The sequence below is a fragment of the Sphingomonas sp. 2SG genome, assembly GCF_005503285.1.
Lineage (GTDB): Bacteria > Pseudomonadota > Alphaproteobacteria > Sphingomonadales > Sphingomonadaceae > Sphingomonas > Sphingomonas taxi.
The window spans coordinates 112,446-153,986 of the sequence record NZ_SCMZ01000003.1 but is presented as its reverse complement, the minus strand read 5'-3'; the positions used below and the strand labels follow the sequence as shown (position 1 = coordinate 153,986).

Below are 41,541 nucleotides of genomic sequence, written 5' to 3'. Positions count from 1 at the left end.
GGGCGGAGAGGGCGGGGCGATCGTCCGCGAGTGCCGCCGACCCGGACTTAGAGCATGCCGATCAGCAACGTCAGGTTAAGCCCGATGATGATCGCGGCGATCGTCCAGGCGACGATGCGCAACCATAAAGGGCTGACGAACCGCCCCATCACCCGCGTCTGGCCGGTGAACAGCACCAGCGGCACCACCGCGAACGGCAGTTGCAGGCTGAGCACCACCTGGCTCAGCACCAGCAATCTGGTCGCACCGCCGTCGCCCGACAGGCCGACGACGAACACCGCCGGGATGATCGCGAGCAGTCGCGTCACCATCCGCCGCAGCCACACCGGCAGCCGCAGATTGAGGAACCCCTCCATCACGATCTGCCCGGCGAGCGTGCCGGTGACGGTCGAATTCTGCCCCGACGCGAGCAGAGCGACGCCGAACACGACGCTGGCGGCACCGACGCCCATCATCGGCGCGAGCAGGCGATAGGCTTCGTCGATCTCGGCGATCTCGGTGCGGCCGGCGGTGTGGAACACCGCGGCGGCGACGATCAGGATCGCGGCGTTGATGAAGAAGGCGAGGCCGAGCGCGATCGTGCTGTCGATCGTCGCCAGCTTGGCGGCCTCCGCCTTGCCCTCGTCGGTCGGCGCAAAGGCGCGGGTCTGGACGATTGACGAATGGAGGTAGAGATTGTGCGGCATCACCGTCGCGCCGAGGATGCCGATCGCGAGATAGAGTTTGGCGGGATCGGTGACGATCCCCGGCGTCGGCACCAGCCCGGCGAGCACCGCGCTTATGTCGGGCTTGGCGTAGAACAGCTCGAAGGCGAAGCAGCCGGCGATGATGACGAGCAGCGCGAGGATGAACGCCTCGATCTTGCGGAAGCCGTAGCGTTGCAGCGCGAGGATCAGGAACACGTCGAGCGCGGTGACGATCACCCCCCAGACCAGCGGAATCCCGAACAGCAATTGCAGCGCGATCGCGGTGCCGAGCACCTCGGCGAGATCGCAGGCGATGATCGCCACTTCGGCGAGCAGCCAGAGGACGAGCGAGACCGGCTTGGAATAATAGGCCCGGCACGCCTGCGCGAGGTCGAGCCCCGCGGCGACGCCGAGCCGCACCGACAGCGCCTGCAACACGATCGCCATCAGGTTGGACAGCAGGATGACCGACAGCAGGGTATAGCCGAACGCGGAACCGCCGGCGATGTCGGTCGCCCAATTGCCCGGGTCCATATAGCCGACCGCGACGAGGAAGCCCGGCCCCATGAACGCCGCCAGCCGCCGCCAGCCGGCGCCGCCGACGGGCAATGCGATGCTGCGATGACTGCCACTGAGGGAAACGGCTGGGGCAGAAGCGGGTGGCGTCATGGCGCCGGTGTGTGGCGGAAGCCGCGCGCGCGGGCAAGGTGCGAGAGCGCCCGCCGGATCAATCAGCCACAACGATCGGACGAGGGAGAGGCGACGGATCAGAGACTTGCGCCCACCCACACCCCGCCATGCGGGCTGCCGGATCGACGTTCACCCGCACGCGGCCTCGCCACCCCAGCCTCGTCACCCCGGACTTGATCCGGGGTCCCGCTACGTTCGTCGAGAACCGATCGCGAAGAAGCGGCACACCCGAGCCCAGACATCTGCGAGAGTCCAGTGCTCCTGCGAAAGCAGGAGCCCAGGAGTCGCGCACGCCATAAGACGGTGTTGCACTTGGCTCTGGGCTCCTGCGTCCGCAGGAGCACTGGGCTGATCTAACCGATGATGAAGACTTCCGCAGGGGTGTTGGTCGACCCGGGGTCACGAAAGGGCGACGGAAACAGCGAATATCGAAGATCGACCCCGCCTAGACCGGCGCCGCATCCACGTCGGGACCTGCACCATAATGGTGCCATGTGAAGATCGCCAACGCGCCGCGATGCGGCCGCCACGCCTCGGCCAGCGCGCGCGTCACTTTCTCCGACGGCCGCTCGTCATGGCCGAGCAGCCGCCCGACCTCGATCTGCACCGCGAGATCGCCCGCCGGCCAGACGTCCTCGCGCCCCTCGGCGAACAGCAGATAGATCTCCGCCGACCAGCGGCCGATCCCCTTCACCCGGACGAGCTGCGCGATCGCCTCCTCGTCGTCCGCCGGCAGATGGTCGAGATCGAGCCGCTTGCTGGTCACCTCCTCGGCGAGGCTGCGCGCATAGCTCGCCTTCTGCCGCGACAGGCCGGCGGCGCGCAGCGTCTCGTCGCTCGCCGCCAGGATGTTATGCGGATCGCCGGGATCGCCGACCAGCGTCTCGAGCTTGCGATAGACCGCCGCGGCGGAGGCGACGCTGACCTGCTGGCCGAGGATCGTGCGCAGCAAGGTCGCATAGCCGCGCTCGCGGATGCGCGGCGGCGGATAGCCGACGCGGGCGAGGCCGGCGGCGAAGGCGGGTTCGGTCAGCGCAAGTGCGTCCATCGCCGTGCGAATCTGTTCGGCGCTCAGGCCCATGCTTGATCCTTGACCCGTCGCGCGGCATGGCCGGCGACACCTTTATCGGAGACTGTCATGCCCAAGCTTATCGTCGTCACGCGCGAGGGGGAAGAACGCGAAATCAACGGCGAAGCCGGCCTGTCGGTGATGGAAGTGATCCGCGACGCGGGGATCGACGAATTGCTCGCGCTGTGCGGCGGCTGCTGCAGCTGCGCCACCTGCCACGTCCATGTCGATCCGGCCTTCGCGGACCGGTTGCCGGCGATGGGTCCGGACGAGGACGATCTGCTCGATTCGAGCGACGAGCGCAACGCGACCTCGCGCCTGTCGTGCCAGATCCAGATGACGCCGGCGCTCGACGGCCTGAAGGTGACGATCGCGGGGGAGGATTGATCTAAATTCCTCTATCGCCGGGGACCGCGACCGAAGGCCGTGGTGAAGGGGGCTATCGCACAAGAGCCTTCATTTAAGCCCGTTGCTTTCCAAGCCCACCCCGTCACCCCGGACTTGTTCCGGGGTCCACCCTGCGGCGAGGAGATAGGATCGGTTCGATATCGATCGCTCGTGGCCCGGTGGACCCCGGAACAAGTCCGGGGTGACGAATCTGGTGAAGAAGCCGATCGAACCTCATCACCGTAGCCATATCCGACCCTGCCCCCGCGGCGCAGCCATTCGCGCGTCTACCGCGCCGCCACCGCATACAGCGCGATCGCCGCGGCGTTCGAGACGTTCAAACTCTCCACCTTCTCGCTGATCGGCAGCTTGGCGAGTTCGTCGCAATGCGCTTCGGTGTTCTGGCGCATGCCCTCGCCCTCGGCGCCGAGTACGATGCAGATCCGCTGCGTCCCCATCGCCTGCGCCAGCGTCTGCTCGGCATGGCCGGTGAGGCCGATCCGCCAGAAGCCCGCCTCGGCGATCTCCTCCAGCGCGCGCGCGAGGTTGACGACGCGCACCCACGGCACCGTCTCGAGCGCGCCCGAGGCGGCGCGCGCCACCGTGCCGCTCTCCGGCGGCGCATGGCGGTCCTGCGTGACGATGCCGAGCGCGTCGAACGCCGCCGCCGAGCGCAGGATCGCGCCGACGTTGTGCGGATCGGTGACCTGATCGAGCACCACCAGCGGTCTTTGGTCGTCCTTGCCCTCGATCAGCAGATCGGCGAGCCAGCTGTCCTCGAGCGGCTCGACCTCGGCGACGAGGCCCTGATGCGGCGCATCGGACGGCACCAGCCGGCCGAGATCGGCGACATCGGCATAGACGACGGGCATCGACGCCGGAATGTCGAGCGAGGCGAGCGCCTCGCGCGTCCCCCACAATTTCCGAACGACGCGGTTCGGATTGGCGAGCGCCGCCGTCACCGGATGCCGGCCCCAGAATTTGGGCCGGTTGGCGGTGCCGGTCGACGGGCGGTGGCCACGGCGCGCCATCAGCGGGCGCTCGCGGGGATCGGGGTCATGGTGTCAGTCATCATTGGCATCGCTATAGGCAAAGGGGTCGGTGACCACCGGCTGCGTCGGCAGCGGCGGACGGGGCAGCGCCTTGTCGGCGTTGGCGGCGGAGAGCAGGACCGAGGCGAGGACGATCGATCCCTGCCGCAGATCCTCGGGCTTGAGATGGTCGAACGTGTCGACCGACGAATGATGGACGCGGCTGCCGTAATCGAGCGGGTCCTGGATGAACTGGAAGCCGGGGATGCCGACCTGCTGGAGCAGCACGTGATCGGTGCCGCCGGTCTGCCGCGCGACGACGTTGGCCGCGCCCATCGACGCGAGCGGCGCGAGCCATTCGCGGAAGATCGGCACCACCGCCGGATTGTTCTCGGCATACAGACCGCGCAGCTTGCCCGAGCCGTTGTCGATGTTGAAATAGGCGGCGAGCTCGCCATGGCCGGGCAGCGGCACGATCGGCCAGCGATCCGAGAAGCCGTAATCGGCGCCGGCCGGCTGTTCCGACGGCGCACCGCGGCGGGCGAGATGCGCCTTGGTATAAGCGAGGCTGCCGAGCAGCCCTTCCTCTTCCGCGCCCCATAGCACGAAGCGGATCGTCCGCTTCGGCCGCACGCCGCTCGCGGCGAGGATGCGCGCCGCCTCCATCACCTCGGCCGAGCCCGCGCCATTGTCCGCCGCGCCGTCGCCGGCCACCCAGCTGTCGAGATGCGCGCCCGCCATGACATAGCCGGCCTTGGGGTCGGTGCCAGGGATCTCGGCGATGACGTTATAGGCGTTGACGTCGCCATCGTCGAAACGGACGTCGCTAATGATCTCCAGCGTCGGCGCCGGGCCCATCTTGGCGAGGCGGGCGAGGCGCAGATAATCCTCCTGCGCGATCTGCACCGCGGGCAGCGTGGCGGTATCGCCGACACCGAATAGATAGCCTTCGCCATGGACGAGCTTGCCGTCGCGATACGACATCGTCGCCATCGCGACGGCGCCCTCGGCCTTCAGGAAGGCATCGAGCTTCTTGGTGTAATCGAGCCGCTTGGCGCGGCGGTTGATGCTGGCGGGGTCGTATTCGGGCTGCTGGAACTGGTCGAGCTTCGCGATATCGTCGCCGGTCAGCCGGCGGAAATCGGGATCGGTCGGGTCCTTGGCGGCGCGGGGCAGGCTGACCATCACGATCTTGCCGCGCAACTGGCCGCGATATTTGGCGAAATCGCGTTCGCGCGCGATCGGCGCGACGACGACGGGCGCGGTGATCGTGCCGTTGGTCCCCGGCGTCCAGGCGACCGGAATCGCGATGAGCTGGACGGCACGCGGCGTCACCATCCGCACGCTTGCGCGCTCGATCGCCCAGCCGCGGCCGAAGGCGAAGCCTTCCTTGCGGACGTTGCGCAGCCCCCATTCGCGGAACTTGCCCTGCGTCCATGACTCGGCGGCGCGCGCACCCGGCGAATTGGCGAGGCGCGGGCCGATCACGTCGGTGAGATATTGCGCGGTCTGCACGACCTGGCTGTGGTTGGTGCCCTGATCGATGATCGTCGCCAGCGCGGCGCGGTCCTGCGCCGCGGCGGGCAGGGCGAGGCAAAGGGCGGCGGTGGCGAGCAGGAAGTGGCGCATGAAGGTCCCCGGCGAACGTTGCGGCCGGTGCTAGGCGGCGGTCGCGGTTCGCGCAAGCCGGCGAGGGCGATGCGAAAAACCGCCGCGGGCGCGTTGACAGCCGCGTTTCGCTTCGCCAATAGGCCGCCTCGCTTCAGCGAAGCGGCCCATCTGGACAGGTGGCCGAGTGGTTAAAGGCAGCAGACTGTAAATCTGCCCGTGCAAGCGTACGCTGGTTCGAATCCAGCCCTGTCCACCACCTCCCCGCTTCGGCGGGGAGGGCCTGCACCCAGCGCCGCCGCCGATCGGAAACGTCCCGCGCCGCATGGTAAAATCAGCTTTATCTATTTGAATCCACACGCGTAACGATAGGAACGGGTGCGACTCCAGACGGGTTGGAGCGGTCTTGCGCAGGGAGACCAGCATGACCGACCGACGCGATGACGCGCCCCCCACGACCTACAAGCACGGCGACGCCGCCGACGCCACCACCGCCTCGCTGATCGAGGGGCAGGGCAGTGCGGTCGCCGGCCGATCGGTGACGATCAACCGCCCTGTGCGTGAACTTTATGACTTTTTCCGCGACTTCACGAACCTGCCGCACTTCATGGAGAATGTGGTCTCGATCGATGTCGTCGATGCGAAGCTGTCGCATTGGGTGGTCAAGGCCCCCGCCGGCGCGACCGTCGCATGGGACGCGCGGATCACGCAGGAGGAGCAGGACCGGCTGATCGCCTGGACCTCCGAACCCGGTGCCGACGTCGCCAACTCCGGTCGCATCGAATTTCGCGACGCCGGTCCACGCGGCACGGTGGTGACCGCGACGATCGCCTACGACCCGCCCGGCGGCGTGGTCGGCAAGCTGATCGCCAAGATGTTCCAGCGCGAGCCCGCCATCCAGGCCCGCCGCGACCTGCGCCGCTTCAAGCAGCTCATGGAGACCGGCGAGATCGCCACGCCCGCGATGAACCCCAAGCAGTTCGAGGAGATGGGCCTGTGAAAGCGCTCGCATGGCACGGTAAGCACGACGTCCGCATCGACACCGTCGACGATCCCGAGATCGTCAACGATCGTGACTGCATCATCAAGGTCACCTCGACCGCGATCTGCGGCTCCGACCTCCACCTCTACGACGGCTACATCCCGACGATGCAGGCGGGCGACATCCTCGGCCACGAATTCATGGGCGAGGTGGTCGAGGTCGGCGCCAAGTCGACGCTGAAGAAGGGCCAGCGCGTCGTGGTGCCGTTCACCATCGCCTGCGGCAGTTGCTACCATTGCGGCAAGCATCAATATTCGGCGTGCCCCAACGGCCTGTCCGCCGACAATCAGGATATCGCGCAGGAGCTGTACGGCCACGAGATGTCGGGCCTGTTCGGCTACAGCCACATGACCGGCGGCTATGCGGGCGGCCAGGCGGAGTACGTCCGCGTGCCGTTCAGCGACGTCGGCCCGATCGTCATCCCCGACGGCGTGTCCGACGACAAGGTGCTGTTCCTGTCGGACATCCTGCCGACCGGCTGGCAGGCGGCCGAATATGCCCAGATCGAGCCGGGCGATACGGTCGCGGTCTGGGGCTGCGGTCCGGTCGGGCTGTTCGCGGTGCAATCGGCGTTCCTGATGGGCGCCGAACGCGTCATCGCGATCGACCATTTCCCGCATCGCCTCGAACTCGCCAAGCGCTTCGGCGCCGAGACGATCAATTTCGAAGAAAGCGCCACCTATGAGGCGCTGATGGAAATGACCGGGGGCATCGGCCCCGATGCGGTGATCGACGCGGTCGGGCTGGAAGCGCACGGCATGTTCGTCGACAACATCATCGACCAGATCAAGGCGTCGACCTTCCTCGGCACCGATCGGCCGCATTCGATCCGTCAGGCGATCATCGCCTGCCGCAAGGGCGGCCGCGTCTCGATGCCGGCGGTCTATGGCGGCTTCGTCGACAAATTTCCGCTCGGCGCGTTCATGGAAAAGGGGCTGACGCTCAAGACCGGCCAAACCCACGTCCAGCATTACATGCCGGCGCTGCTCAACGCGATTCTGGAAGACAAGATCGATACCGAGTTCCTGATCTCGCACCGCATGCCGCTGACCGATGCGCCCAAGGGCTACGACCTGTTTAAGAACCACCAGAACGAAACGACCAAGATCGTGCTGAAGCCGGACATGGTCGGCTGACCTCAACGCCTTGCAAGGATAATCGAACATGGCTGACAAATTCGCGATCATCACCGGCGCATCGACCGGCATCGGCTTCGAACTTGCCTCGCTCGCGGCGCGCAACGGCTACGACATCCTCGTCGTCGCCGACGAACCGCTGATCGAATCGGCCGCGGCCGACTTCCGCCAATATGAGCATGACGTACAGGCGCTCGAGGCCGATCTGTCGACGCCCGAAGGCGTCGATCGGCTGCTTGACGCCGCGGGCGGGCGGCGCATCGACCTGCTTTGCGCCAATGCCGGCCGCGGTCTCGGCCACGCCTTCCTCGACCAGAAGGTCGAGGATTGGCGCGCGGTGGTCGACACCAACATCACCGGCACAGCCTATCTGTTGCAGACGGTGCTCCGCGACATGGTCGCGCGCAACGACGGCAAGGTGCTCGTGACGGGCTCGATCGCCGGCTATATCCCGGGCGCGTTCCAGGCGGTCTACAACGGCAGCAAGGCGTTCCTGGACAGCTTCGTCGCCGCCTTGCAGAACGAGATCAAGGATGCCGACGGCGTGACGCTTACCAATCTGATGCCGGGGCCGACCGACACCGAGTTCTTCGCGCGCGGCGACATGCTCGACACCGATGTCGGCAGCGATCCCAAGAAGGACGATCCCGCCAAGGTCGCCGCCGACGGCTGGGACGCGCTAATGGAGGGCAAGGCCGCGATCGTCTCCGGCTGGAAGAACAAGATCCAGTCGGCGGTGGCGAACGTCACCCCCAATGCGGTGCTCGCCGAACAGCATCGCAAGATGGCGGAACCCGGGACCGCCGACCATTGATCGTGCGGCGGCTGTGGCCGGTCGTCGGCCGCAGCCGTCCGCGCTCAGGAGGGTGGAGCGGGTAACGGGAATCGAACCCGTGTATTCAGCTTGGAAGGCTGCTGTACTACCATTGTACTATACCCGCACGACCTGACGACCCGTAGGCGTCGATCGAGCCGCGGCTTATCGTCGCCCGGCATGCGGGGTCAAGACCCAAGATCGTGCCATGTCGTGGTTCATGGCTTGCTTACCGTTGCCGCGCTAAACCGCCGTGATGGAGCATAACACCGAGCAGCCAGCCGCACCGGCCGAAGAACGACCCGCATCGGCGGTCGGCCATGGCGTCGGACTTGCCGGCATCGCCGGGCTGTTCGGCTGGCTGGTGGCGGCGCTCGCGATCGGCATGGACGGCCCCTATGCAGCGCTGGTCGCGCTCGTCGCCTGCGCGCTGCCGATGATCGGCTGGTCGCTGCTGGTCGACAAGGTGCATCGCCGCGCCAGCACCGGCATCGACTGGCATAACCCACGTCCGCTGGTCGAACGCCGCGACGTCAGCCTGACCAAGCTCGCCGGCCTGTATCTCACCTGGGGCGGTATCGCCTTTCTCTACGGTGTCGGCCGCTTCTATTGGGAGGGCAATTTTGCGTTCGCCATGTGGTGCCTCGGCTGGGTCATGCCGATCGTCGCGGTGCTCGCGGTGCCCTATGTGCTCTGGATCGACCGCTATCTGGTCGAGCCGCGCGACGGCGCCTGGCACCTCGGCGCGTGGCTGACCGGTCAGCCCGGCGTCATGCCCGAGGCGATCTACGGCCATCTGCGCGCCTGGGCGGTCAAGGCGTTCTTCCTCGCCTTCATGCTCGCGGTGCTGCCCGGCAATTGGGCGGGCTTCATCCACACCGATCGGGCGAGCCTCCGTGATCCCGTCGCGCTCGCACAATGGCTGATCGGGCTGATGTTCGTCATCGACGTCAGCTTCGCCACCGTCGGCTATATCCTGACGCTGCGCCCGCTCGACGCGCACATCCGCAGCGCCAACCCCTATGCCGCCGCCTGGACCGCCGCGCTGATGTGCTATCCGCCGTTCATCCTGATGGAGGCAGGCGGCCCGCTCGACTATCATCCGGGGACGCAGGACTGGACGTCATGGTTCGCCGGCCACCCGACCGTCCTGGCGTCATGGGGCGCGATCCTCGTGCTGCTGACCGCGGTCTACGCCTGGGCGACGGTCGCATTCGGGCTGCGCTTCTCCAACCTCACCCACCGCGGCATCCTGACGCACGGTCCCTACGCCTGGTCGCGTCACCCGGCCTATCTGTCGAAGAACCTGTTCTGGTGGCTGTCGACCGTGCCGATCCTGACGACGGGCAGCCTGGTCGACGCGGTGCGCGCGACCGCGCTGATGGGCGTGGTCAGCGGCATCTATTACTGGCGCGCGCGTACCGAGGAACGCCACCTCGGCCTCGACCCGGTGTATCGCGCCTATAGCGACTGGATGACGCGACACGGCGCGGTGCCGCGCTTCGGCCGCTGGCTGGTCGGTCGCTAGACCTTCGGCTGGTCCTTCGCCCACAGCGCGTCGACGCGCTTCTGGTTACCGCCGGTCTCGCGCAGCCGGAGGTCGAGCAGCTCGACCTTGCGGCCCTGGAAGCGCTGCGGCCGGGTATGCCAGACGATGTCGTAGATCGCCTGCCGCGTCGTCGGCTGGTCGTCGGTGAAATAGGTGTAGCGGATCAGCACCGGCAACCGCCCGGTCAGATCGTCCGCGCCGCCGTCGGTCGCCTGGCGCAAAGCCTTGTCGAACCAGTCCGCCGGGATCGTCTGCGTCACCGAATCCTGCGGCGACACGCCGAGCGCGGCGGGGAAACTGACGCGGATGTCGCCGAGCGGGTGCGCCTCCTCCCGCGCCAGCACGATCGTCCGCTTGTCCTTGTCGGGCGCGCCGCGCAGCACGAAGCGCGTCTTGTCGCGCGTCGCGCTCGCCTGTTCGATCGCCTTGTCGGCCGCCGCCTGCCGCCGGTCCTGCCAGTTGCTGTAGAGCGTCAGCGCGGCGATCACGACGCCGGCGACCGCGACCACCTCGGCGAGCGTGATCCAGCGCCGGCGGGTCTGCGCCTGATCGCGCGTCTCGCTCATCGCCCGCCCGCTTCGAGCAGGTCGCGCGGCGCGGCCAGCTCCCAGCTATGCGCGATCCGGTCCTCGACCAGCGTCCAGTCGGTATCCGCGCCGATCGCGACATCGGCCCAATGGTGGACGTCGTCGAGCACCTGCACCACGGCCGCACCATTCTCCCCATCGCGCACCCGCACGAAGGCGGCGTCGCCGACGACGAAGCTGTGGCCATCCTGCGTACGCTCCTCGACGTCGGGCAGCAGCAGGGCGACGGCGCGTACCCGCGCCAGCACAGGGGAAACGTCGGTCATCGCGTCACGAATTCCTTGAGGATCTGGGGATACAGACGGTGTTCGGCGGCGAGCACCCGCGCGGCGAGCGTATCGGGGGTGTCGCCGGCCAGCACCGGCACCTCGGCCTGGCCGAGCAGCGCGCCGCCGTCCAGCTCCTCGGTGACGATATGCACCGAACAGCCGGCGACCGCATCGCCGGCGGCGATCGCCCGCGCATGGGTGTCGAGCCCCTTGTACTTGGGCAGCAGCGAAGGATGGATGTTGACGATCCGGTCGCGCCATCGTGCGACGAATGCGTCCGACAGCAGCCGCATATAGCCGGCCAGCGCGATCACCTCGCACCCCGCCTCGCGCAGTGCCGCGTCGAGCTGCGCCTCATAAGCAGCCTTGCCGATCCCCTTGGGCGACAGGGCGAAGGTCGCGATGCCGCGCCCCCGCGCCCAGGCGAGACCGGCCGCGTCGGGCTTATCGGAGGCGACCAGCGCGACGGGGATCCCCGCCTCGACCAGCGCCATCATGTTCGAGCCGCGTCCCGAGATCAGGATGCCGACCGTCTTCGCATCATCCATGGTGGTGCGTTGCCGTCCAGTCGCTCCGGGCGCTCCACGTCTCGGTCGAGCCGCGCACGGTGCAGCCGCGCGTCCCCGCCTCGACCATGCCGATGCGGTGTACCGTCTCGCCGGCCGTGGTAAGCGCCGCTGCGACCGTTTCGGCGCGCTCCGCCGCGACGACCACCGCCATGCCGATCCCGCAGTTGAAGGTGCGCGCCATTTCCTCGGGCTCGATCGCGCCCTGCGCCTGGAGGAAGGCCATCAGCCGCGACTGCTCCCACGCATCGGCATCGATCACCGCATGCGCGCCATCGGGCAGCACGCGCGGGATATTCTCGAGCAGCCCGCCGCCGGTGATATGCGCCAGCCCCTTGATCGCGCCCTCGCGCAGCAGCGGCAGCAGGCTGGCGACATAGATGCGCGTCGGCGCCATCAGGATGTCGATCAGCAGCCGGTCGGCATCGAACAGCGCGGGACGGTCGAGCTTCCAGCCGCGGTCCGCCGCCAGCCGGCGGACGAGCGAGAAGCCGTTCGAATGGACGCCCGACGAGGCGAGGCCGAGGATCACGTCGCCCGCGGCGATTTCGCGCCCGGTCAGCACGCGGTCGCGCTCGACCGCGCCGACGCAGAAGCCGGCGAGGTCGTAATCGCCCGGCGCGTACATGCCGGGCATCTCGGCGGTCTCGCCCCCGATCAGCGCACAGCCCGCCTGCCGGCAGCCCTCTGCGATCGACGCGACGACGCGCTCGGCAATGCCGTTGTCGAGCTTGGCGGTCGCATAATAATCGAGGAAGAACAAAGGCTCGGCGCCCTGGACGATCAGATCGTTGGCGCACATCGCGACGAGGTCGACGCCGACGCCTTCGTGCCGGTCCCATTCGATCGCGAGCTTGAGCTTGGTGCCGACGCCGTCGTTGGCGGCGACGAGCAGCGGGTCGTTGAACCCGGCCGCCTTGAGGTCGAACATGCCGCCGAAGCCGCCGAGCTCGGCATCGGCACCGGGCCGGCGCGTCGCCTTGGCGAGCGGCCCGATCGCGCGGACCAGCGCGTTCCCCGCGGCGATCGACACGCCGGCATCGGCATAGGTGTAGGACTGGTCGGACGGGGAGGGCGGGTTGCTCATCCGGCCAGCCTGCTACGATTTGCGATGGTTGCTGGCAATGCCGAACCGAATACCGCTCCCGCCGGGCGGGGGAATGACGGTCGCCGCACATCCCGCTTGGCATCACCCGCCGGCTTCGCCAAAAGGCCCGCGACATGCGCATCCCCCTGTTTCCCTCGCTCGCCGGTGCGGCCCTGCTGCTCGCCGCCGGCGCCTATGCGCAGATCGAGGGCGGGCGCGGCGTCGCCCCGGTCGACAGTTCGGGCGATTTCGAGGTCAGCGGCGTCGATGTCGACGTCGCCGGCAGGACGGCGCAGGCGGCGCGGCTCGGCGGCTGGCGGCTGGCGCAGCGCAAGGCCTGGGTGCAGCTTGCGAAGCGGCTCGGTGGCGACGGTGGCCTCGTCTCGGACGGCACGCTCGACCAGCTTGTCTCCGGCATCGTCGTCGAGAACGAACAGCTCGGCCCGACCCGCTATATCGCCAAGCTCGGCGTGCTGTTCAACCGCAGCCGCGCCGCATCGGTACTCGGCATCAGCGCCTATTCGGACCGGTCGCGGCCGATGCTGCTCCTGCCGCTGCAGGTGTCGGGCGGGGTCGAGACGGTGTTCGAACAGCGCACCGACTGGCAGGAGGCCTGGGCACGCTTCCGCACCGGCAACAGTGCCGTCGATTACGTCCGCCCCTCGGGCAATGGTGCCGATTCGCTGCTGCTCAACGCCGGCCAGATCGCGCGACCGGGGCGCGGCTGGTGGCGGACGGTGATCGACCAATATGGCGCCGCCGACATTCTCATCCCCGTCGTCCGCCTCTATCGCAGCTATCCCGGCGGGCCGGTGATCGGCGTGTTCCAGGCGCGTCACGGCCCCGACAACGAATTGATCGGCAGCTTCACGCTGCGCGTCGGCAGTGCCGCCGGCCTGCCGCGACTGCTCGACACCGGCGTCACCCGCATGGATGCGCTGTTCCAGCAGGCGCTGCGCGGCGGCGCGCTCGGCGTCGACCCGTCTTTGTCGCCGCCGCCGCCGCCCGAGCCGGTGGTCGACCCCGACGCGATCGACGACGCGGCGAGCGGCGAGACGCTCGCCGAGATCGTCGGCGACACCGGCGCCGCCAACGCCGGCATCCCGCTCACCATCCAGTTCGAGACGCCGGGCGCGAGCGCGGTGGCGAACACCGAAGGGCTGGTGCGCAGCATCCCCGGCGTCCGCGCGGCGAGCACCACCAGCCTCGCGCTCGGCGGTCTGTCGCTGATGCGCGTCACCTATGACGGTGATCCCGATGCGTTGCGGGCGGCGCTGGAGGTGCGCGGTTATCAGGTCAGCGGTTCGGGCCAGACGCTGCGCATCCGCCGTGCGGCACCGGCACCCGCCGCCTCCGCCAGTCCGACCGGCTGACGCATGAGCAACCAATTGGCGCTGCCCCTCGGGTGGCCGGCCGACCCCAAGGACGACGCCTTTCTCGTCACCCCGTCCAACATCCGCGCCGCGCAGGTGCTGGAGCAATGGGCGAGCTGGCCGGTGATGGCGGCGGTGCTGACCGGCCCGCGGAAATCCGGCCGCAGCCTGCTCGCGCGCATCTTCGCCGCCAAGAGCCAGGGCCGGATCATCGACGATGCCGAGGCGGTGCCCGAGGCGCAGATCTTCCACGCCTGGAACCAGGCACAGGCGGAAGGGCGGCCGCTGGTCATCGTCGCCGACGCGCTGCCGCCGAGCTGGGCGGTCAAACTGCCCGATCTGCGCTCGCGCCTCGCCGCCAGCCCGCATGCCGCGATCGGCGCGCCCGACGACGAACTGATCGCCGCATTGCTGGCGCATCTGTTCAACCGTCGCGGGCTCGACGCACGGCCCGATCTGGTGAGCTGGCTCAGCACGCGGATCGAACGCAGCCACGTCATCGTCCAGCGCGTCGTCGACGCGCTCGATCAGGAGGTGCTGGAAAGCCGCCGTCGCCTGTCGATCCCGCTGGCGCGCACTGTTTTGACCGCGGCGGGGATCGTCACGCAACCGCAACCGTTGCTACCTATGACCGAAGTATGACACGTCCAATCCACCTCTCGCATCTCGCCGCTCCCGATGACGATCCGTTTGTTCCTGAAGTGAACGATCGCTATTTCAATCGCGAGCTGTCGTGGCTCGCCTTCAACCGGCGCGTGCTCGAGGAAGCGTGCAATCCGGCGCATCCACTGCTCGAGCGGCTCCGCTTCCTGTCGATCTCGGGCAACAACCTCGACGAATTCTTCATGGTCCGCGTCGCCGGCCTGAAGGGGCAGCAGCTCAAGGACGTCGACCGCCGCTCGTCGGACGGTCTGACGCCGGGGCAACAGCTTGCCGCGATCACCCGCGAGGCGGATGCGCTTATGGCGAGCCAGCAGGCGGTGTGGGGCGACCTGCGCACCCTGCTCGACGAGGCCGGCCTTCACGTCCTGCGCCGCGACGAGGTCGACGCGGAAGACGCCGAATGGCTCGAGGCGCATTTCCGCGAACAGATTTTCCCGATCCTCACGCCGCAGGCGCTCGATCCCGCGCATCCTTTCCCGTTCATCCCGAACAAGGGGCTGTCGGTGATGTTCGACGTCGTCCGCGATTCGGACGGCGAGCCGGTACGCGAGCTGGTGATGATCCCGGCAAGTGCGCCGCGCTTCGTCCGCTTGCCCGGCGAGCCCGCGCGTTACGTGTCGATCGAGGCGCTGCTCAAGCGCTTCGCCCCGGTACTCTTCCCCGGCTATACGCTGGTGGGTGCCGCCGCCTTCCGTGTACTGCGCGACAGCGACATCGAGATCGACGAGGAGGCGGAGGATCTCGTCCGCTACTTCGCCAATGCAATTAAGCGTCGCCGCCGCGGCCGCGTCATCCGGCTCGAACTCGAGACGGGAATGCCCGACGCGCTCGCCAAGGTGCTGCGCCACGAGCTGGGCGGCGCCGATGCGACGATCACCGAGAGCGGCAATCTGCTCAGCATCGGCGATCTCGACGCGGTGATCGACGAGGATCGCCCCGACCTCAAGTTCCTGCCCTTCGTGCCCCGCTTCCCCGAGCGCATCCGCGAATTCGGCGGCGATTGCTTCGCGGCGATCCGCGCGAAGGACATCATCGTCCATCACCCCTATGAGACGTTTGACGTCGTCCTCGCCTTCCTCAAACAGGCGGCGCTCGACCCTGACGTCATCGCGATCAAGCAGACGCTGTATCGCGCGGGCAAGCAGCCCGCGGTGATCAACGCGCTGATCGCCGCCGCCGAGGCGGGCAAGTCGGTCACCGCGGTGGTCGAACTGCGCGCTCGCTTCGACGAGGAGCAGAACATCTTGTGGGCGAGCGCGCTCGAACGCGCCGGCGTACAGGTCGTCTACGGCTTCCTCGAATGGAAGACGCACGCCAAGGTCTCCATGGTGGTGCGCCGCGAGGATGGCCGGTTCCGCACCTATTGCCACTTCGGCACCGGCAATTATCACCCGGTCACCGCGCGCATCTATACCGATCTCAGCTTCTTCACCGCCGATCCGCGGATGGGGCGCGATGCGGCGCAGATGTTCAACTACGTCACCGGCTATGTCGAGCCGACCGACATCACCAAGCTCAGCCTCTCGCCCCGCGACCTGCGTCAGAAGCTGCTCGACCTCATCGACGTCGAGATCGCCAATGCGCGGGTCGGCAAGACCGGGGCGGTATGGGCGAAGATGAACAGCCTCGTCGATCCCGCGATCATCGATAAATTGTATGAGGCGAGCGGCGCTGGGGTCGAGATCGACCTGATCATCCGTGGCATCTGCTGCCTGCGCCCCGGCGTGCCGGGCATGTCCGAACATATCCGCGTCAAGTCGATCATCGGCCGCTTCCTCGAACACAGCCGCATCTTCTGCTTCGGCAACGGCGCGGCGCTGCCCAACGACGGCGCCAAGGTGTTCATCTCCTCGGCCGACTGGATGCCGCGCAATTTCGACCGGCGCGTCGAATATATGCTGCCGATCGAGAATCCGACGGTGCACGATCAGGTGCTCGACCAGGTGATGGTCGCCAACCTCATCGACACCGAACAAAGCTGGGAACTGGAATCGGACGGCCGCTACGTCCGCGAGACGCCGGGCGACAAGCCGTTCAACCTCCACCGCTATTTCATGACCAACCCGTCGCTCTCCGGCCGCGGCGCGGCGCTGGCGGAAAGCAACGCGGTGCCGACGCTGGCGCTGCGGCGGCGGCGATGACGGCGGATCGGGGCGGGGTCCGGGGTGTGCGGCCCGCCGCGGACGCCCGCTGATGGTCCGTTTGCCGTTCATCACGACGTTGCGCGACAAACCCGCATCTGAACACCAGCCCGCGCCGGCCGTTGAGCCGGCAATGACCGACCCCTATCCCCGCACCGGCATCATCGACATCGGCTCCAATTCGGTGCGGCTGGTGGTGTATCAGGGCCATCCGCGCATTCCCGCGACGCTGTTCAACGAAAAGGTGATGGCCGGGCTCGGCCGCAGCCTCGCCGCGACCGGCGCGATCGACGCGGACAGCATGGCGCTCGCGATCGGCGCGCTGCGCCGCTTCGCGATGGTCGCCCGCGAAATGGACGCCCCCGTCCGCACGGTCGCCACCGCCGCGGTGCGCGATGCGAGCAACGGCGCCGCCTTCATCGCCGCCGCGAAGGACCTCGGCCTCACCGTCGAGCTCCTTTCCGGCGAGCAGGAGGCGACCGCCGCGGGCATGGGGGTGCTGTCGGCGATCCCCGATGCGGACGGCATCGTCGGCGATCTCGGCGGCGGCAGCCTCGAACTCGTCCGCGTCGTCGCCGGCACCGTCACCGACCGCATTTCCTTCCCGCTCGGCGTACTGCGCATCGCCGCGCTGCGCGCCAGCCGTGGCCCGGCGTTCGACCGCCACGTCACCCGGCTGATCGCCGAGGCGGGCTGGACCGGGCGGGGCAGGGGCCTGCCGCTCTACATGGTCGGCGGATCGTGGCGCGCGCTGGCGCGGCTCGACATGAGCCTGACGCATTATCCGCTGCCGATCATCCACGGCTACAGCCTCGCCCCCGAAACCGTCGGTCGCCTCGGCCGCAGCATCGCGCACCTCTCGCGCCCGCGGCTGCGCAGCGTGCCCGGCATGTCGTCGGTTCGCGCCGCGCAGCTCGGCGACGCCACCGCGCTGCTGTCGGTGGTGATGCGCGAACTCGGCTCGGCAAGCGCGATGGCCTCGACCTTCGGCCTCCGCGAGGGGTTGCTCTATGCGACGCTCGATCCGAAAACGCGGGCGCTCGACCCGCTGATCGTCGCCGCGCGCGAGGAGGGCAAATTGCTCGGCCGCTTCGCCGAGCACGGCGACCTGCTCGCCGCCTGGATCGCACCGCTCTTCCCCGACGATACGCCGGAGCTTGCGCGAATCCGCCATGCCGCCTGTCTGCTCGCCGATACCGGCTGGCGCGCCAATCCCGAATTCCGCGACGAGCGCGGGTTCGAGGTCGCGCTGCACGGCAATTGGGTGGCGATCGACGCGCCCGAACGGGCGATGCTCGCGCAGGCGTTGCACACCAGCCTCGGCGGCAGCACGACGCCGCATCCCCTGCTCGCCGGCCTCGCCAGCACCGGCCAGATCGCGCTGGCGATCGACTGGGGGCTGGCGATCCGCCTAGGCCAGCGGTTCAGCGCCGGTCTCGCCGGGCCGCTGCAGCGCGCATCGCTGGCGCTGGTCCCCGGTCACGTCGCCTTGTCGCTGACCGAGGCGGACCGGCCGCTCTATGCCGAGACGGTCGAGCGTCGCCACACCGCGCTGGCCACGGCGCTCAAGCGCAAGCCGCGCCTCGCGATCAGGTGATCAGCCGCACTTCAGTCCGCTGATCAGCCCGCCGTCGTCGAGCAGGATGTTCAGCCGGTCGACGCGGAAATCCTGCGTCGTGACATCGTCGGGATGGATTACCCGCGAGATCGCCGAATGCGTCATATGCTCGATCTCGGGCCGCATCCGCTCGCGGAACTTGACGCCTGCGAAGCGGATCTTGACCGCTTCGTCGATCACGCACGGGCCCCGTTCGGGCTCGGGCGCTGGCATCGTCGCACATCCTGCCGCGAGCACCGGCAGTAGAAAGGCCAACCGCATCATGCTGCTTCCTCCGTTCGCGTCATCTTGAGCTTGCCGCCGCGCACCGCGAAGCCGAGCCGCCCCTCGACCAGATCGAGCGCATCGCGCCCGAACTGGTCGAAGCGCCAGCCCTCCAGCATCGGCAATCCGGTGCGCACCCCGGCGGCGAGCGCTTCCAGCTCTTCCGACCGCGCCAGCAGCCGCGACGCGACGTCGATATCGCGCGAGCGGATCTTGAGCAGCAGCTTGAGCAGATCGGCGACCAGCGCGCCCTCCTTGCCCAGCCCGGGCTTGCGATCGTCGCGCGGCGGCAGCTCGTCGGCGCCAAGCGGTGCCGCCGATTCGATCGCCGCCATCAGCCGCCCGCCGATATCGTTCGACGCCCAGGTCGCCGACAGGCCGCGCACCTTGGCGAGATCGGCCTGTTTGCGCGGCGGATGGCCGGCGATGTCGCCCAGCGTCTCGTCCTTGACGATCCGCCCGCGCGGCAGGTCCTTCGACTGCGCCTCCAGCTCGCGCCAGCGCGCCAGCGCCTTGAGCCGCCCGAGCACGTCGGGCTTGCGCCCCGAAATGCGCACGCGCTTCCACGCCTGATCGGGATCGTTGGCGTAATTGGCCGGGTCGGCGAGCCGCTCCATCTCTTGGTCGAGCCACACGCCGCGCCCGGTCTTGCGCAGCCGTTCCAGCATCTTGGGGAAGATCACCGCGAGATGCGTCACGTCGCCGATCGCATATTCGATCTGCCGCGCATCGAGCGGCCGGCGCGCCCAGTCGGTGAAGCGCGCGCCCTTGTCGACGACGATGCCGAGCCAGCTGTCGACCAGGTTGGAATAGCCGATCTGCTCGCCTTGCCCCAGCGCCATCGCCGCGACCTGCGTATCGAACAGCGGATGCGGCGTCTTGCCGGTGAGATTGTAGATGATTTCGATATCCTGCCCGCCGGCGTGGACAACCTTGAGCACGTCCTGATTCTCGGTGAGCAATTCGAGCAGCGGCGTCATGTCGAGCCCCGGCGCCATCGGATCGATCGCCGCCGCCTCGTTCACGTCGGCGATCTGGATCAGGCACAATTCGGGATAATAGGTGCTCTCGCGCATGAATTCGGTGTCGACGGTCACGAAGTCGGCATTGGCGAGGCGGGCACACAGATTGGCGAGGCTGGCGCTGTCTGTAATCAACGGGTGGATATGCATGGCATTGCCATAGCCACACGCGGCCGGGTTGACAAAGCCAAGTGAGACGGGGAAGCGCGACCCCTCGCACAACGCCATTATCCGGCCGGAAGAAACGATCATGCACGCCTATCGCTCCCACACCTGCGCCGCGCTTACCGCAGGCAACGTCGGTGAGACCGTCCGCCTGTCGGGCTGGGTCCATCGCAAGCGCGACCACGGCGGCGTGCTGTTCGTCGACCTGCGCGACCATTACGGCATCACCCAGATCGTCGCCGACAGCGATTCGCCGGCGCTGCCGACGCTCGAATCGCTGCGCGTCGAGTCGGTCGTCACGATCGACGGCGTCGTGAAGGCGCGCTCCGAGGCGACGCAGAACCCCAATCTCGCCACCGGCGCGATCGAGGTGTTCGCGCAGGCCGCGACCGTGCAGAGCCACGCGCAGGAGCTGCCGATGCCGGTGGCGGGCGACGCCGAATATCCCGAGGATATCCGCCTGCGCTATCGCTTCCTCGACCTGCGCCGCGAGCGGCTGCACCAGAACATCATGCTGCGTTCGAAGGTGATCTCCTCGATCCGCCAGCGGATGATCGGGCAGGGCTTCACCGAATTCCAGACGCCGATCCTCACCGCGTCGAGCCCCGAGGGCGCGCGCGACTATCTCGTCCCCAGCCGCGTCCATCCGGGCAAGTTCTACGCGCTGCCGCAGGCGCCGCAGATGTTCAAGCAGCTCCTGATGGTCGCCGGCTTCGACCGCTATTTCCAGATCGCGCCCTGTTTCCGCGACGAGGACGCGCGCGCCGACCGTAGCCCGGGCGAATTCTACCAGCTCGATTTCGAGATGAGCTACGTCACGCAGGAAGACGTCTTCCAAGCGATCGAGCCCGTGCTCCACGGCGTGTTCGAGGAATTCGCCGACTGGCAGGGCAAGGGCCGCACCGTTAGCGCGCTGCCGTTCAAGCGCATCCCCTATCGCGAATCGATGCTGAAATACGGCAACGACAAGCCCGACCTGCGCAACCCGATCCTGATCAGCGACGTCTCCGACCAGTTCGTCGGCTCGGGCTTCGGCCGCTTCGCCTCGATCGTCGAGGCCGGCGACGTCGTCCGCGCGATCCCCGCGCCCGGCACCGCCGACAAGAGCCGCAAGTTCTTCGACGACATGAATGCCTGGGCGCAAGGCGAGGGCTTCGCCGGCCTCGGTTATGCCACCCGCAAGGGCGGCGAATGGGGCGGCCCGATCGCCAAGAACCACGGCGAGGACAAGATGACCGCGATGGCCGATGCGCTCGGCCTCGGCCCGGACGACGGCCTGTTCTTCGCCGCCGGCAAGGAAGGGCAGGCGGCCAAGCTCGCCGGCCTCGCCCGCACCCGCGTCGCCGAGAGCCTCGGCCTGATCGACCAGAGCCGCTTCGAATTCTGCTGGATCGTCGATTTCCCGATGTTCGAGTATGACGAGGACAACAAGAAGGTCGACTTCAGCCACAATCCCTTCTCGATGCCGCAGGGCGAGATGGAGGCGCTGGAGAGCAAGGACCCGCTCGACATCCTCGCCTATCAGTATGACATCGTGTGCAACGGCGTTGAACTGTCGTCGGGCGCGATCCGGAACCATCGTCCCGAGATCATGTACAAGGCGTTCGAGATCGCCGGCTATTCGCAGGCCGAGGTCGACACCAATTTCGCCGGCATGATCAACGCGTTCAAGTTCGGCGCGCCGCCGCACGGCGGTTCGGCGCCGGGTATCGACCGGATCGTCATGCTGCTCGCCGACGAGCCCAACATTCGCGAGGTCATCGTCTTCCCGATGACGCAGAAGGCGGAGGACCTGATGATGGGCGCGCCCAATTTCGCGACGCCCAAGCAGCTCAAGGAACTCAACCTGCGCGTCGCGCCGCAGGCGGGTGCCGCCGCTACCGACGCCGACAAGGCGGTCGCGCCCAAGGCCGGCTGACCGATGGGCCGACGGGTGTCCTTGCAGTGCCCGTCGGCCGGACCGGCTCAGAACGCGCCGTGCACCCGCGCCCCAATCACGTTGGCGGGGCCGCGGTCGCGATTGTAGCCGGGATTGCCGATCCGTTGATAATCGAGCGTCAGCTCGAATCCACGGGTCGCGGCGAGCTTGTAGAAGGCCTCGCCGATATATTCGTCCCCCGGATGCGGCAGCCGGCCGTCGCCGACCAGCACACCCAGTCCGCCCGCATTGAGATAGCGCTGGTGCGCCGCGCTGATCCCGTTGACGATCAGCGCCGCCCCCACCGTGTCGACGGCGCGGTGCCAGCCCGCACCTTTCAGCGACACGCCGAGCTGCGCCGTCCGATCGATATCGGTGAAATCGTAAGGCTCGATCGCGCCGTCGGCGACCCCGGCGCGCGCGAACAGCCCGAGCGTATCGGTGACCGCCTGCTCGCCGTTGACGCTCGCGCCGAGCCGCGTCCGCCGCGCCCGCACGAGCGCGGTGTCGGCATCGCCGCCGGTCGCCGCCGCCAGCGCCAGCGCCAGCGCATCGTCGAACCGGCCAAACTGCCCGCGGTTGCGGAACAGCGTCAGCCGCAGCGCCCCGTCGTGACCATTGATCTGGTGGCGGTGCTCGATCTCGCCATCGACCTGATATTGCTGGAAGCGCGTCTCCAGCGTCTCGCCATTGGGCACCTTCGACAGGTTGAACAGGCCGAGCCGCAGCGTCCAGTCGCCGCGATACAATTCGCCCGCGATCCCGGTCGAATAGCCCCAGGCATCCGCGGCATAATCGAAACTGCCCGCATCCACCGCCGACCAGTTGAGGAAGTCGCTGCGCGGATCGTGCGCATAGCTGTTGGTGTCGAACACGTCGCCGACGCCGAACTTGCCCGCGGTCAGCACCAGCCGGTCGCTGTCGCGCGTGCCGGCGAGCTGGTTCATCGCGCCGGCCACCGCCTCGCGCCCGCCGCCCAGCCCGATCGTCTGACGGAAGAACAGCCGCTGCAACCGGAGATACGGGCGCTTGCGTCCGACCTTATACGCCTCCGCGCTCGGGAAGCCCGCGGCGCCCAGCGTGTTGGACAGGCCGAACCCCTGGTCGATTTCCGGATTGATCCAGAGTTCGCCGCCGCGCCATGGCCGCACCCCGGCATAGAGCGTGACGTCGACCGTCTCCTTGATCTGCCGCGGCGTCAGGCTGTTCGTCCCCTCATAGGGCGAGGCGAAGCCGGGCGTGCCCTGCAGCACGCCGGTCACCTGGCCGTGGATCGCCCAATCCTGATCGGTCACCGCGGGCTCGGCGACCGTCTGCGCCCGTGCCGGGGCGTGGAGGGTCAGGCCGACGAGCGCACAGGCGCCCACCAGCAGGGTTGCGATACGAGTCATGTTGGTCCCCCTAGAAGCGCTTGATTACAATTGGTGGGTCAGCGCGAGCTGACCGATACGGATCAGCACCAGCCCGCCCGCGACGACGAGGTAGAGGCGCAGCACCGTCAGCCATAGTTTGTCGCCCCGCCGCAGAGCTGCCGGGGCCAACGTGTCGAGCGGCGGCATCCGCCAGTCGTCGCGACCGGTGCGATCGATCGGTGCGGCACGGACCGGCGCGACCAATTGCTGCACGCCCAACCCGAGCAATGCGATGCCCAGCCCGCCGCCGAGGATCCACAGCATCGCGCCCGCGCCGAGGTCCGGCACCAGCACCGATGCGGTCAGGATCACCGAGAGCAGCACCAGCACCGCGATCACCGCTCCGGTGAACAGGTTGAGCCAGCGGCCGTTGCGCCATGGCCCCAGTACCGCTTTGTCGTTGCACAGCAGCAGCAGGAACACCGTCGCGCTCGGCAGCAGCACGCCCGCCAGCGACTGCACCGCATTGGTCAGCAGCCCCAGCGGCGTTCCCGGGATCAGCACCAGCGCCGCCGCCACTGCGATCAGCCCGGCGAAGACGAGGTAGAAGGCGATCGAATCGCGGGGCGAGCGGTGCAGCGAATGGCGGATGCCGAACGTGTCGCCGATCGCATAAGCGGTGCTCAGCGACACCGCCGACGCGCCGATGATCGAGGCGTCGATCAGCGCCACCGCAAACAGCACGCCCATCAGCCGCCCGCCGTGCGCCGCGATGCCGCGCGCCACCGCGCCGGCGTCGGTGAAATGCCCGGCCCCGGCGGTCCCGGCGAAGGCGGCGGCGGTGAACGCCATCATCGCGACCCCGCCGACGATGACGACGGCGATGCCGACCCACAAATCGATGCGGCTATAGGCCATGAACCGCGGCCCGATCCGTTTGTCGATCAGATAGCTCTGCTGGAAGAACAGCTGCCACGGCGCCACCGTCGTGCCGACGATCGCGATGATCAGCAGCATCACCTCCGACAGCCTGCCGTGCGCGGGCAGGCCGGGGATCAGAACGTCGTGGGCGATCTGCCCGGCCGGCGGATGGATGGTCAGCGCGACCGGGATCAGCAGCAGCGACCCGAACACCAGCACCATCATGAACCGCTCGAAGCGGCGGAAGCTGCCGGTGCTCGCCGCCGCGACGATCAGCACCGCCGCCACCGCGACGCCCGCCACCTTGGGCACGCCGAGATGATCGAGCCCCAATGTGATGCCGATGAACTCGGTGACGATCGTCAACGCGTTGAGCAGGAAGAGATCGATGACGCTGAACGCGCCCCAGAAGCGGCCGAACCGCTGGAAGATCAGCCGGGCGTGACCGACCCCGGTCACCGCGCCCAGGCGCAGCACCATCTCCTGGTTGACGTAGAGCACCGGCACCAGCAGCAGCAGCGTCCACAGCAGGCTGGTGCCGTAATTCTGCCCGGCCTGCGTATAGGTGCCGAACGCACCGGCGTCGTTGTCGCCGACCATCACGATCAGGCCGGGACCGATGATCGCGGCCAATGTCATCAGCTTGCGCCGCCAGTTCGGGCGGGTGCCGGTATCGTCCCGGGCGATCGTACCGAAGGCGCCGATGATGTCGCCGAGATGGGCGTCGTCGAGATGGGCGGTGGCGCGCGGCGGCGCCCCGTTCAATGCGAGGTTGGTCATGGCACGATCTCCGCGTGCGTCGTTCGATAAGGCGGCTAGGGGGGAGGGGCGGCGCTCAGGCCGCCGCGGTTCGCCGCTCGCGCAGGTCGCGGTCGTGCTGCAGGCGGCACGCGGCCAGCCGGATGCGACGGTTGAGCGGCTCGCTACGGCCGGCGTCGGCGCGCGGATCGGCGCGTCGTATCGATAGGATCATGGCGACCTCCTTGGTCCGGATAATTGGGTCCGGCCGGGAGGGACGCCGCCGCGCTTAGGCGGTGGGCGTGCGCTCCCCGACCGGGGCATGTCCGGCGACGTGGATCAGCGGAGCGGCGCTCCTACTGTCCCCTTCGCTGGACACAGGCGTAGATCGGGGTTTCATCATCGTCCTTCGTCAGGCGAGCGGGAGATCCGCTCTGTCGACTCGCGTCCGCCGCGATGCCGATGGACGCCACATACCCCTCCGGAGTATAGGTTCAAGTCCAAAATGGAGCAGGCATGAGCCACGTCGAAAAAGAGAAGAAGAAGCTGCTCAACCGGCTGGCCCGGCTGCGCGGACAGATCGCCGCGATCGAGCGCGCCGTCACCGAGGATCGCGAATGTGCGCGGGTGCTGCAACAGGCGACGGCGTGCCGCGGCGCGCTCGACGGCTTCATCGCGGAGGTGATCGAGGATCATATCCGCGAACATCTCGTCGACCCCGCCGCCGCCGACGACAGTCCCCGGCGCCGCGCCGCCGACGAACTGATCGACATCGTCCACGCCTACCTGACGTGAGCGGCTGATTGAGCAAGCGACGATTGCAGATCGCAATTCACAGCTCAAGGTTTTCGTTTTTGTAACAAAATCGGAAATCGTTCTCGTGCAGGATCTTGCAAGGCATATTCTTCAACATCCCAGAATAACCGCCTTCGCTCCTATACAGGTTTAACCTTTCGTTATCGTTTGTTACGGCAATCGCGCCCCGGTTAACTCGAACCGGGGGCGGTAGAATGCGTAAATGGGTATATCTTTTGGCAGCGGCTGGCTGCGCAGGAGCGATCGGCCATGCCGAGGCGCAGGGGTTGCGGGGGCTGGCGCCGACGACCAAGCAAGGCGAACAGGACAAGGCCAAGCCGGCCGTGGCGGAGAATACCTCGGACATCGTCGTCACCGCGACGCGGCGTTCGCAGCGATTGTCGAACGTGCCGATCGCCGTGAGCGCCTACGGTACCACCGCGCTCCGTCATTCCGGTGCGACGGATATCCGTCAGATGGCGCAGCTCGTGCCGTCGCTCTTGGTCACCTCCACCGGCTCGGAAGCCAATGCCACCGCGCGCCTGCGCGGCATTGGTACGGTCGGTGACAATCCCGGACTGGAAAGCTCGGTCGCGGTATTCATCGACGGCGTCTACCGCAACCGCACCGGCTCGGGCCTCAACGATCTCGGCGAGGTCGAACGGATCGAAGTCCTGCGCGGGCCGCAGGGCACGCTGTCGGGACGCAATTCCTCGGCGGGCGCGATCAGCATCTACACCAAATATCCCGAGTTCAAGTTCGGCGGCTACGGCGAGGCGAGTTACGGCAATTACAATGCCGTCCGCCTCGCCGGTGCGCTGACCGGTCCGGTGCTCAAGGATACGCTCGCCTTCCGCGTCGACGGCGTCGTCGCCAGACGCGACGGCTTCTACACCGACGTCGTCAACAAGACCGACTATAACGATCGCAACCGCTATTTCGTCCGCGGCCAGTTGTTCTTCAAGCCGAGCACCGACCTGTCGCTACGCCTGATCGGCGACTACACCTATCGCAACGAGAAATGCTGCGGCGCGGTCTATGTCGATACGCGCGAGAAATACGATCCGACGCCGGGCGTGGCGGGTGATTTCGCCGTTTCGCCGCAGAACCGCATCGTCTCGGTCATGCAGAGCCTCGGCGCCATCCTGCCGAGCGCGGGCGATCCCTACAATCGCCGCACGGTCGCCTCGCCCGGACGCGCCTATGCCAACGTCACCAAGGATTACGGCATTTCGTCGCGCATCGGCTGGACGATCGGCAGCGTGCAGCTCATCTCGATCAGCGCCTATCGCGAATATCAGGCGGGCGACGCCGCCGATCCGGAATACAGCAGCCTCGATATCGGCTATCGCGCCGACGACGGCAACGCCTACCGCCGGTTCCGCACCTATACGCACGAGACGCGGCTGAGCGGCGGCCTGTTCGACAACAAGCTCGACTGGCTGGTCGGCGGCTATTTCGCCCACGAAGGGCTCGAGGTCGCCGACAATTTCAAGCTGGGCACGCAATTCGGCGCCTTCGCCTCGTGCAGTCTGGTCGCGCGGCTGAGCGCCAATCCGGCGCTGCGCGATCCGGCCCGCTCGGGCTGTCTCAGCACTGCGGGCCGTACCGCGCTCACCGCCGCGCTGGGCGGAACCGTGGTCGGCGGTCTCGATCGGCTGAGCACCGCCAACAACGTCGGCGCGCTGCGCGACGTGTTCGATCAGACCAGCACCAACTACGCCTTCTTCACGCACGACATCCTGCGCATCACCGATACGCTGAGCCTCACCGCCGGCCTGCGCTACACGCACGAGCACAAGGTGCTGAACGCCTCGCTCAACAGCAGCAACAGCGTCTGCCCGGCGCAGCAGGCGGCGCTCGCGTCGGCGCAGACGGACGCCGACCGGACGCGCCGCACCATCGCCGCGGGGCTCGTCGCGATCGTCTGCGCGGGCAATTCGACCACCGCGCTCAACGGCGTTCCGCTGAAGGACTCGATCGGCGAGGGCCAGTTCACCGGCACCACCGTGCTGTCATGGCAAGCGACGCCGAGCACCTTGCTCTACGGCTCCTACGCCCGTGGCTACAAGGCGGGCGGCTACAATCTCGCCCGGTCGGGCCTCGCCCTCGGCAGCACGCGCGCCAGCGACCTGCGCTTCGATCCGGAAACGGTGCAGGCGTTCGAGCTGGGCGTCAAATACAGCACCGAGAAGTTCAGCGCCAACCTCGCCGGGTTCCGCTCGTCGTTCCGCGACTTTCAGCTGAACACCTTCAACGGCAGCGCTTTCGTCGTCCAGAACATCGGCGCCTGCGACGTGTCGCTGAACGGTGCGGATCGCGACGACAGTTCCGCGTCGGGCGCCTGCACCGGCAAGGTCGGTACCGGCGTCGTCACCCAGGGGTTCGAACTGGAGGCGGGCGCCTATCCGACGCCAGACGTCACTTTCAACCTCGGCTATACCTACGCCCATACGCAATACCGCGACGATCTGGTCGGCAGTGCCGCAGGCGCGCCGCTCACCGCCGCCCTGTTCATGCTTCCCGGCCACCAGATGTCGAACGCACCGCGTCACGTCATCACCAGCGCGGCGACATGGACGCCGGCGATCGGCGGCAATGGCCTCACCGCCCTGTTCTACGTCGATAGCCGCCTGACCAGCGACTATAACACCGGCTCCGACCTGTTCGCCGAGAAGGTCCAGGACGGCTATGTCCTGGTCAACGCGCGGATCGGCATCCGTGGCCGCAATCAGCGCTGGGCGCTCGAATTCTGGGGCCAGAACGTCTTCGACACCAACTACCAGCAGATCGCCGCCGCCGCCTTCCTGCAGGGCAGCGGCAGCCAGTCGCAGGTCCAGCAGTTCGGTGCGCCGCGCTATGCGGTCGGCAATGCGCTGACCACCGCGTTCCTCGCCGAGCCGCGCACCTACGGCGTAACGCTCCGCTCACGCTTCTGACCTGCCCGTACCACCCGGCTATCGAACGGACTCCACATCTTAGCGGCGTGACGAATGCGTCGCAGGCGCAAGCCGGGGCCGACGAGCAGCTATAATAGGAAAACCAACCCGTCGCTGGGACCGATCGGCGAGAGCATGGGCACCGACGGGGATGGTGGAAGCGACGGCGCCGTACGCCGGCGTCAATCCGCGACGTGAGATCGCTCTCATCCTGCCCCGAAGGAACGACGACCATGAAGATACCGCGCAAACTCGGCCTGTCCTTTCTGGCGATCAACGCGTCCGCCGCGGTCGTGATGCTGGTGTTCCTCGCCAACATCCTGTCGATCCAGCGCTCGACCGAGCGGAACAACGTCAGCCAGACGATCTACGCCAAGGCGCTGACGCTGGAGACGTCGATGCTGCGGCAGAACAGCCAGTTCCGCGGTTTCCTCGTCACCGGCGATCCCAGCTACCTCAAATCCTACGAAGAGGGGCGCAAGGAGTTCGACGACACCGCCGTCGATCTCCAGCGGCTGCTCACCGACCCGGTCAAGCTCAATCAGGTGCGCAGCGCCAATCGCGAGGCGCTCGCCTGGCGGCGCGACTGGGGCGACCGGCTGATCGGCTGGGTCAAGGCCGGCCGTCGCGAGGAGGCGGAGGCCGCGGTCCGGGCCGCCGGCGACAAGGTGCTGGTCAGCAAGGTCGCGCTGCCGCTGCGCGACCTGCGCAAGGCCGAGACCGAGGAAATGGAGCAGAACGCCGCCAGTCAGGATGGCGCGATCCGCACCGCGCTGATCACGCTGGTGATCGGTGGCATCGCGCTGATCGGGATCGCGATCACGCTCGCGATGATGCTGAGCCGCCAGCTCGCCCGGCCGATCACCGCGCTGACCGAGGCGATGGCCGATCTCGCCAGGGGGCGTCACGACATCGCGATCACCGCGACCGACCGGACCGACGAACTCGGCGACATGGCGCGGGCGGTGACCGTCTTCCGCGATGCCGCCAGGGCCAAGCTCGCCGACGATCGCGACCGCGATGCGGCACGCGAGACGATCGGCGTGGCGCTGCATCGTCTGGCGGAGGCCGATCTCACCGTCCGCATCACCGACGTGCCCGAGGCCTTCCAGAGCCTGTCGCGCGACTTCAACGGCGCCACCTCGAGCCTGTCGCGCGTGCTCGGCGAGGTGCGGGGCGGCGTGCTGGCGATCACGCACAATTCCGAGGAGATCAGCCGCGCGACGCTCGATCTGTCGCAGCGCACCGAACAGCAGGCGGCAGCGATCGAGCAATCCGCGGCGGCGCTCGACGAGGTGACCAAGTCGATCCGCGAGGGCGCCGGCGCGGCGATCGGCGCGAGCGGCTCGATGACCGAGACGCGCGGCGAGGCGGAGCGCGGCGGCGCGGTCGTCAAGGAGGCGATCGGCGCGATGCAGGGCATCGAGAAGGCGAGCAAGGAGATCGCCGAGATCATCAGCCTGATCGACGGCATCGCCTTCCAGACCAATCTCCTCGCCCTCAACGCAGGCGTCGAGGCGGCGCGCGCGGGCGATGCGGGCCGCGGCTTCGCCGTCGTCGCGCAGGAGGTGCGCGCGCTCGCCCAGCGCTCGGCCAATGCCGCCACCGAGGTGAAGAACAAGGTGACCTCCGCCTCCGTCCATATCCGCACCGGCGTCGATCTGGTCGATCAGACCGGCCAGGCGCTGGCGCGCATCATCGAGCGCGTCGGCACGGTCAGCGTCGCGATCGACGCGATCGCGACCTCCTCCGATCAGCAGGCCAAGAGCCTCGGCCAGATCAACGTCGCGATCAGCGAGATGGACACGATGACGCAGGAGAATGCCGCGATGGTCGAGGAGACCTCGGCGGCGGCGCGGCGGCTGGCGGAGGAGGCGGACCATCTCAACCAGTCGGTCGGCGCCTTCGTCATCGATCATGAACCGGCGCTCGCGGCACCGCCGCCGCCGCCGGTGCGGGTTCTAACCCCGTCGAAGCCCAAGGTCGGTCGCCTGACCAAGGCGCCATCGCGTCCGCGCCTCGTCGCCAATGGCGATTGGGATACGTTTTGACCGTCCTGACCGGGATGATCGCCACGCCTGACGACGCCGCCGACCGCGGGCCGCTGCGACGGCAGGCCGCCGCGGTGCGCGAGATGGGATCGAGCTTCGTCGCCACCGTGCTGGAGGCGGCGGAGCGCCAATTGCATCAGGCGCCGCGCACCGCCGCACTGATCGCCGCCTGGCCGCGCGACGTCGCCGCCGATGCGCTGGCGATGCGCTTCAACGCCGCGCTGCATGCGGTCGCGCGCGGCGAAACGCTGCCCGCGCTCGCCGCGCTGTATCGCGATCAGACGGGCGATTTTGATCGCGTCATCGGCGAGGCGCTGGCGGTGGCCGACGACGTCATCGTCGAATGGATGCGCGACCCGCCGCAGACCAACGAGGTCGGCCGCACCGCGGCGATCATGGCGGCGCTGATGGTCGCGCGCGCGCATCACGACATGCCCTGCGACCTGCGCGAACTCGGCGCCAGCGCCGGGCTCAACCTCAATCTCGATCGCTATGTCTACGACCTCGGCGGCCGCACCGTCGGCCTGGCGGGATCGCCGGTGCGCGTCGCGCCGGCGTGGCGCGGCGCGCCGCCGCCGGTCCGCCCGGTCGAGATCGTCTCTGCGCGCGGCGTCGACCTGCGCCCGGTCGACGTCGGCGACGCCGCCGCCCGCGCGCGGTTGATGGCCTATATCTGGGCGGACCAGCACGATCGCGCCGCGCGGCTCGCCGCGGCGCTGGCGATCGCCCGCGAACGGCCGCCGCAGGTCGATGCGGGCGACATCGCGCTCTGGCTGCCCGATCAGCTCGCCCGGCCGCAGCCGGAGGGGCGCTGCCGGATCATCGTCCATTCGATGGCGCTGCAATATCTCGATCCGGTCCGCCGCCAGACCGTCGAGGCGGCGTTTCGCGACGCGGGCGCGCGCGCCACCGCGGCGCGCCCGCTCGCCCGCATTGGCTTCGAATGGACCACGCCGCGCGATGCCGTCCATTTGTCGCTGACCGTCTGGCCGGACGGGGGCACGCATCATCTCGCCACCTGCCACGCTTATGGCGCCTGGATCGACTGGCACGGCCCGACCGACTGACCGTCGCTATTTCTCGACGCATCGCTGTGCCGCACGCGCGACTGGTGCGTTCGACGCAGCAATGCCAAGGAGGATGCCGCGCGTGATCGATCTTGCCGACTTCGAAAAGACCAAGGCCTATAAGGGCCATTACAAGCGCGATCTCGCCGCGTTGCAGGACCGGCTGGAGCGCATTCTCGTCGCGCATATCGTCCACGACCGCCGCGCCGTCGTGATGTTCGAGGGCTGGGACGCGGCGGGGAAGGGCGGCATCATCCAGCGTCTCACCGCCGACTGGGATCCGCGTCACTTCGCCGTCCACCCGATCGCCGCACCGACCGACGAGGAAAAGGCGCACGACTTCCTGTGGCGTTTCGGCCGCGCGCTGCCCGCGCCCGGCGACATCGCGATCTTCGACCGCAGCTGGTACGGCCGCGTCCTCGTCGAGCGCGTCGAGGGCTATGCCAGCGAGGCGGAGTGGCATCGCGCCTATGAGGAGATCAACGCCTTCGAGGCCGATCTGATCGCCGGCGGCACCACGCTGATCAAGCTGTTCGTCCACGTCTCTCAGGCCGAGCAGGACCGCCGGCTCGAGGACCGGCTCGACGACCCGTGGAAGCGCTGGAAGACCGGCCTCGACGACTATCGCAACCGCGCCCGCCGCGCCGATTATCTGGCGGCGATGCACGACATGTTCGCGCGCACCGACACCGGCGGCGCGCCGTGGACGGTGATCAACGGCAACGACAAGAAGGCCGCACGCATCCACGCGCTCACCGCGATCGCCGACCATCTCGAGGCGAACGTCGACATGACCCCGCCGGCGCTCGACCCGGAGGTGGAGCGCGTCGCACGGGCGGCACTGGGCCTCGACTGACGGTTAGAAGCTCGCCTCGTCATAGACGCGCGACAGGTCGCCCGCCCATTCGCCGTGATAGCGGTCGAGCAGCACTTGCGCGGGCACCTTGCCCGATCGCACCACCTCGCGCAGCGGGTCGAGGAAGCCGGTCTCGTTGTCGCCCATGCCGTTACCGCGGCCCCGCGCGGCAAGACCGGCGTGGGCGATGTCGAGCACCTGCCCGGCGATATTGCCGAGTCGCCCGCCACCCGGCAGCGGCGCGTCGAGTGCCAGCTTCGGCACCGCCGAACGCAGCGCCTCGCGATCCTCCATCGACCAGTCCTTGACGAGGTCCCACGCCGCGTCGAGCGCGCCCTGGTCGTAGAGCAATCCGACCCAGAAGGCGGGAAGCGCGCAGATCTTGTTCCACGGCCCGCCATCGGCGCCGCGCATCTCGAGGAAGGTCTTGAGCCGCACCTCCGGGAAGGCGGTCGACAGGTGGTCGTTCCAGTCGTCGATGCTCGGCTTCTCGCCGGGCAGGACGCTGAGTTCGCCCTTCAGGAAGTCGCGGAACGACAAACCGGCGGCGTCGATATAGCTGCCGTCGCGATAGACGAAGTACATCGGCACATCGAGCATGTAATCGGCGTAGCGTTCGTAGCCGAAGCCGTCCTCGAACACGAACGGCAGCATGCCGGTGCGCGCCGGATCGGTGTCCGACCAGATATGGCTGCGGTACGACAGGAAGCCATTGGGCTTGCCCTCGGTGAACGGCGAATTGGCGAACAGCGCGGTCGCCATCGGCTGCAACGCAAGCCCGACGCGGAACTTCTTCACCATGTCGGCTTCCGAAGCGTAATCGAGGTTGACCTGGATCGTGCAGGTGCGCAGCATCATATCGAGCCCCATGCTGCCGACCCGCGGCATATGGCGCAGCATGATCGCATAGCGGCCCTTGGGCATGATCGGCAGCTCGTCGCGGCGCTTGTCCGGCCACATGCCGAGCCCGAGGAAGCCGATGCCGAGCTTCTCGCCCGCGGCCTTGACCTGTTCGAGATGCCGCCCCGTCTCGGCGCAGGTCTGATGCAGATTGTCGAGCGGCGCCCCCGACAGTTCGAACTGCCCCGCCGGCTCGAGGCTGACGCTGCCGTCGGCGCCGTTGAGCGCGATGATCTTGCCGCCCTCCTCGACCGGCTGCCAGCCATATTGCTGGAGCTCGTTGAGCAGGTCGCGGATGCCGCCCGGCTCGTCCCAGCTCGGCGCGGCATGATCGCTCTGGCGATAGACGAATTTCTCATGTTCGGTGCCGATCCGCCAGCGATCGGCGGGCTTCTCGCCACGCGCGAAATGCGCGATCAGCTGGTCGCGCGACTCGATGATGGGCGAGGTCGTGGCGCTCTCGGTCTTGGTCGTCATGATCGCGCCCTTACGCGGGGATGAACGGCGGCGCCAGTCAGTCTTCCTGCCAGTCCCCGCAAGCCGCCATCCATAAGGAAACCGCCGCCGCCGCGGCGGTATCCGCACGCAGGATCCGGGGGCCGAGTCCGATCCCCACCGCCTGCGGCAACGCGCGGATCGCGGCCCGTTCCTCCTCGGTGAAGCCGCCCTCCGGCCCGATCAGGATCGCCGCCGGCCCGCGCCGCGCCCGCATCGCCGCGAAGGCGGGCAGCCCGCCGGTCTCGTCGGCGAAGAATAGCGTCCGCTCCGCCGGCCAGTCGCGCAGCAGCGCCGCCAGCTTCACCGACTCGGCGAGCACGGGCAGAGCGGTCCGCGCGCATTGCTCCGCCGCCTCGATCATATGGCTGCGCAGCCGGTCGAGCTTGGGCCGGTCGACGATCGTCCGCTGCGTCACCACCGGCACCAGCCGGTCGACGCCCAGTTCGCACGCCTTCTCGACCAGCCAGTCGATCCGCCCCTTCTTGAGCGGCGCCGCGCACAGCCACAGATCGGGCACCGGCTCGCGCCGCCGCAGCCGTGTCGACACGTCGACAATCAGCTCGCGCTTGCCGACGCTGGCGGCGGTGGCGAGCCATTCGCCGGTGATGTCGTCGAACACTTTCACCGGATCGCCCGGCGCCATCCGCATCACCGCGACGAGATAATGCGCCGCCGGCCCGTCGATACGCAGCGGCCCCGGCGCCAGCTCGGTCTCGACGAACAGCCGCGGCGTCGATTGCGGCGGCCAGGCAGGGGTGGCGGTCATGATCCTCTTTTGCGGCGTTGCCGCGCCCATAATTTGCGTGCGACGATCCAGGCCAGCAACGCCGCCGCCGCCACCGCGACGACGGCGACGGTAATCACGCCGGCGACGCGCAGGATCGCCCAGAAGAGCGCCTCCACGAACCGTCCCACCGCTACCGACAACCCGATCATCCATTGCGATTGCCGCAAGTCCGCCGCGATAGCGAGGCAAAAGCACGCCCGCACCCTTGCCCGCGGCGGCGATTGCGCGGCAAAGGCGGGCCATGTCAGCCGAGATCGTCCCCGACAGCGAACACCGCGGCCTCGTCGGCCGCCTCCCGCCGACCGCGCGCGGCCTCGCGCTGCTCGCCCGGCTCGACCGGCCGATCGGCTGGTGGCTGCTGTTCTGGCCGGGGGCGTGGGCGGTGGCGCTCGCCGGCGGCACGCTGACGCGCTGGCCGCTGATCCTGTGGATCCTCGCCGGCAGCATCGCGATGCGCGGGGCGGGGTGCGTCTACAACGACATCGTCGACCGCGACCTCGACGCACAGGTCGCGCGCACGCGTGCGCGGCCCATCCCGAGCGGGCTCGTCTCGCTCAAGCTCGCCTGGATCTGGCTGCTCGTCCTCTGCCTGATCGGCCTCGTCGTCCTCGTACAGCTCCGCCCGCTCGCCGCCGGCGTCGCGCTGGCCAGCCTCGCCCCGGTCGCCGCTTATCCCTTCATGAAGCGGATCACCTGGTGGCCGCAGGCGTGGCTCGGCCTCGTCTTCTCCTGGGCGGCGCTGGTCGGCTGGAGCGAGGTCGCCGGCGACCTGTCGCTGCCGATGTGGCTGCTCTACGCCGGCTGCATCGTCTGGACGATCGGCTACGACACGATCTACGCGCTGCAGGACCGCGAGGACGATGCGCTGATCGGCGTCCGCTCGTCGGCGCTGCGCATGGGCGCGCACGTCAGGGGCGGCACCGCACTGTTCTACGTGCTGGCGCTCGCCTGCTGGGCGGCGGCGATCTGGCGCGTCCGGCCGGACCCGGTCGCCTTGCTCGCGCTGCTCCCCGTCGCTGCGCATCTCCTCTGGCAGGTCGCGACGCTCCGCCCCGACGACGGCGGCAATGCGCTCGCCCGCTTCCGCAGCAACCGCTTCGCCGGCCTGCTGATGTTCCTCGCCTGCGTCGTCGTGGGGACATCGGCGGCTGGGTGAGGGGGCGATTGCCGCTGTCTATCCCGCGCCGACCCGCGTCATGGCATCCAGCCATCCCCGGACCGCAGCGATCTCCGGCCGCACCGCCGCAGCGCGCGTCGTCAGGACATGATAGGAACCGCCGTCGATCACCGGGCCGAACGGATGGACCAGCAGCCCCGCCGCCAGATCGGGCGCCGCCAGCGTCAGGCTGCTGACGACCGCGCCATGACCGGCGATCGCTGCCTGTAGCGCATGGCCATCGTCGGTGAAGCGCGGCCCGGTGGTGATCGGCAGCCCTTCGATCCCGGCGAGCCGCGCCCAGCTCGCCCAATCCGGGCCGGCGACCGGGCTCGTCCATTCCGAATGGAGCAGCGGTACGCGCCGCAGATCGTCGGGCGTCGCGACGGCCAGCGCGGGGCTGCACAGCACGCCGACGCGCTCGGCCAGCAACGGCGTCGCGACGAGGTCGCCGAACGGGCCATCGCCATAGCGTATCGCGATGTCCGCGCCTCCGCTGGTAAGATCGACCAATAGGTCGCTGGCATGCAGATGCAGGTCGATCGCCGGATGCGCCGCCGCGAAGCCGCCGACCGCTGGGACGAGCAGCCGCGCCGTGAACAGCCGGGTTGCCGACACGACCACTGCCGTCCGCGCACGGGCGCGGCGGAGCTGCGTCACGCCGCGGGCGAACGCATCGAAGCCGTCGCGCAAGACGGGATAGAGCATTGCCCCGGCGGGGGTCAGCGATACCCGCCGCACATGGCGGACGAACATCGCCTGACCCAGCGTCTCTTCGAGCAGGCGCACCTGATGACTGATCGCGGTCGGCGTCACGCCGAGCTCCGCCGCCGCCATGCGGAAACTGAGATGTCGCGCGGCAGCTTCGAACGCGCGCAGCGTCGCCAGTGGCGGGAGATCGCGGCGGCTGACGATGGATGAAGGCACCTCAGTTACCCCCTGAGCAATTCGCGTTCGTCGCTGACGAAGCGGAACGATAAACTAGCGGCATCATGGATGAGGACAATATGACGATGTACAGCGATGCCGATAAGCCCCGCCGCCTGCTCCACATCGATGCGAGCGCCCGGTTCGGCCGTTCGGACGGTCAACCCCACGGCTCACACAGTCGACGATTGTCGCATCGCTTCGTCACGAGGTGGCAGGCACGGCGACCTGCAGATATCGTCCTAAGCCGCGACATCGCTGCCCATCCGCCGACACCTGTCGACGCCGCCTGGATCGACGCGAGCTTCACGCCGGTGGAGCGCCGCTCTATCGAACAGGCCGCGCGTCTGCGCGAAAGTGACGCGCTGACTGAGGAGCTTCTCGGTGCCGATCTGCTGGTCGTCGGCGTCCCCATGTACAATTTCGGGGTGCCGTCGCAGCTGAAGGCGTGGATCGACAACATCGTGCGGGTCGGCCTTACCTTCGGCTTCGATCGCTCGCGCGACGGCGAACCCTATTGGCCGATGCTGCCCACCGGCAAGCGGCTCATCATCCTCACCGCGCGCGGCGATCACGGCTATCGGCCCGGCGAACGGCTCGCCGGCATGAATCTCGTAGAGGCCGGGCTGACCGTACCCCTCGGCTATATCGGCCTCACCGACAGCCGGACCATCGCGATCGAATATGACGAATTCGGAGACGAACGCCTCGCCGCCTCGATCGCCGCAGCGGAAACGGCGGTCGACGACCTGGTCGATGCGCTCGGCGCGACCGAAGGCTGGGCCCTCCCTGACGACTGATCGTTCCCGCTATGTCCTACACGGCGTCGTCACCGTATACTGCCGGCCATGTCGCATCCGGTCTTCTCCCATCATTGCAAAAACGGAAACGATGGAGCCGGATCGTTTCCGTTAAGGTGTCCATCTTGTCCACGTTGCCTTAATTCGCCACAATTGCGGGGCCTAGCATCCCGCCGGCTGGCCCCCTAAGTCGGAACGATGCTGACCCCCGATCAGGCGCGCGATCGCGCCGCCGATATCGTCGCCCGTGCCGTCCGTGCCGGAGCCGACGCCGCCGATGCCGTCTTCGCCGCCGACGCCTCGCTCGACCTCTCCGTCCGCCTCGGCGCGCTGGAGGATGTCGGCCGCTCGGAAAGCGAGGAACTCGGCCTGCGCGTCTTCGTCGGCCAACGGTCGGCGAGCGTCTCCACCTCCGATCTGTCGACCGACGCGACCAATGCGCTAGTCGAACGCGCCGTCGCGATGGCACGCGAGGCGCCCGAGGATCGCTGGGCCGGGCTCGCGCCGCAGGACCGGCTGATGCACGGCGCACCGCCGTTGCTCGACCTTGCCGACGGCGACGAGCCGACCCCGGCCGAATTGCGCGAATGGGCGCTGGCGGCGGAGGATGCCGCCCGCGCGGTGCCCGGCGTCACCAATAGCGAGGGCGGCGGCGCCAGCGCGTCGCGCTCGATCTGGGCATTGGCGACCAGCCACGGCTTCGCCGGCGCCTATGCCGCGACCGCCTACAGCTTGTCGGCGAGCGTGCTGGCCGGCGATGCCGCGACCGGCATGGAACGCGATTATGCGCACCACGCCGCCCGCAAGCGCGCGCATCTCGACAGCCCCGACGCGATCGGCCGCCGCGCCGGCGAACGCGCCGTCGCGCGCCGCAACCCGGGCCGCGTCGCGAGCGGGCCGATGCCGGTGGTGTTCGACCCGCGCGTCGGCTCGTCGCTGCTCAGCCATCTCACCGGCGCGATCTCCGGACAGGCGATCGCGCGCAAGACCAGCTTCCTGCTCGACGCGCTCGGCACGCAGGTGTTCGCCAGCGGCGTGTCGATCTGCGACGATCCCCATCGCCCGCACGGGCTGCGCTCGCGGCCGTTCGACGGCGAGGGGCTGCCGGTGTCGCCGGTCGCGATCGTCGAGAACGGCATGCTCGAGACCTGGCTGCTCGACAGCGGCTCGGCGCGGCAATTGGGGTTGGAGCCGACCGGCCATGCCGCGCGCGGCGTCGGCGGCGGCCCCGGCGTGTCGCCGAGCAACCTCTATATGGCCGCCGGCATCGTCCCCGTCGCGACGCTGATCGCCGACATCGCCGATGGCGTCTACGTCACCGAGCTGATCGGGCAGGGCATCAACGGCGTCACCGGCGATTACAGCCGCGGCGCCGCGGGCTTTCGCATCGTCGGCGGGCAGATCGCCGGCCCGGTCGCGGAATTCACCGTCGCCGGCAATCTCAAGGACATGTTCCTTGCGCTCACCCCCGCAAACGATCTCGAATTCCGTCACGGCATCAACGTGCCGACGGTGCGGGTCGACGGCATGACGGTCGCGAGTGGCTGAGGCGATCGCCGACCTGACCGCCGCGGTGGTCGCAGTGACGCGCGAGGCGGCGGCGATGGCGTTCGCCCGCTGGCAGACCGACTTCGCGCGCTGGGAGAAGACGCCGGGCAGCCCGGTGTGCGAGGTCGATCTCGACGTCGACCGGATGCTGCGCGCGCGGCTCGCCGGGCTGCTGCCCGATGCCGGCTGGCTGTCGGAAGAGACGGTCGACAGTCCCGACCGGCTCCGGCGGTCGCGCGTCTGGGTGGTCGATCCGATCGACGGCACCCGCGACTATATTCGCGGCCGGCCGGGCTGGGCGGTGTCAGTGGCGCTGGTCGATGACGGCGAGGTGGTGCTCGGCGTGCTCGACGCCCCGGCGCGCGACGAGCGCTGGCATGCGACGCGGGGGCAGGGGGCGTGGCGCAACGACGTGGCGCTCCACGCCGGCGACCGCAACGTGCTGGCGGGGGCACGCGTGCCGACCGATGCGCTCCCCAAGATCGACCGGCATCTCACCGCGGTCCACAAGCCCAATTCGATCGCCCTGCGGATGGCGATGGTCGCCGCCGACGAGGCCGATCTGCTGACCACGCTGCGCTGGGGCAACGAATGGGACATCGCCGCCGCCGCGCTGATCGCCGCGGAGGCGGGCGCGACGGTCAGCGACGCTCTGGGCGCGCCGCTCCGCTACAACAAGCCCGATCCCACCGCATTCGGCGTGATGGTCGCCGCGCCGGGCATCCATGCCGAGGCCCTGGCCTGGCTGGCGGATCGCGCTCACGCCGCATTCGGCCACTGAGCCGTGCCGTTCCAATTGGTTGATCGGCCAACGGAACATGCAACGCCTGCGTAACGTTTTATTCCGCACGACGGCCCGTTGGCCGCTCGCCTTGGAAGGGAAGCCGTACGATGTTGTGGACGATTGCCGTAATCCTGCTGATCCTCTGGCTGCTGGGCTTCTCGCTCCACATCGCCGGTGGTCTCATCCACATCCTGCTGGTCGTCGCGATCATCGTCGGCCTGATCCAGCTGTTCACCGGCCGCAAGGCACTCTGACCCCCGGCGACGGCCTCCCGGGAGGGGGCCGTCGCCGTCCTAATCAATGCACGAAGCGCGCGACCACGTCGCGATAGCTGCGGCTGACCTTCACGCTGGCGCCCGAGTTGAGCACCAGGAAACATTCGCCATTGGTGTGCGGCTTGACCTGCTTGACGAGGTCGAGGTTGACGATCGTCGACCGGTGCACCCGCTGGAAGCGCCGCGGATCGAGCCGCTTCTCCAGATCCTTCATCGTCTCGCGCAGGATCAGCGTGTTGTCGCCGGTGTAGATGCACATGTAGTCGCCCGCCGCGTCGATCCGCTCGATCGTATCGACGTCGACGCGGAAGATCTGGCCGCGATCCTTGATGTTGATCAGCTTCTCGAAGCGATTGGCGCTGACCGCATCGCCGCCCTCGACCATATCGGCCGCCGCCTCGGGGGCATGCTCCGCGAGCACCTCCTTGAGCTTCTCGACCTCCTCGACGCCGCGCTTCTCGGACAATCGCTGCCGCACCCGCTCGATCGTATCGGCGAGCCGCGCCTCCTCGACCGGCTTCATCAGATAGTCGACCGCCTGCGCCTCGAACGCGCGCAGTGCATGGTCCGAATAAGCGGTGACGAAGACGAACAGCGGCGGCTCGACCTCCATCAGCCCCTGCACCACCGAAAACCCGTCGAAACCCGGCATCTGGATATCGAGGAAGACGAGGTCGGGCTTGTGCGTCTTGATCGCGCGGATCGCCTCGCGGCCGTTGGAGCATTTCTCGATGATCTCGATATCATCATGCGCCTGGAGCCGGAGCTCCAATCCCTGGATCGCGAGCGGTTCGTCGTCCACCAGGATGGTTCTGATCGTCATGCGGCCTCTCTACTCAGATCGTCGAGCTGGAAGGGAATTTCGATCTCCACCGAAAAGCCTCCAGCCGGCGCGGTACGCGTCTCGAAGCGGTGGTCCGGGCCATAGGCCTGGATCAGCCGCTCCCTAATATTGGGGAGACCCACGCCGGTTGAAAGGCTTGGCATCACACGGCCGTCGAGCAAACCCGGTCCGGTGTCGGATACGCCGATCTGCACGCGATCCCCGGCGAGCCGCACGCGAACGCAGATTTCGGCGCCTTCCTCCTGCGTGCTGACCGCATATTTGATCGCATTCTCGACCAGCGGCTGGAGCAGCAGCGACGGCAGCCGCGCGCGTTCGGCCGCCTGATCGATCTCGAACACCGGCCGCAGCCGCTCCTCGAACCGCATCTTCTCGATCTCGAGATAGAGTTTCAGCGTCTCCACTTCCTGCGCCACCGTGACGTGCGCGGTCGGCTCGTTGGCGAGCGTATAGCGCAGGAACGACGACAGCCGGCTCAGCATAGCATTCGCCCGCTCGGTCTGTTTGAGCAGCACCAGGGTCGAGATCGAGTTGAGCGTGTTGAACAGGAAATGCGGGTTGAGCTGGTAGCGCAGCATCGCGAGCTGCGCCGACGACGCCTGATTTTCGAGATGCTGC

Annotated in this window: 39 protein-coding genes and 2 tRNA genes (1 of these 41 cut by a window edge); 21 read left to right on the top strand and 20 right to left on the bottom strand. The window is 68.2% G+C overall.

Features of this window, described 5'->3' with window-relative positions; all coding sequences use genetic code 11:
• Positions 1-47: 47 nt before the first annotated feature.
• Both FFS23_RS02830 and FFS23_RS02825 read right to left on the bottom strand, forming a co-directional pair.
• Positions 48-1,355, bottom strand: coding sequence for an Nramp family divalent metal transporter (locus tag FFS23_RS02830; protein ID WP_137897361.1), 1,308 nt, complete (start codon positions 1,353-1,355; stop codon positions 48-50).
• A 466-nt stretch (positions 1,356-1,821) separates the two neighbouring features.
• Positions 1,822-2,457, bottom strand: coding sequence for a DNA-3-methyladenine glycosylase family protein (locus FFS23_RS02825; RefSeq protein WP_137897360.1), 636 nt, complete (start codon positions 2,455-2,457; stop codon positions 1,822-1,824).
• Positions 2,458-2,514: 57 nt separating this feature from the next.
• Here FFS23_RS02825 and FFS23_RS02820 point away from each other — a divergent pair, with 57 nt between their 5' ends.
• Positions 2,515-2,832, top strand: coding sequence for a 2Fe-2S iron-sulfur cluster-binding protein (locus FFS23_RS02820; RefSeq protein WP_038659532.1), 318 nt, complete (start codon positions 2,515-2,517; stop codon positions 2,830-2,832).
• 287 nt (positions 2,833-3,119) lie between these two features.
• Here FFS23_RS02820 and rlmB read toward each other — a convergent pair whose 3' ends face one another.
• A complete protein-coding gene (gene rlmB / locus FFS23_RS02815) occupies positions 3,120-3,863 on the bottom strand; it encodes a 23S rRNA (guanosine(2251)-2'-O)-methyltransferase RlmB (protein ID WP_137897359.1) in 744 nt (247 codons plus the stop codon).
• Between the two features lie 33 nt (positions 3,864-3,896).
• Entirely contained in the window at positions 3,897-5,492 is a 1,596-nt protein-coding gene (locus FFS23_RS02810) for a M20/M25/M40 family metallo-hydrolase (RefSeq protein ID WP_137897358.1), read from the bottom strand.
• A 152-nt stretch (positions 5,493-5,644) separates the two neighbouring features.
• On the opposite strand from FFS23_RS02810, the gene FFS23_RS02805 reads away from it, so the two are divergent.
• The 4 genes from FFS23_RS02805 (at position 5,645) to FFS23_RS02790 (ending at position 8,463) form a co-directional block, all read left to right on the top strand.
• Positions 5,645-5,730, top strand: a tRNA-Tyr gene (locus FFS23_RS02805).
• Positions 5,731-5,895: 165 nt separating this feature from the next.
• Positions 5,896-6,471 carry an SRPBCC family protein gene (locus FFS23_RS02800; RefSeq protein WP_137897357.1) on the top strand — a complete coding sequence of 192 codons (576 nt, stop codon included), beginning with the start codon at positions 5,896-5,898 and terminating at the stop codon, positions 6,469-6,471.
• Positions 6,468-7,649, top strand: a complete 1,182-nt coding sequence (locus tag FFS23_RS02795) for a zinc-dependent alcohol dehydrogenase (protein WP_137897356.1) — start codon at positions 6,468-6,470, stop codon at positions 7,647-7,649. Before FFS23_RS02800 ends, FFS23_RS02795 begins: the two co-directional genes overlap by 4 nt.
• Positions 7,650-7,677: 28 nt before the next feature.
• Entirely contained in the window at positions 7,678-8,463 is a 786-nt protein-coding gene (locus FFS23_RS02790; protein ID WP_137897355.1) for an SDR family NAD(P)-dependent oxidoreductase, read from the top strand.
• A gap of 53 nt (positions 8,464-8,516) precedes the next feature.
• On the opposite strand, the gene FFS23_RS02785 is transcribed toward FFS23_RS02790, so the two are convergent.
• Positions 8,517-8,590 (bottom strand) — tRNA-Gly (locus tag FFS23_RS02785).
• 129 nt (positions 8,591-8,719) lie between these two features.
• On the opposite strand from FFS23_RS02785, the gene FFS23_RS02780 reads away from it, so the two are divergent.
• Complete coding sequence (locus FFS23_RS02780) at positions 8,720-9,991, top strand: methyltransferase family protein (protein WP_171009330.1); 1,272 nt, start codon at positions 8,720-8,722, stop codon at positions 9,989-9,991.
• Here FFS23_RS02780 and FFS23_RS02775 read toward each other — a convergent pair.
• From FFS23_RS02775 to purM, 4 genes are read right to left on the bottom strand one after another with little or no spacing between them, the layout of a single operon-like run.
• On the bottom strand, positions 9,988-10,578 hold the full coding sequence (locus FFS23_RS02775) for a hypothetical protein (protein ID WP_137897354.1): 591 nt from the start codon (positions 10,576-10,578) through the stop codon (positions 9,988-9,990). The genes FFS23_RS02780 and FFS23_RS02775 overlap by 4 nt on opposite strands.
• A complete protein-coding gene (locus FFS23_RS02770; RefSeq protein ID WP_038659513.1) occupies positions 10,575-10,865 on the bottom strand; it encodes a hypothetical protein in 291 nt (96 codons plus the stop codon). Before FFS23_RS02770 ends, FFS23_RS02775 begins: the two co-directional genes overlap by 4 nt.
• The gene (gene purN / locus FFS23_RS02765; RefSeq protein WP_137897353.1) at positions 10,862-11,416 is read right to left on the bottom strand and encodes a phosphoribosylglycinamide formyltransferase; all 555 of its coding nucleotides are present in this window, start codon (positions 11,414-11,416) and stop codon (positions 10,862-10,864) included. The genes FFS23_RS02770 and purN overlap by 4 nt, the downstream gene beginning before the upstream one ends.
• The gene (gene purM / locus FFS23_RS02760; protein ID WP_137897352.1) at positions 11,409-12,521 is read right to left on the bottom strand and encodes a phosphoribosylformylglycinamidine cyclo-ligase; all 1,113 of its coding nucleotides are present in this window, start codon (positions 12,519-12,521) and stop codon (positions 11,409-11,411) included. The genes purN and purM overlap by 8 nt, the downstream gene beginning before the upstream one ends.
• Before the next feature lie 134 nt (positions 12,522-12,655).
• Here purM and FFS23_RS02755 point away from each other — a divergent pair, with 134 nt between their 5' ends.
• From FFS23_RS02755 to FFS23_RS02740, 4 genes are all read left to right on the top strand, one after another.
• A complete protein-coding gene (locus FFS23_RS02755; protein WP_137897351.1) occupies positions 12,656-13,894 on the top strand; it encodes a heavy-metal-associated domain-containing protein in 1,239 nt (412 codons plus the stop codon).
• Between the two features lie 3 nt (positions 13,895-13,897).
• On the top strand, positions 13,898-14,536 hold the full coding sequence (locus FFS23_RS02750; protein WP_038659502.1) for an HdaA/DnaA family protein: 639 nt from the start codon (positions 13,898-13,900) through the stop codon (positions 14,534-14,536).
• A complete protein-coding gene (locus FFS23_RS02745) occupies positions 14,533-16,698 on the top strand; it encodes an RNA degradosome polyphosphate kinase (RefSeq protein ID WP_137897350.1) in 2,166 nt (721 codons plus the stop codon). Before FFS23_RS02750 ends, FFS23_RS02745 begins: the two co-directional genes overlap by 4 nt.
• A gap of 133 nt (positions 16,699-16,831) precedes the next feature.
• Entirely contained in the window at positions 16,832-18,295 is a 1,464-nt protein-coding gene (locus FFS23_RS02740) for a Ppx/GppA family phosphatase (RefSeq protein WP_137897349.1), read from the top strand.
• Here FFS23_RS02740 and FFS23_RS02735 read toward each other — a convergent pair whose 3' ends face one another.
• Entirely contained in the window at positions 18,296-18,580 is a 285-nt protein-coding gene (locus tag FFS23_RS02735; protein ID WP_137897348.1) for an I78 family peptidase inhibitor, read from the bottom strand.
• Positions 18,577-19,752 (bottom strand): ribonuclease D, encoded by a 1,176-nt coding sequence (gene rnd, locus FFS23_RS02730; RefSeq protein ID WP_038659490.1) that lies wholly within the window; start codon positions 19,750-19,752, stop codon positions 18,577-18,579. The genes FFS23_RS02735 and rnd overlap by 4 nt, the downstream gene beginning before the upstream one ends.
• A 100-nt stretch (positions 19,753-19,852) precedes the next feature.
• Here rnd and aspS point away from each other — a divergent pair, with 100 nt between their 5' ends.
• Entirely contained in the window at positions 19,853-21,685 is a 1,833-nt protein-coding gene (gene aspS / locus FFS23_RS02725; protein ID WP_137897347.1) for an aspartate--tRNA ligase, read from the top strand.
• Positions 21,686-21,732: 47 nt separating this feature from the next.
• Here aspS and FFS23_RS02720 read toward each other — a convergent pair whose 3' ends face one another.
• Genes FFS23_RS02720 through FFS23_RS19975 form a run of 3 tightly spaced genes read right to left on the bottom strand, consistent with a single transcriptional unit; the run spans position 21,733 to position 24,931 of the window.
• Positions 21,733-23,076: a carbohydrate porin gene (locus FFS23_RS02720; protein WP_137897346.1), complete on the bottom strand. Its 1,344-nt coding sequence runs from the start codon at positions 23,074-23,076 to the stop codon at positions 21,733-21,735.
• Between the two features lie 24 nt (positions 23,077-23,100).
• Positions 23,101-24,738, bottom strand: coding sequence for an NRAMP family divalent metal transporter (locus tag FFS23_RS02715; protein WP_137897345.1), 1,638 nt, complete (start codon positions 24,736-24,738; stop codon positions 23,101-23,103).
• Positions 24,739-24,793: 55 nt separating this feature from the next.
• Positions 24,794-24,931: a hypothetical protein gene (locus tag FFS23_RS19975; RefSeq protein WP_156143766.1), complete on the bottom strand. Its 138-nt coding sequence runs from the start codon at positions 24,929-24,931 to the stop codon at positions 24,794-24,796.
• A gap of 281 nt (positions 24,932-25,212) precedes the next feature.
• On the opposite strand from FFS23_RS19975, the gene FFS23_RS02710 reads away from it, so the two are divergent.
• The 5 genes from FFS23_RS02710 (at position 25,213) to FFS23_RS02690 (ending at position 32,404) form a co-directional block, all read left to right on the top strand.
• Positions 25,213-25,491: a metal/formaldehyde-sensitive transcriptional repressor gene (locus tag FFS23_RS02710; protein WP_038659480.1), complete on the top strand. Its 279-nt coding sequence runs from the start codon at positions 25,213-25,215 to the stop codon at positions 25,489-25,491.
• Positions 25,492-25,706: 215 nt separating this feature from the next.
• On the top strand, positions 25,707-28,430 hold the full coding sequence (locus FFS23_RS02705) for a TonB-dependent receptor (RefSeq protein WP_137897344.1): 2,724 nt from the start codon (positions 25,707-25,709) through the stop codon (positions 28,428-28,430).
• 233 nt (positions 28,431-28,663) lie between these two features.
• Positions 28,664-30,481: a HAMP domain-containing methyl-accepting chemotaxis protein gene (locus FFS23_RS02700; RefSeq protein ID WP_137897343.1), complete on the top strand. Its 1,818-nt coding sequence runs from the start codon at positions 28,664-28,666 to the stop codon at positions 30,479-30,481.
• Entirely contained in the window at positions 30,478-31,548 is a 1,071-nt protein-coding gene (locus FFS23_RS02695) for a DUF2332 domain-containing protein (RefSeq protein WP_249340490.1), read from the top strand. The genes FFS23_RS02700 and FFS23_RS02695 overlap by 4 nt, the downstream gene beginning before the upstream one ends.
• A gap of 73 nt (positions 31,549-31,621) precedes the next feature.
• The gene (locus FFS23_RS02690) at positions 31,622-32,404 is read left to right on the top strand and encodes a polyphosphate kinase (RefSeq protein ID WP_171009329.1); all 783 of its coding nucleotides are present in this window, start codon (positions 31,622-31,624) and stop codon (positions 32,402-32,404) included.
• Between the two features lie 3 nt (positions 32,405-32,407).
• Here FFS23_RS02690 and FFS23_RS02685 read toward each other — a convergent pair whose 3' ends face one another.
• The 3 genes from FFS23_RS02685 to FFS23_RS02675 are packed head-to-tail and all read right to left on the bottom strand — an operon-like array spanning position 32,408 to position 34,756.
• Positions 32,408-33,781, bottom strand: a complete 1,374-nt coding sequence (locus FFS23_RS02685; RefSeq protein WP_137897341.1) for a glutamate--cysteine ligase — start codon at positions 33,779-33,781, stop codon at positions 32,408-32,410.
• A gap of 37 nt (positions 33,782-33,818) precedes the next feature.
• Positions 33,819-34,568 carry a 16S rRNA (uracil(1498)-N(3))-methyltransferase gene (locus FFS23_RS02680; RefSeq protein ID WP_137897340.1) on the bottom strand — a complete coding sequence of 250 codons (750 nt, stop codon included), beginning with the start codon at positions 34,566-34,568 and terminating at the stop codon, positions 33,819-33,821.
• Positions 34,565-34,756 carry a hypothetical protein gene (locus FFS23_RS02675; RefSeq protein ID WP_137897339.1) on the bottom strand — a complete coding sequence of 64 codons (192 nt, stop codon included), beginning with the start codon at positions 34,754-34,756 and terminating at the stop codon, positions 34,565-34,567. Before FFS23_RS02675 ends, FFS23_RS02680 begins: the two co-directional genes overlap by 4 nt.
• Before the next feature lie 74 nt (positions 34,757-34,830).
• On the opposite strand from FFS23_RS02675, the gene ubiA reads away from it, so the two are divergent.
• Positions 34,831-35,745: a 4-hydroxybenzoate octaprenyltransferase gene (gene ubiA / locus FFS23_RS02670; protein ID WP_137897338.1), complete on the top strand. Its 915-nt coding sequence runs from the start codon at positions 34,831-34,833 to the stop codon at positions 35,743-35,745.
• An 18-nt stretch (positions 35,746-35,763) separates the two neighbouring features.
• Here ubiA and FFS23_RS02665 read toward each other — a convergent pair whose 3' ends face one another.
• Complete coding sequence (locus FFS23_RS02665; protein ID WP_249340489.1) at positions 35,764-36,672, bottom strand: LysR substrate-binding domain-containing protein; 909 nt, start codon at positions 36,670-36,672, stop codon at positions 35,764-35,766.
• Positions 36,673-36,737: 65 nt separating this feature from the next.
• On the opposite strand from FFS23_RS02665, the gene FFS23_RS02660 reads away from it, so the two are divergent.
• The 4 genes from FFS23_RS02660 (at position 36,738) to FFS23_RS02645 (ending at position 40,058) form a co-directional block, all read left to right on the top strand.
• A complete protein-coding gene (locus FFS23_RS02660; protein ID WP_283214433.1) occupies positions 36,738-37,472 on the top strand; it encodes an FMN-dependent NADH-azoreductase in 735 nt (244 codons plus the stop codon).
• 198 nt (positions 37,473-37,670) lie between these two features.
• Positions 37,671-39,020, top strand: a complete 1,350-nt coding sequence (locus tag FFS23_RS02655; protein WP_137897337.1) for a TldD/PmbA family protein — start codon at positions 37,671-37,673, stop codon at positions 39,018-39,020.
• A complete protein-coding gene (locus FFS23_RS02650; protein WP_038659446.1) occupies positions 39,013-39,801 on the top strand; it encodes a 3'(2'),5'-bisphosphate nucleotidase CysQ in 789 nt (262 codons plus the stop codon). The genes FFS23_RS02655 and FFS23_RS02650 overlap by 8 nt, the downstream gene beginning before the upstream one ends.
• Before the next feature lie 110 nt (positions 39,802-39,911).
• On the top strand, positions 39,912-40,058 hold the full coding sequence (locus FFS23_RS02645) for a lmo0937 family membrane protein (RefSeq protein ID WP_137897336.1): 147 nt from the start codon (positions 39,912-39,914) through the stop codon (positions 40,056-40,058).
• Between the two features lie 43 nt (positions 40,059-40,101).
• Here FFS23_RS02645 and FFS23_RS02640 read toward each other — a convergent pair whose 3' ends face one another.
• Together FFS23_RS02640 and FFS23_RS02635 are read right to left on the bottom strand one after the other, a co-directional pair.
• Positions 40,102-40,902, bottom strand: a complete 801-nt coding sequence (locus FFS23_RS02640) for a LytR/AlgR family response regulator transcription factor (RefSeq protein WP_038659443.1) — start codon at positions 40,900-40,902, stop codon at positions 40,102-40,104.
• Positions 40,899-41,541: the 3' portion of a sensor histidine kinase gene (locus tag FFS23_RS02635; protein ID WP_038659440.1), read on the bottom strand. It continues 470 nt past the right edge of the window; the window shows 643 of its 1,113 coding nt (coding positions 471-1,113); its start codon lies off the right edge, out of view — the gene reads right to left on this strand; it ends in the stop codon at positions 40,899-40,901. Before FFS23_RS02635 ends, FFS23_RS02640 begins: the two co-directional genes overlap by 4 nt.

Coding starts and splice junctions, on each gene's coding strand:
- FFS23_RS02750 (WP_038659502.1), top strand. CDS start 13,898: ATGAGCAACCAATTGGCGCTGCCCCTCGGGTGGCCGGCCGACCCCAAG.
- FFS23_RS02775 (WP_137897354.1), bottom strand. CDS start 10,578: ATGAGCGAGACGCGCGATCAGGCGCAGACCCGCCGGCGCTGGATCACG.
- FFS23_RS02685 (WP_137897341.1), bottom strand. CDS start 33,781: ATGACGACCAAGACCGAGAGCGCCACGACCTCGCCCATCATCGAGTCG.
- rlmB (WP_137897359.1), bottom strand. CDS start 3,863: ATGGCGCGCCGTGGCCACCGCCCGTCGACCGGCACCGCCAACCGGCCC.
- FFS23_RS02680 (WP_137897340.1), bottom strand. CDS start 34,568: ATGACCGCCACCCCTGCCTGGCCGCCGCAATCGACGCCGCGGCTGTTC.
- rnd (WP_038659490.1), bottom strand. CDS start 19,752: ATGCATATCCACCCGTTGATTACAGACAGCGCCAGCCTCGCCAATCTG.
- FFS23_RS02770 (WP_038659513.1), bottom strand. CDS start 10,865: ATGACCGACGTTTCCCCTGTGCTGGCGCGGGTACGCGCCGTCGCCCTG.
- FFS23_RS02790 (WP_137897355.1), top strand. CDS start 7,678: ATGGCTGACAAATTCGCGATCATCACCGGCGCATCGACCGGCATCGGC.
- FFS23_RS02700 (WP_137897343.1), top strand. CDS start 28,664: ATGAAGATACCGCGCAAACTCGGCCTGTCCTTTCTGGCGATCAACGCG.
- FFS23_RS02690 (WP_171009329.1), top strand. CDS start 31,622: ATGCCGCGCGTGATCGATCTTGCCGACTTCGAAAAGACCAAGGCCTAT.
- FFS23_RS19975 (WP_156143766.1), bottom strand. CDS start 24,931: ATGATCCTATCGATACGACGCGCCGATCCGCGCGCCGACGCCGGCCGT.
- FFS23_RS02705 (WP_137897344.1), top strand. CDS start 25,707: ATGCGTAAATGGGTATATCTTTTGGCAGCGGCTGGCTGCGCAGGAGCG.
- FFS23_RS02735 (WP_137897348.1), bottom strand. CDS start 18,580: ATGATGCGGTTGGCCTTTCTACTGCCGGTGCTCGCGGCAGGATGTGCG.
- FFS23_RS02755 (WP_137897351.1), top strand. CDS start 12,656: ATGCGCATCCCCCTGTTTCCCTCGCTCGCCGGTGCGGCCCTGCTGCTC.
- FFS23_RS02800 (WP_137897357.1), top strand. CDS start 5,896: ATGACCGACCGACGCGATGACGCGCCCCCCACGACCTACAAGCACGGC.
- FFS23_RS02720 (WP_137897346.1), bottom strand. CDS start 23,076: ATGACTCGTATCGCAACCCTGCTGGTGGGCGCCTGTGCGCTCGTCGGC.
- FFS23_RS02660 (WP_283214433.1), top strand. CDS start 36,738: ATGGATGAGGACAATATGACGATGTACAGCGATGCCGATAAGCCCCGC.
- FFS23_RS02640 (WP_038659443.1), bottom strand. CDS start 40,902: ATGACGATCAGAACCATCCTGGTGGACGACGAACCGCTCGCGATCCAG.
- FFS23_RS02740 (WP_137897349.1), top strand. CDS start 16,832: ATGACCGACCCCTATCCCCGCACCGGCATCATCGACATCGGCTCCAAT.
- FFS23_RS02710 (WP_038659480.1), top strand. CDS start 25,213: ATGAGCCACGTCGAAAAAGAGAAGAAGAAGCTGCTCAACCGGCTGGCC.
- FFS23_RS02820 (WP_038659532.1), top strand. CDS start 2,515: ATGCCCAAGCTTATCGTCGTCACGCGCGAGGGGGAAGAACGCGAAATC.
- purM (WP_137897352.1), bottom strand. CDS start 12,521: ATGAGCAACCCGCCCTCCCCGTCCGACCAGTCCTACACCTATGCCGAT.
- FFS23_RS02745 (WP_137897350.1), top strand. CDS start 14,533: ATGACACGTCCAATCCACCTCTCGCATCTCGCCGCTCCCGATGACGAT.
- FFS23_RS02825 (WP_137897360.1), bottom strand. CDS start 2,457: ATGGGCCTGAGCGCCGAACAGATTCGCACGGCGATGGACGCACTTGCG.
- ubiA (WP_137897338.1), top strand. CDS start 34,831: ATGTCAGCCGAGATCGTCCCCGACAGCGAACACCGCGGCCTCGTCGGC.
- aspS (WP_137897347.1), top strand. CDS start 19,853: ATGCACGCCTATCGCTCCCACACCTGCGCCGCGCTTACCGCAGGCAAC.
- FFS23_RS02810 (WP_137897358.1), bottom strand. CDS start 5,492: ATGCGCCACTTCCTGCTCGCCACCGCCGCCCTTTGCCTCGCCCTGCCC.
- FFS23_RS02830 (WP_137897361.1), bottom strand. CDS start 1,355: ATGACGCCACCCGCTTCTGCCCCAGCCGTTTCCCTCAGTGGCAGTCAT.
- FFS23_RS02780 (WP_171009330.1), top strand. CDS start 8,720: ATGGAGCATAACACCGAGCAGCCAGCCGCACCGGCCGAAGAACGACCC.
- FFS23_RS02655 (WP_137897337.1), top strand. CDS start 37,671: ATGCTGACCCCCGATCAGGCGCGCGATCGCGCCGCCGATATCGTCGCC.
- purN (WP_137897353.1), bottom strand. CDS start 11,416: ATGGATGATGCGAAGACGGTCGGCATCCTGATCTCGGGACGCGGCTCG.
- FFS23_RS02645 (WP_137897336.1), top strand. CDS start 39,912: ATGTTGTGGACGATTGCCGTAATCCTGCTGATCCTCTGGCTGCTGGGC.
- FFS23_RS02715 (WP_137897345.1), bottom strand. CDS start 24,738: ATGACCAACCTCGCATTGAACGGGGCGCCGCCGCGCGCCACCGCCCAT.